At 74.8% G+C, this 56,687-nt stretch carries 49 protein-coding genes and 1 pseudogene (1 of these 50 running past the window's edge); 28 read left to right on the forward strand and 22 right to left on the reverse strand.

Going from position 1 to position 56,687, the window contains the following annotated elements; translation table 11 throughout:
* Window positions 1-152 precede the first annotated feature (152 nt).
* A pseudogene (locus ABZ873_RS00005) lies at window positions 153-989 on the reverse strand (helix-turn-helix transcriptional regulator); the annotation flags it as partial.
* Between the two features lie 168 nt (window positions 990-1,157).
* On the opposite strand from ABZ873_RS00005, the gene ABZ873_RS00010 reads away from it, so the two are divergent.
* The 4 genes from ABZ873_RS00010 (at window position 1,158) to ABZ873_RS00025 (ending at window position 5,121) form a co-directional block, all read left to right on the forward strand.
* A complete protein-coding gene (locus ABZ873_RS00010) occupies window positions 1,158-2,582 on the forward strand; it encodes a DHA2 family efflux MFS transporter permease subunit (RefSeq protein WP_360863211.1) in 1,425 nt (474 codons plus the stop codon).
* Window positions 2,583-2,693: 111 nt separating this feature from the next.
* Window positions 2,694-3,542 carry an alpha/beta hydrolase gene (locus ABZ873_RS00015; RefSeq protein WP_360863213.1) on the forward strand — a complete coding sequence of 283 codons (849 nt, stop codon included), beginning with the start codon at window positions 2,694-2,696 and terminating at the stop codon, window positions 3,540-3,542.
* 69 nt (window positions 3,543-3,611) lie between these two features.
* Window positions 3,612-4,133, forward strand: coding sequence for a hypothetical protein (locus ABZ873_RS00020; RefSeq protein ID WP_360863215.1), 522 nt, complete (start codon window positions 3,612-3,614; stop codon window positions 4,131-4,133).
* 13 nt (window positions 4,134-4,146) lie between these two features.
* Window positions 4,147-5,121, forward strand: coding sequence for an LLM class flavin-dependent oxidoreductase (locus ABZ873_RS00025; protein WP_360863216.1), 975 nt, complete (start codon window positions 4,147-4,149; stop codon window positions 5,119-5,121).
* A gap of 39 nt (window positions 5,122-5,160) precedes the next feature.
* Here ABZ873_RS00025 and ABZ873_RS00030 read toward each other — a convergent pair whose 3' ends face one another.
* Complete coding sequence (locus tag ABZ873_RS00030) at window positions 5,161-6,351, reverse strand: SLC13 family permease (RefSeq protein ID WP_360863218.1); 1,191 nt, start codon at window positions 6,349-6,351, stop codon at window positions 5,161-5,163.
* 63 nt (window positions 6,352-6,414) lie between these two features.
* The gene (locus ABZ873_RS00035) at window positions 6,415-7,008 is read right to left on the reverse strand and encodes an isochorismatase family protein (protein WP_360863220.1); all 594 of its coding nucleotides are present in this window, start codon (window positions 7,006-7,008) and stop codon (window positions 6,415-6,417) included.
* A gap of 139 nt (window positions 7,009-7,147) precedes the next feature.
* On the opposite strand from ABZ873_RS00035, the gene ABZ873_RS00040 reads away from it, so the two are divergent.
* The 3 genes from ABZ873_RS00040 (at window position 7,148) to ABZ873_RS00050 (ending at window position 11,258) form a co-directional block, all read left to right on the forward strand.
* Window positions 7,148-8,152, forward strand: coding sequence for a helix-turn-helix domain-containing protein (locus ABZ873_RS00040; RefSeq protein ID WP_360863222.1), 1,005 nt, complete (start codon window positions 7,148-7,150; stop codon window positions 8,150-8,152).
* 128 nt (window positions 8,153-8,280) lie between these two features.
* On the forward strand, window positions 8,281-9,888 hold the full coding sequence (locus ABZ873_RS00045) for an SDR family oxidoreductase (protein ID WP_360863224.1): 1,608 nt from the start codon (window positions 8,281-8,283) through the stop codon (window positions 9,886-9,888).
* Entirely contained in the window at window positions 9,885-11,258 is a 1,374-nt protein-coding gene (locus tag ABZ873_RS00050) for a deoxyribodipyrimidine photo-lyase (RefSeq protein ID WP_360863225.1), read from the forward strand. The genes ABZ873_RS00045 and ABZ873_RS00050 overlap by 4 nt, the downstream gene beginning before the upstream one ends.
* Here ABZ873_RS00050 and ABZ873_RS00055 read toward each other — a convergent pair.
* Complete coding sequence (locus ABZ873_RS00055) at window positions 11,249-12,262, reverse strand: MerR family transcriptional regulator (protein ID WP_360863227.1); 1,014 nt, start codon at window positions 12,260-12,262, stop codon at window positions 11,249-11,251. The two genes, ABZ873_RS00050 and ABZ873_RS00055, sit on opposite strands and share 10 nt — an antisense overlap.
* A gap of 123 nt (window positions 12,263-12,385) precedes the next feature.
* Between ABZ873_RS00055 and ABZ873_RS00060 the strand changes: the two genes are divergently transcribed.
* The 5 genes from ABZ873_RS00060 to ABZ873_RS00080 all read left to right on the forward strand — a co-directional run bounded on the left by ABZ873_RS00060 (window position 12,386) and on the right by ABZ873_RS00080 (window position 19,162).
* Window positions 12,386-12,958 (forward strand): sigma-70 family RNA polymerase sigma factor, encoded by a 573-nt coding sequence (locus ABZ873_RS00060; protein ID WP_360863229.1) that lies wholly within the window; start codon window positions 12,386-12,388, stop codon window positions 12,956-12,958.
* Between the two features lie 71 nt (window positions 12,959-13,029).
* Window positions 13,030-14,013, forward strand: a complete 984-nt coding sequence (locus ABZ873_RS00065; protein ID WP_360863231.1) for a helix-turn-helix domain-containing protein — start codon at window positions 13,030-13,032, stop codon at window positions 14,011-14,013.
* A gap of 311 nt (window positions 14,014-14,324) precedes the next feature.
* Entirely contained in the window at window positions 14,325-15,413 is a 1,089-nt protein-coding gene (locus ABZ873_RS00070; RefSeq protein WP_360863233.1) for an ATP-binding protein, read from the forward strand.
* Window positions 15,401-16,060 carry a response regulator transcription factor gene (locus ABZ873_RS00075; RefSeq protein WP_360863235.1) on the forward strand — a complete coding sequence of 220 codons (660 nt, stop codon included), beginning with the start codon at window positions 15,401-15,403 and terminating at the stop codon, window positions 16,058-16,060. The genes ABZ873_RS00070 and ABZ873_RS00075 overlap by 13 nt, the downstream gene beginning before the upstream one ends.
* 105 nt (window positions 16,061-16,165) lie before the next feature.
* The gene (locus tag ABZ873_RS00080; RefSeq protein WP_360863237.1) at window positions 16,166-19,162 is read left to right on the forward strand and encodes an AAA family ATPase; all 2,997 of its coding nucleotides are present in this window, start codon (window positions 16,166-16,168) and stop codon (window positions 19,160-19,162) included.
* Window positions 19,163-19,266: 104 nt separating this feature from the next.
* Here ABZ873_RS00080 and ABZ873_RS00085 read toward each other — a convergent pair whose 3' ends face one another.
* Complete coding sequence (locus ABZ873_RS00085; protein WP_360863239.1) at window positions 19,267-21,951, reverse strand: lanthionine synthetase LanC family protein; 2,685 nt, start codon at window positions 21,949-21,951, stop codon at window positions 19,267-19,269.
* 419 nt (window positions 21,952-22,370) lie between these two features.
* Between ABZ873_RS00085 and ABZ873_RS00090 the strand changes: the two genes are divergently transcribed.
* Window positions 22,371-23,357 (forward strand): serine/threonine-protein kinase, encoded by a 987-nt coding sequence (locus ABZ873_RS00090; protein ID WP_360863241.1) that lies wholly within the window; start codon window positions 22,371-22,373, stop codon window positions 23,355-23,357.
* A 21-nt stretch (window positions 23,358-23,378) separates the two neighbouring features.
* On the opposite strand, the gene ABZ873_RS00095 is transcribed toward ABZ873_RS00090, so the two are convergent.
* Complete coding sequence (locus ABZ873_RS00095; protein ID WP_360863242.1) at window positions 23,379-25,811, reverse strand: SpoIIE family protein phosphatase; 2,433 nt, start codon at window positions 25,809-25,811, stop codon at window positions 23,379-23,381.
* Between the two features lie 201 nt (window positions 25,812-26,012).
* Between ABZ873_RS00095 and ABZ873_RS00100 the strand changes: the two genes are divergently transcribed.
* Window positions 26,013-26,378: a S26 family signal peptidase gene (locus ABZ873_RS00100; RefSeq protein WP_360863244.1), complete on the forward strand. Its 366-nt coding sequence runs from the start codon at window positions 26,013-26,015 to the stop codon at window positions 26,376-26,378.
* Window positions 26,379-26,386: 8 nt separating this feature from the next.
* Here ABZ873_RS00100 and ABZ873_RS00105 read toward each other — a convergent pair whose 3' ends face one another.
* The 3 genes from ABZ873_RS00105 to galT all read right to left on the reverse strand — a co-directional run bounded on the left by ABZ873_RS00105 (window position 26,387) and on the right by galT (window position 29,845).
* Window positions 26,387-27,310, reverse strand: a complete 924-nt coding sequence (locus ABZ873_RS00105) for a methyltransferase domain-containing protein (RefSeq protein ID WP_360863245.1) — start codon at window positions 27,308-27,310, stop codon at window positions 26,387-26,389.
* 334 nt (window positions 27,311-27,644) lie between these two features.
* Window positions 27,645-28,820, reverse strand: a complete 1,176-nt coding sequence (gene galK / locus ABZ873_RS00110) for a galactokinase (protein ID WP_360863247.1) — start codon at window positions 28,818-28,820, stop codon at window positions 27,645-27,647.
* Complete coding sequence (gene galT / locus ABZ873_RS00115) at window positions 28,817-29,845, reverse strand: galactose-1-phosphate uridylyltransferase (protein WP_360863248.1); 1,029 nt, start codon at window positions 29,843-29,845, stop codon at window positions 28,817-28,819. Before galT ends, galK begins: the two co-directional genes overlap by 4 nt.
* A gap of 249 nt (window positions 29,846-30,094) precedes the next feature.
* Here galT and ABZ873_RS00120 point away from each other — a divergent pair, with 249 nt between their 5' ends.
* Window positions 30,095-30,499 (forward strand): ATP-binding protein, encoded by a 405-nt coding sequence (locus ABZ873_RS00120; protein WP_360863250.1) that lies wholly within the window; start codon window positions 30,095-30,097, stop codon window positions 30,497-30,499.
* Window positions 30,500-30,517: 18 nt separating this feature from the next.
* On the opposite strand, the gene ABZ873_RS00125 is transcribed toward ABZ873_RS00120, so the two are convergent.
* Window positions 30,518-31,378, reverse strand: a complete 861-nt coding sequence (locus ABZ873_RS00125) for an SDR family NAD(P)-dependent oxidoreductase (RefSeq protein WP_360863252.1) — start codon at window positions 31,376-31,378, stop codon at window positions 30,518-30,520.
* Window positions 31,379-31,464: 86 nt separating this feature from the next.
* Between ABZ873_RS00125 and ABZ873_RS00130 the strand changes: the two genes are divergently transcribed.
* Window positions 31,465-31,929, forward strand: a complete 465-nt coding sequence (locus tag ABZ873_RS00130) for a MarR family winged helix-turn-helix transcriptional regulator (protein WP_360863254.1) — start codon at window positions 31,465-31,467, stop codon at window positions 31,927-31,929.
* Window positions 31,930-31,941: 12 nt separating this feature from the next.
* Here the strand turns inward: ABZ873_RS00130 and ABZ873_RS00135 are convergent, their stop codons facing one another.
* From ABZ873_RS00135 to ABZ873_RS00175, 9 genes are all read right to left on the reverse strand, one after another.
* Window positions 31,942-33,351 (reverse strand): HAMP domain-containing sensor histidine kinase, encoded by a 1,410-nt coding sequence (locus ABZ873_RS00135; protein WP_360863256.1) that lies wholly within the window; start codon window positions 33,349-33,351, stop codon window positions 31,942-31,944.
* Entirely contained in the window at window positions 33,348-34,064 is a 717-nt protein-coding gene (locus ABZ873_RS00140) for a response regulator transcription factor (RefSeq protein WP_360863258.1), read from the reverse strand. The genes ABZ873_RS00135 and ABZ873_RS00140 overlap by 4 nt, the downstream gene beginning before the upstream one ends.
* Before the next feature lie 80 nt (window positions 34,065-34,144).
* A complete protein-coding gene (locus tag ABZ873_RS00145) occupies window positions 34,145-34,687 on the reverse strand; it encodes a hypothetical protein (protein WP_360863260.1) in 543 nt (180 codons plus the stop codon).
* Window positions 34,684-35,451, reverse strand: coding sequence for a thioredoxin family protein (locus ABZ873_RS00150; RefSeq protein WP_360863261.1), 768 nt, complete (start codon window positions 35,449-35,451; stop codon window positions 34,684-34,686). Before ABZ873_RS00150 ends, ABZ873_RS00145 begins: the two co-directional genes overlap by 4 nt.
* A gap of 223 nt (window positions 35,452-35,674) precedes the next feature.
* Window positions 35,675-36,238 (reverse strand): hypothetical protein, encoded by a 564-nt coding sequence (locus tag ABZ873_RS00155; RefSeq protein ID WP_360863263.1) that lies wholly within the window; start codon window positions 36,236-36,238, stop codon window positions 35,675-35,677.
* 213 nt (window positions 36,239-36,451) lie between these two features.
* Window positions 36,452-37,345, reverse strand: coding sequence for a CAP domain-containing protein (locus ABZ873_RS00160; RefSeq protein WP_360863264.1), 894 nt, complete (start codon window positions 37,343-37,345; stop codon window positions 36,452-36,454).
* A gap of 172 nt (window positions 37,346-37,517) precedes the next feature.
* Window positions 37,518-38,405: a DUF4436 family protein gene (locus tag ABZ873_RS00165; protein ID WP_360863266.1), complete on the reverse strand. Its 888-nt coding sequence runs from the start codon at window positions 38,403-38,405 to the stop codon at window positions 37,518-37,520.
* A 59-nt stretch (window positions 38,406-38,464) separates the two neighbouring features.
* Complete coding sequence (locus ABZ873_RS00170) at window positions 38,465-39,628, reverse strand: agmatine deiminase family protein (RefSeq protein ID WP_360863268.1); 1,164 nt, start codon at window positions 39,626-39,628, stop codon at window positions 38,465-38,467.
* A gap of 170 nt (window positions 39,629-39,798) precedes the next feature.
* Window positions 39,799-40,392, reverse strand: coding sequence for a TetR/AcrR family transcriptional regulator (locus ABZ873_RS00175; protein WP_360863615.1), 594 nt, complete (start codon window positions 40,390-40,392; stop codon window positions 39,799-39,801).
* A 202-nt stretch (window positions 40,393-40,594) separates the two neighbouring features.
* On the opposite strand from ABZ873_RS00175, the gene ABZ873_RS00180 reads away from it, so the two are divergent.
* The 11 genes from ABZ873_RS00180 (at window position 40,595) to ABZ873_RS00230 (ending at window position 53,263) form a co-directional block, all read left to right on the forward strand.
* On the forward strand, window positions 40,595-42,151 hold the full coding sequence (locus ABZ873_RS00180) for a serine/threonine-protein kinase (RefSeq protein ID WP_360863269.1): 1,557 nt from the start codon (window positions 40,595-40,597) through the stop codon (window positions 42,149-42,151).
* Between the two features lie 94 nt (window positions 42,152-42,245).
* A complete protein-coding gene (locus ABZ873_RS00185; RefSeq protein ID WP_360863271.1) occupies window positions 42,246-43,424 on the forward strand; it encodes an agmatine deiminase family protein in 1,179 nt (392 codons plus the stop codon).
* An 83-nt stretch (window positions 43,425-43,507) separates the two neighbouring features.
* Entirely contained in the window at window positions 43,508-44,089 is a 582-nt protein-coding gene (locus ABZ873_RS00190; RefSeq protein WP_360863273.1) for a helix-turn-helix domain-containing protein, read from the forward strand.
* Between the two features lie 237 nt (window positions 44,090-44,326).
* Window positions 44,327-45,031, forward strand: coding sequence for an urease subunit gamma (ureA, locus tag ABZ873_RS00195; protein WP_360863274.1), 705 nt, complete (start codon window positions 44,327-44,329; stop codon window positions 45,029-45,031).
* A complete protein-coding gene (locus ABZ873_RS00200) occupies window positions 45,028-46,755 on the forward strand; it encodes an urease subunit alpha (RefSeq protein ID WP_360863276.1) in 1,728 nt (575 codons plus the stop codon). The genes ureA and ABZ873_RS00200 overlap by 4 nt, the downstream gene beginning before the upstream one ends.
* 80 nt (window positions 46,756-46,835) lie before the next feature.
* A complete protein-coding gene (locus ABZ873_RS00205) occupies window positions 46,836-47,870 on the forward strand; it encodes an agmatine deiminase family protein (RefSeq protein ID WP_360863278.1) in 1,035 nt (344 codons plus the stop codon).
* A 91-nt stretch (window positions 47,871-47,961) separates the two neighbouring features.
* Window positions 47,962-49,635 carry an ABC transporter substrate-binding protein gene (locus ABZ873_RS00210; RefSeq protein WP_360863280.1) on the forward strand — a complete coding sequence of 558 codons (1,674 nt, stop codon included), beginning with the start codon at window positions 47,962-47,964 and terminating at the stop codon, window positions 49,633-49,635.
* Entirely contained in the window at window positions 49,632-50,591 is a 960-nt protein-coding gene (locus ABZ873_RS00215) for an ABC transporter permease (RefSeq protein WP_360863282.1), read from the forward strand. Before ABZ873_RS00210 ends, ABZ873_RS00215 begins: the two co-directional genes overlap by 4 nt.
* On the forward strand, window positions 50,588-51,442 hold the full coding sequence (locus ABZ873_RS00220; protein WP_360863284.1) for an ABC transporter permease: 855 nt from the start codon (window positions 50,588-50,590) through the stop codon (window positions 51,440-51,442). Before ABZ873_RS00215 ends, ABZ873_RS00220 begins: the two co-directional genes overlap by 4 nt.
* Window positions 51,439-52,428 carry an ABC transporter ATP-binding protein gene (locus ABZ873_RS00225; RefSeq protein ID WP_360863286.1) on the forward strand — a complete coding sequence of 330 codons (990 nt, stop codon included), beginning with the start codon at window positions 51,439-51,441 and terminating at the stop codon, window positions 52,426-52,428. The genes ABZ873_RS00220 and ABZ873_RS00225 overlap by 4 nt, the downstream gene beginning before the upstream one ends.
* Entirely contained in the window at window positions 52,418-53,263 is an 846-nt protein-coding gene (locus tag ABZ873_RS00230) for an ABC transporter ATP-binding protein (RefSeq protein WP_360863288.1), read from the forward strand. Before ABZ873_RS00225 ends, ABZ873_RS00230 begins: the two co-directional genes overlap by 11 nt.
* Before the next feature lie 22 nt (window positions 53,264-53,285).
* On the opposite strand, the gene ABZ873_RS00235 is transcribed toward ABZ873_RS00230, so the two are convergent.
* Window positions 53,286-53,897: a TetR/AcrR family transcriptional regulator gene (locus ABZ873_RS00235; RefSeq protein ID WP_360863290.1), complete on the reverse strand. Its 612-nt coding sequence runs from the start codon at window positions 53,895-53,897 to the stop codon at window positions 53,286-53,288.
* A gap of 189 nt (window positions 53,898-54,086) precedes the next feature.
* Here ABZ873_RS00235 and ABZ873_RS00240 point away from each other — a divergent pair, with 189 nt between their 5' ends.
* Entirely contained in the window at window positions 54,087-55,247 is a 1,161-nt protein-coding gene (locus ABZ873_RS00240; RefSeq protein ID WP_360863291.1) for an agmatine deiminase family protein, read from the forward strand.
* Between the two features lie 22 nt (window positions 55,248-55,269).
* Here the strand turns inward: ABZ873_RS00240 and ABZ873_RS00245 are convergent, their stop codons facing one another.
* Together ABZ873_RS00245 and ABZ873_RS00250 are read right to left on the reverse strand one after the other, a co-directional pair.
* Window positions 55,270-56,352, reverse strand: a complete 1,083-nt coding sequence (locus ABZ873_RS00245) for an FUSC family protein (protein WP_360863293.1) — start codon at window positions 56,350-56,352, stop codon at window positions 55,270-55,272.
* 42 nt (window positions 56,353-56,394) lie between these two features.
* Window positions 56,395-56,687 carry the 3' end of a helix-turn-helix transcriptional regulator gene (locus ABZ873_RS00250; protein ID WP_360863295.1) on the reverse strand. The gene runs 610 nt beyond the window's last position, so the window shows 293 of its 903 coding nt (coding positions 611-903); the start codon falls outside the window, past its right edge — the gene reads right to left on this strand; it ends in the stop codon at window positions 56,395-56,397.

Genomic DNA, 56,687 nt, shown 5'->3' on the forward strand with positions numbered 1-56,687 from the left:
GAGGAGGACGCGCAGGCGCCGCCGCATTTCGCGCTGCCGCCGCGGTCCGCGCTGCTCATCGGCGCCATCGGCTTCTGCGCGGTCTCATCCGCCGGCGCGGGCTCCTGCGTACCCCGGGCCGGGCCCGCCGGGCCCGCCGCGCCCGCCGTCAGGCTCGACAGCATGCGCAGCGCCGCGTCCGAGGGGGAGCCCTCCGGGGCGCTGTAGAGCAGCATCCGGTGATTGGTCCCGTCGGCCAGGCGCAGGCTCTCGAAGTCCAGCGTCAGCGCACCCACCACCGGGTGGTGCAGGGTCTTCGTCCCGACCGTGCAGTCCCGTACGGGATGCTTCGACCACAGCGAGGCGAAGTCCGGGCTCTGGAGCATCAGCGAACCGATCAGCTCCGCCAGCGCCCGGTCCTCCGGATTGCGCCCCGCCACCAGCCGCAGCGCCGACAGCGCCACCCGCGCCTCGCCCTTCCAGTCGGTGTACAGCTCCCGTGTGTGCGGATCGAGGAACAGCATCCGCGTGAGGTTGGGGCGTACGGCCGGATCCTCCGGGCTCGCGGCGTCCAGGTGCCCCGCCAGCAGGGCATGGCCGAGCGGATTCCACGCCAGTACGTTGTTCCGCCCGTCCAGCACGACCGCCGGCACCTGCGGCATCGCGCCGATCAGCCGGCGGGTGGTCTCCCGCGCGTACTCCGGACGCGGCGAGCTCGCCCGCTTGGCGCGCGGCGGGCGGGCCAGGTCGAGCAGGTGCGCGTGCTCGTCGGGGGTCAGGCGCAGCGCGCGGGCCAGGGCGTCGAGGACGCTGTCCGAGGCGTTGGTGCTCTGCCCCTGCTCCAGGTGCGTGTAGTAGGTGATGCTCACGCCGGCCAGCAGGGCCAGCTCCTCGCGCCGCAGTCCGGGCACACGCCGGCGCGTGCCGTGCGAGGGGAGCCCGACGTCCTCGGGCTGGAGCTGCGCGCGGCGGGTACGGAGGAACTCGCCCAGAGCGGTCGGTGTGTCCATGCGTTCCAGTGTGCCGGGGGAGGGCCGCGGGCGCTGCCCCGGAAGGTGGCCCTGGGAGTGCTAGCCTCCCGGTCGCCAGCAGAGCCAGGGGGCTGGGTAACCCCTTCCGACAGGTCCAGAGTCGAAGACGCAACATCCGGTTGCGTGATCGAAAGGACGTGTTCCGCCATGGCGGTTGTCGAAGGCGCGAGGGTCGAATCCGGTCCGGAGGAAGGGGGCGGCCCCGGTCCGATCCGGCTGGACGGGCGCCTCAAGCTGGTACTTGTGGTGCTGCTGGTGGCGCAGTTCATGCTGGCGGTGGACTTCTCGATCCTGAATGTGGCCCTGCCGGTGATCGGTGACGGTCTCGGGTTCTCCTTGTCGAACCTCCAGTGGATCGCGACCTCGTTCGCGTTGTGCGCGGCCGGTTTCACGCTGCTGTTCGGTCGGGTCGCGGACCTCTTCGGTCGGCGGCGGCTGTTCCTGGTGGGCCTGGCGGTACTGGGCCTGTCGTCCCTGGTCGGTGGCCTGGCCACCTCGCCGGAGATGCTGATCGTGGCGCGTGTGTTCCAGGGTCTGGCCACGGCTGCGGTCACCCCGGCCGGTCTGTCCCTGCTGACCACCTCCTTCCCCGAAGGCCCGCTGCGGCAGAAGGCGTTGGGGCTCAACGGTGCGCTGATGTCGGCCGGTTTCACCACCGGCGCGATCCTCGGCGGTGTGCTCACGGACCTGCTGTCCTGGCGCTGGGCGTTCTTCATCAACGTGCCGGTGGCGCTGGCGGTGCTGTTCATCGCCCCGGCGGTCATCAAGGAGTCCCGTCCGGCGGAGCGTCCGAAGCTGGATGTGCCGGGTGCGACGGCGGTGACGCTGGGTCTGCTGGCGCTGATCTACGGGCTGACGCAGGCGGGCGAGCACGGCTGGGGTGCGCCGTCGGCGCTGGGCTGGCTGGCGGCGGGTGTGGTGCTGCTCATCGCCTTCTACGTGATCGAGTCGAAGTCCGCCGCGCCGCTGGTGCCGGTGAGTGTGTTGAAGAAGAAGACCGTGGCGTGGGGCAATATCGCGGGTCTGATCGCCTTCCTGACGGAGACCAGCCTGGTCTTCCTCATGACCCTGTACCTGCAAGAGGTGCTGGACTTCTCGCCGCTGACGGCCGGTCTGTCCTTCGGTGTCCTGGGTATCGGCACGGTCATCGGCGGTTCGATCGCGCCTCGTGTGATCGGCGCGGTCGGCACCCGCTCCACGCTGATCATCGGTGGTGTGCTCCAGGCGGTGGCCACGCTCAGCCTGGTCGCCCTCGGTGAGACCTCGGCGTCGATGTGGCTGCTGCTGATCGCCACCTTCGCGGGCGGCGTCGGCAACATGCTGGTGATCGTCGGGTTCATGGTGACGGCGACGACCGGCCTGCCGGACCACGAGCAGGGCATGGCCACGGGTCTGGCGACGATGACCCAGCAGATCGGTATCACGATGGGTACGCCGATCATGTCCGCGGTCGTCGCGGCGAACACGGACATCCACGCGGGCATCACCACCGCCGTCATCGTCAACACCGCCGTGGTCGTCCTCGGCATCCTCACCACCGTCCTCTTCCTCCGCCGCGAGCGGACCAGCTGACGAAGTGCCGTCTCCACTAAGGCAACTCCGCCTTGTGACAGCCCCGCCCGGGCCGCGAACGTTGGCCCCGGGCCCGGCGCGAGCGCCGGCCGCCGATGGAAAGGAACCCCGATGGCAACCCCCGTCCGACCCTCCGACGGCGCCGGCCGTGTGACCGTCAGCTGGGAGCAGGCTTCCCTCCCGTCCGCGGCCGGTCCGCTCCCGGCCCGGGTCTACCGGCCGGCCGCCACCACCCCGCGCGGCTGGCTGGTGTGGGCCCACGGCGGCAGCTGGCGCGGCGGGTCCGCGCGGGACTGGCACGGATCCACCGCCGAGCTGGCCCGGACCTCCGGTTTCGGTGTCGTGAGCGTCGACTACCGGCTGGCCCCCGAGGTACGCCACCCCGCCATGGTCGAGGACATCCTGTCCGCCCTGGACTGGGCCCGCACGCAGGACCACCCCGCCGCCCGCCCGCCCGTGCTCGCCGTCGGCGGGGACAGCGCGGGCGGCACCCTCGCGGCCTGCGCCGCGCTCGTCTGCCGCGACCGGGGGGTGCCGCTGGCCGCGCAGGTCCTCGCGTACCCCCCGCTCGATCCCCGGTGCGCGGCGCCCTCCTACCACCGCTTCCCCGACCTGTTCCCCACGGCCGCCTACCTGACCGCCGCATGGCAGGACTACCGCGACGCGGGCCGGCCCGTCGCCGCCGACGGCACCCGGCTGTACAGCACCCCCTTCGAGGCGGCCGGCCTGCGGGGTCTCGCCCCGGCCGTGCTGGCCACCGGGGAACTGGACCCCGTAGCCGATGACGTGCACCGCTACGCGGAGCTGCTGCGCGCGGCCGGGGTGGAGGTCCTGCTCCGCGAGTTCCGGCAGACGGGCCACGGGGCCTTCCTGCAACCGGGGCAGGGGCCGGCCTCCATGGGCGGCTGGCTGGGCCCGGCCCTGCACCGGCTCACCGCACCGGCCGACGCACCCGCCTGAGCCGCCCCCGCCCCGCGACACCCCTCTCCCATCCCTCTCCCATCCCTCGGACCATCCCTTGGAGTCCGCATGACCACCACCGACGTCCCCAACCTCGACGCCCTGCTGCGCCACTTCGCGGACCTGCGCGACGGCCACCACGGCGGCGCCGTCACCCGCCCCGACAAGGAGGAGCACTTCCGCACCGCCGCCCGGCTGCTCGACCCGTACGCCCGCCGCGCCCTCACCGAACTGAACGACGAACTCCTCCTCGGACAGGGCGTGGTCGACGCGAGCGGGGTGCAACGGGCGGAGGACGGAAGCCTGTTCCACGCCTGGACCCTGTGGTGGGACGAGCAGTCCACCGCCGACATCCCGCCCGTGACCCTCTACGCCCACTACGGCGCCGGCTTCCACCACCCCCACCTGCGCGGCGCCACCGTCTCCGAATGGCCGCTCAACGTCTTCGACGAGACCCAGGCGGCCGCCGAACTGCCCACCCTGCGCGCCATCGCCGCCGCCGACCTGCACAACCTGGTCTTCGAGCGCGACTTCCGGATCGTGCCCGCGACCGTGGCCGGCGCCACCGGCGAGCCCGCCGACCGGCACTGAGAGGCGAACCGTCATGACGAAGCTGCGACTGTCCGTGCTGGACCAGACCCCGGTCGGCGAGGACCACACCCCCGACCAGGCCCTGCGCGCCTCCGTGGACCTGGCCCGCGCCGCCGAAAGCCTGGGCTACACCCGCTACTGGGCCGCCGAGCACCACGGCTCCCCGGGCTTCGCGAGCAGCGCGCCGGAGATCCTGGCCGGCGCCCTCCTCGCCCACACCTCGCGGATGCGGATCGGGACCGGCGGCGTCCTGCTGCCGCGCTACGCCCCCGCCAAGGTCGCGGAGGTCTTCGGCGTCCTGGCCTCCCTGTACCCCGGGCGCGTGGACCTCGGGATCGGCCGCGCCGGAGGCCCCGCCCGGGACTTCCCGCAGCGGCTGGCCGATCTGCGGCTGCTGCTCGGGGAGGGCGGGGTGGTGCCGCACGCGCCGGTCCCGCCGCAGATGTGGCTGCTGGGCGCGGGACGGGAGTCGGCGCGGCTGGCCGGACTGCTGGGCACCGAGTTCGCGTTCGGGCACTTCTTCTCGCCCGTCGGCGGCCCGGAGGCGTTCCAGGACTACCGCGACCGCTTCCGCACCGCCACCGGCCGCCCCGCCGGCGGCGCCCTCGCGGTCCGCGTGGTCACCGCCGACAGCGCGGCCCGCGCCGAGGAACTGGCCCAGAGCCTGCTGCTGTGGCGGGCCCGCAAGGACCTCGGGGAGGACGCCCCGCTGCCCTCGTACGGGACCACGCGCGGGCACCGCTGGACGGGCGCGGAGCTGGAGCGGGCCGAGGTCCACCGCACAGCGCTGGTGTCGGGCGCGCCCGAGCAGGTGCACGCCGTACTGGCGGGGCTCGCCGCCCGGCACGGGGTGGACGAGCTGATCGTGAACACCTTGACCGCCGATCCGGCCGACCGCAGGCGCTCGTACGAGTTGCTGGCCGACGCCTTCGGCCTCGCGGCGGGCGAGGAGTCCCGTACGGAGGCCGCCGCTCTGGCGGGCCGCTGACCCGCCGCCGCGGGCGGTGCCCGGCCCGGCCGCCGCGTCCTACGTCGTCGCGGCCAGGGCCAGCGTCGCCGCCAGGGTGGCCGTGACCGCCAGCACCAGGCCCGTGCCGGCGAAGCGGCCGAGGGCGATACGGGTGCCGTGCCAGCGGCACCGCTCGAACCACAGCAGCGTGGCCAGGGAGGCCCAGGGGGTGACGAGCGGCCCCACGTTCACCCCGACGAGCAGCGCCAGGAGCTGATCGTGGTGGGAGGCGGGGAGGGCCGCCTCGCCCGCCAGATAGGCCGGGAGGTTGTTCAGTACGTTGGAGAAGCCCGCGCCGACCGCGGCGGTCCGCAGCATCCCGGGGACGCCGCTGTCGGAGCCCATGGCCCGGGCCAGGATCTCGTGCAGGCCGTGCGCGTTGACGGTCTCCACGACGAGGAACATCCCCGGCACCAGGACCAGCAGCCGCCACGGGATCAGCGAGAGGCGCAGCGCGCCGCGGTCGCGCACCGCGAAGGCCGCCACGACCACCAGCGCGGCCGTGGTGGACGCCAGCCACAGCGGGATGTCCGCCAGCAGGATGGCCAGCAGGAAGCCGACCACCGCCACCGCGGAGATCCGCAGCAGCACCGGATCGGCGGGCCGGGAGGGCTCCGGCGGTACGTAGCGGGCCTCGCCGCGGCGGCCCCGACGCCAGTAGAAGCCCCACAGGCAGGCCATCGTGACCGCGATCGCGGCCAGCTGCGGCGCCCACATCACGGCGGCCATCCCGGCCGGGGCCAGGGCCACCCGGTCGGCGGCGAGCAGGTTCGTCAGGTTCGAGACGGGCAGCAGCAGGCTCGCCGTATTGGCCAGCCACACCGTGGTCATCGCCAGCGGTACGGCGGCGATGCCCACCCGGGTCGCCAGCGCCAGCATCACCGGGGTCAGCAGGACCGCCGTGGTGTCCAGGTTGAGGGTGATGGTGGTGAGCGAGGCGAAGGCCACGCAGAGGCAGAAGAGCAGGGCGTAGTTCCCGCGCCCGGCGCGCGCCACCCAGGTGGCGACCACGTCGAAGACCTCGGCCCGGCCCGTCAGCTCGGCGAGGACGATGACGGTGGCGAGGAAGACGACCAGCGGACCGATGCGCTCCAGGACGTCCCCGGCGGGAGCGGCGGGCAGCAGGCCCGTGGCCACGCAGAGCACACCGAGTACGAGGAGCCCGCCGGCCAGCCAGTCCAGTGGATGCGGACGCCTGAGGAGAGACACGGCCACCAGATTCGCACACCCCGCCCCGGCGCCGCCGACGGGCCCTCCCCGGGGCCGGAGCGATCAGCCCAGGTCCGCCGCCGTGGCCACCACCACGCCGTACAGGTCACCGATCGTCGCCAGCGCGGCGGCGTGGATCTGCTCGGCCGGCAGCTCCGCGCCCACGGAGCGCAGCGGCCGGGTCGCGCAGGCGTCCGCGACCACGGTGGGCCGGTTGCCGCGCAGGAACGCGCCCTCGGCGGTGAAGGTGACGCACATATGGGTCATGAACCCGGCGACGATCACGTCCCCGTGCCCGGCGGCGTCCAGGTGCTCCCCGAGGTCGGTGCCGACGAAGGCGTTGGGCGCGGCCGTCTTCACGACCACGGCCTCGCCCTCGGCGGGCGCCACCCGCGGGTGCACGCGCCCGATGTCCTGCCGGATGTCGTACGGGGTCCCCTCGCCGCCGTCGTGCAGGACGTGCACGATCCGCGCCCCCGCCGCCCGGGCCCGGGCCAGCAGATCGGCGGCGGCGTCGAGCGCGGGCTCCCAGCCCGTCAGCTCCAGCACGCCGCGGGTGTAGGTGTTCTGGTAGTCGACCAGGATCAGGGTCGCGGCGGCCAGGGAGGCCGGGGTCCGGTCGAGGCCGTTGAGCTCGCGCAGGGTGGTCGTGGGCATGGCGGAGAAACCCTCCTCGGGTGTCAGGTGTCAGGTGTCAGACGTCAGACGTCGGGTGTCGGTGGACCTGCGGGCGGCCTCCTCGCGGGGGAGGCCGTACCGAGAACGCTATGAGCCACCGGGTAATGTCGGCAATGTCATGCGACTTGCAGAAACAGACATGCCGGGCCGCCTCGTCGTCATCGTGCTCTTCGACGGGGTCGACCTGCTGGACGTCACCGGCCCTCCGGAGGTCTTCGCCCTCCTGCGCCGCGAGACCGGCGACACACGCGCCTACGAGGTCCTGCTCGCCGCCGAGACCATGGACCCGGTGACCACCTCCGCCGGGGTGCGCCTCCTGCCCGACACCACCTTCGCGGAGCTCGCCGGGCGCGGCGTCGACACCCTCCTCGTCCCGGGCTCCGTCGAGACGGACGCCGACGGGCGCGTGCGCGCCCTGGCCCACCCCGCCGTCGTCGGCCGGGTCAAGGAGCTGGCGGGCCGGGCCCGGCGCGTCGCCTCGGTCTGCGTCGGCGCGCACATCCTGGCCGAGGCCGGGCTGCTCGACGGCCGGCGCGCCACCACCCACTGGTCCACGGCGGGCCAGCTCGCCGCCGAGCATCCGGCCGTGGAGGTGGACGCCGACCCGATCTTCATCCGGGACCGGGAGGTGTGGACCGGCGCGGGCATCAGCGCCTGCCTGGACCTCTCCCTCGCCCTCGTCGCCGACGACTTCGGGGAGGGCGTCGCCCTGCGCGTGGCCCGGCAGCTCGTCATGTACCTGAAACGGCCGAGCGGGCAGAGCCAGTTCAGCGTGCCCCTCGCGCCCCTTTCCACCAGCCGCCGCACCGAGGACCTGCGCCACTACGTCACCCGCAACCTCACCGGACGGCTCTCGGTCGCGGACCTCGCCGCCTCCGCGCATGTCGGCGAGCGGCAGCTGACCCGGATCTTCAAGACGGAACTGGGCACGACCCCGGCCGCCTACATCGAGTCGGCCCGCGTCGAGCTGGCCCGCCACCAGCTGGAATCCACCGACGCCACCCTCGACCGCATCGCCACCGCCTGCGGCTTCCACACCACCGACACCCTGATCCGGGCCTTCCGCCGCACCCTGGACACGACCCCCACGGAGTACCGCAACCGCTTCCGCTCCCCGCTGTAGAGACCTCCGTACGCCTCCGGAGACCTCCGTACGCCCATCCGGCCCCGCCGTGCATCCGTTCCCGCCGCCGGCGCGGAAAGGATCAGGGGAGCACATCACCCCGGTCGACGGCGGAACGGAGCACTTCCATGACCGACACCCCTGGCCACGAAGCCGCGGCCCCCGGCCTGAACTGCCTCGTCACCGGTGCCACCGGCTATATCGGCGGCCGGCTCGTGCCCGAGCTGCTCAAGGCCGGGCACCGGGTGCGCTGCCTCGCGCGCGCCCCCGAGAAGCTGCGCGACCACCCCTGGGCCGGTGAGGCGGAGACCGTCCGCGGCGATGTCACCGACCCCGCATCGCTCGCGCCCGCCCTTCAGGGCATCGACGTGGCCTACTACCTCGTGCACGCGCTCGGCACCGGCCGCGATTTCGAGGCCACCGACCGCCGTGCCGCCCGTAACTTCGCCGAGCAGGCCCGCGCCGCCGGGGTCCGCCGCATCGTCTACCTCGGCGGGCTGATCCCCACCGGGGTCCCCGACCAGGAGCTCTCGCCCCATCTGCGCTCCCGCGCCGAGGTCGGACGGATCTTCCTGGAGTCGGGGGTGCCCACCGCCGTGCTGCGCGCCGCCGTGATCATCGGCTCGGGCTCGGCCTCCTTCGAGATGCTGCGCTACCTCACCGAGCGGCTGCCGGTGATGGTCACCCCGAGCTGGGTGCGCACCCGGATCCAGCCCATCGCCGTCCGGGACGTGCTGCGCTACCTCGTCGGCAGCGCCCGGATGCCCGAGGAGGTGAACCGCGCCTTCGACATCGGCGGCCCGGACGTCCTCACCTACCTCGACATGATGCAGCGCTACGCCGCCGTCGACGGACTGCCCCAGCGGCTGATCTTCCCCGTGCCCGTGCTCACCCCGCGGCTGTCCAGCCACTGGGTCGGCCTGGTCACCCCCGTGCCCCGGTCCATCGCCCGCCCCCTCGCGGAATCCCTCAAGCACGAGGTCGTGTGCGACGAGCACGACATCGCCACCTGGGTGCCCGACCCGCCCGGCACCCCCATCTCCTTCGACACGGCGCTCTCCCTCGCCCTCCAGAAGGTCCGCGACGCCCAGGTCGTCACCCGCTGGTCCTCCGCCTCCGTCCCCGGCACCCCGAGCGACCCGCTGCCCACCGACCCCGACTGGGCCGGCGGCAGCCTCTACACCGACGTCCGCGAACGCGTCGTCGAAGCCCCCGTCCCCGCGCTCTGGCGGGTCGTCGAGGGCATCGGCGGGGAGAACGGCTGGTACTCCTTCCCGCTGGCCTGGGCCGTCCGCGGCTGGTTCGACCGGCTCGTCGGCGGCGTCGGACTGCGCCGCGGGCGCCGCGACGCCACCCGCCTGAGGATCGGTGACTCGCTGGACTTCTGGCGGGTGGAGGAGATCGAACGCGGCCATCTGCTCCGGCTCCGCGCCGAGATGCGGCTCCCGGGCCTGGCCTGGCTGGAGATGTACGCCGAGACCGACGAGGAGGGCCGCACCCGCTACCGGCAGCGCGCCCTGTTCCACCCGCGGGGACTGGCCGGGCACGCCTACTGGTGGAGCGTCTCGCCCTTCCACGCCGTCGTCTTCGGCGGCATGGCCCGCAATATCGCGCGGACCGCCGAGACCAAGGCAGGCACGGCCGCCGACCCCGCGGAGCGGGCCGAGGAGCCCCGGGCCGCCGGACGGCCCGCCGCACGCCCGTCCGGCAACCCCACCCCAGGAGCGGCTTCATGAACACCTCGGTCGTGCTCTACACCTCGGACCTGCGGGTCCACGACCATCCACCGCTGCGCGCCGCCCTCGGACCCGGCCGCGAAACCGTGCCGCTCTTCGTCCGGGACCCGGCCGTCGACCGGGCCGGCTTCGCCGCCCCCAACCGGCTCGCCTTCCTCGCCGACTGCCTCGCGGACCTCGACTCCGGGCTGCGCGAGCGCGGCGGACGGCTCGTCGTCCGCTCCGGCGACCCCGTCGCCGAGGTGTGCGCCGTCGTCCGGGAGGCCGACGCCGACGAGGTGCATGTCGCCGCCGGATGCAGCGCCTTCGCCCACCACCGCGAGGAACGGCTCCGCCACGCGCTGGAGGCCGACGGGCGGCGGCTGTACGTGCACGACGGGGTCATCACCGCGCTGCCCGCCGGCGCCGTCACCCCCGCCGGCTCCGACCATTTCGCCGTCTTCACCCCCTATTTCAGACGCTGGTCGGCGGAGACCCTGCGCGAGCCGCTGGCCGCGCCGCGCGTGGTCCGCGTACCCACCGGAGTCCGCTCCGAGGAACTCCCCTCCCGCAAGGCCGCCTCCCCGGTGTCGGACGGGCTGGCCGACGGGGGCGAGCAGGAGGGCCGCAGGCGGCTCGTCCGCTGGCTGGACCGGTACGCCGACAGCTACGAGCAGGGCCACGACGACCTGGCCGCGGACACCACCTCCCGCCTCTCCCCGTACATCCACTTCGGCGCGCTCTCAGCAGTGGAGGCCGTGCACCGGGCGCGCGCCCACGGCGGGCCGGGCGCGGAGGCGTTCGTACGGCAGGTCTGCTGGCGGGACTTCAACCACCAGCTCCTCGCCGCGCGCCCCGCGGCCTCCACGGAGGACTACCGCACCCGGTCCGACCGGTGGCGCAGCGGGAAGCAGGCGGACGCCGACCTGAGGGCGTGGAAGGAGGGCCGCACCGGCTATCCGGTCGTGGACGCGGCCATGCGCCAACTCGCCCACGAGGGCTGGATGCCGGGCCGGGGCAGGCTGCTCGTCGCTTCCTTCCTCACCAAGACGCTCTACATCGACTGGCGTGAGGGGGCCCGGCACTTCCTGGACCTGCTCGTCGACGGGGACGTGGCCAACAACCAGCTCAACTGGCAGTGGATGGCGGGCACCGGCACCGACAGCCGCCCCAACCGCGTGCTCAACCCGGTGATCCAGGCCAAGCGCTACGACCCCGACGGTGCTTACGTACGCCGCTGGATCCCCGAACTCGCCGCGCTCGACGGCCCCGGCATCCACGAGCCGTGGAAGCTGCCGCACGCCGAACGGGCCCGTTACGACTACCCGGAGCCGCTGCTCGCGCTCCCCGACGGGCTGGCCCGCTTCCGCGAGGCGCGCGGTCAGGACTGAGCCGGGGCCGTTTTGCGCCCCCCGCTCCCGGGCGCGGCCGGGTACAGCGCCGCCAGGAGGGCCAGGGCCTCCCGAAGCCCGCCGGGGCGCAGCAGCCCCCGGTCCGGGGCCGGACCGGCCCAGCCCGGCCCCGCCAGCAGCACGGCGGGCCGGGACCGGGCCCCCTTGACCCCCCACACGGTCTCCGCGACGCGCCGGGCCAGCAGGTGGTGGGCGGTGGAGCGGGCCTGGGACCACAGCACCACCCCGGCGGGCCCGGTGCGGCGTACGGCCTGGTCGAGCGCCTCCGGCGGGACGGCGCCGCCGAGCATCATGGCGGGCAGCCCCAGCTCCGCGAGCCCGGCGGCCAGCGCCTCCAGCGCGAGCGTGTGCTGCTCGCCGGGTACGCAGGCCAGCAGCACCGGGGGAGTGCCGGGCGGGGCCCCGGTGGCCGGGGCGACGCGGCGCAGCGCGGTCGAGACATGCCAGGACAGCAGGTGCTCGGCCTCGACATAGCGGTCGCCGGAGGTCTCCCATTTGCGGCCGACGGCGTGCAGGGCCGGGGCCATCACCTCCTCCCAGGCGGTGACCAGCCCGTACCGGCCGATGGCCGATCCCAGCGCGGCCTCCAGGGCGAGGGCGTCGAGCCGGACGGCGGCCCGGCCCAGGCCGCGGCACTCCTGGCGTACGTCGCCCAGGGACCGCGGCGGCTGCGGCGGTCCGGGCCGGCGGGGCTGCCGGGCGCGCGGCGCGGGGGAGGCGGAGGCGGCGGAAGCGGAAGCAGCGGGGGCCGGGCCGGCGAGGGCGGCGCGGGCGGCCTCCGCCGGGGGGACCCCGGAGGCGGTCAGCCGGCACATCTCCCGCAGGACGGCGATGTCGCCGGCGGTCCACCGCCGGTGCCGGCCGTCCTGCCGGGCGGCGGGGCCCAGGCCGTAGCGGCGGTCCCACGAACGCAGGGTCGTGGGAGCGACGCCCAGGCGGCGGGCCACGTCTCCGGTGGTGAGGCCGTGCGGTGACTCGGTCATGACCCCATGATGCGACGCACAAACGACGCGAGTGGTGCGGAGACGCGCGCGAGCCGGAATCTGGAGGGGCCCCGGGGCCCGTCCCGCGGGCGTCCCGTCCGCCGGGCCCGAGGAGCAGCCGCCATGACCGCGACGAGCGTCACCGCCCAGCCGTTCACGGACCCCGAGGTCGCGGAGGGCTTCGTACGCGGCGAGGAGGAATGCCTGCGCATCGCGTACGAGCGCTGGGGCGGCCTGGTCCTCGCCATGGCCTCCCGCACCCTGGGGGACCAGCGGGAGGCCGAGGACGTGGGCCAGCAGGTCTTCCTGGCCGCCTGGCGCGGCCGGGCCGGCTACCGGCCCGAGCGCGGGCCCTTCCCCGGCTGGCTGACCGGCATCACCCGGCGCAAGATCGCGGATGCCCTGTCGGCGCGCACCCGCCGCCTCGAACTCCTCGCCGCGGCCGGCGCCGCCCTCCCCTCCGGCGACCCGGTGACGGGCCCCGACGCGGTCCTGGACCGGCTGGTCGTCACCCGCGAGCTGGCGAGGCTGCCGCGCCTCCAGCGGGAGGTCCTGGCCCTGGCCTACTACGGGGACCTCACCCAGGTCCAGATCGCGGAACGCACCGGCATGCCCCTGGGCACGGTCAAGAGCCACGCCCGCCGCGGCCTGCACCACATGCGCGCCCGCCTCGGCCCCACCTCGCGGCGCCCGTAGCGCGGGCCGGGCGCGGGCGGGGCGGTCGTAGCGCGGGCCGGGCGCCGCCGGGGCGGTCGTAGACTGCGCGCGTGCCCATCATCGCGCTGCCGACCGCCGGCGAGCTCCTGCACTTCGAACTGGCCGTCGCCTACGAGATATTCGGCAATCCGCCGCGCGAGGCCACGCAGGACTGGTACGAGGTCGTGCTCTGCGGGCCCGGCCCCGTCCGCGTCGGACCCTTCACCGTCGAGCCCGACCACGGGCTGGAGCGGCTGGCCGAGGCCGACACCGTGATCGTGCCCGCCTGCGCCGACATCGACGCACCGCCGCCCGCCGAGCTCATCGCCGCCGTCCGCGCCGCCCACGACGCGGGCGCCCGGATCGCCTCGCTCTGCACCGGCGCCTTCGTCCTCGGCGCCGCCGGCCTCCTCGACGGCCGCCGGGCCACCACCCACTGGGCCCACGCCGGTGAACTCGCCGCCCGCCACCCCCGCGCCCTCGTCGACGCCGACGTGCTCTACACCGACAACGGCAGCGTGCTCACCGCCGCCGGCAAGGCCGCCGCCGTCGATCTCTGCCTGCACCTGATCCACCTCGACCACGGGGCCGCCGTCGCCAACTCCGTCGCCCGCCGCCTCGTGATGTCCCCGCACCGGCACGGTGGCCAGGCCCAGTTCGTCGGCACCCCCGTCCAGGCCCGGGGTGAGCACCCGCTCACCGGACTGCTGGCCTGGGCGCAGCAGCGCCTGGACCGGCCGCTGACCGTCACCGACCTGGCCCGCCGCGTCCACACCAGCCCGCGCAACCTCGGCCGGCAGTTCCGTACCGTCGTCGGCCAGACCCCGCTGCAATGGCTGCTCACCCAGCGCGTGCGCCGCGCCCAGGAGCTGCTGGAGGCCACCGACGAGAGCGTCGAGGCGATCGCCCTCGCCACCGGCATGGGCACGGCCACCACCCTGCGGCGCCAGTTCAAGCGGATCGTCGGGATCCCGCCCGCCGACTACCGGCGCTCCTTCCGCACCACCAGCCCCACGCGCACCACCAGCCCCACCCGTCCCACCAACCTCACCTGACCCGTTTCAGAGCCCTGCCGGACCCTTTCCGGCCGGGCTGTGCACGCACCTCGGCCACGCCCGCCCGAGAGGCCGGGAACACCTCTTTTTGACATGCACCCGCTGCGGCAAAATGCCTGGTGTCCACAGGCCATCGCGGGCCGCGCGGCCCACCCCGTCACCACGGTACGACTCCGGGATCCACGCGACGCCCTCGTACGGGAAGGGTCGGGGCCTTGGCCTTGCAGTCCTTACAGATACGCCGCTTACGAGTACCCCGCGCGAGCACCGCGGTCGGGTCCGGGCTGCAACGCGCCCAGTCCTTCCTCATCGTGGCCACCCTGCTCTACCGCGCCAGCCACCTGGTCGTCGGCGTCCTCGCCGTCGTCCGCCGCCCCCCGGACCTCCCCCTGCCGTACCTCGGCCTCCTCACCGCCGTGGCCCTCAGCGCCCTCACCTACGGCGCGGCCCTGCGCGGCGGCTGGTTCGACGCACGGCACATCTGGGCCGACGTGCTCGTCACCGGATGTGTCATGCCGCTGGCCCTGATCGCCTGGGGCGGCGTGCACGACACCCCCGCCCTCGGCTGGGCCATGCTGCTCGGCGGCTCCGCGAGCGCCGCCGCGGCCATCGCCCTCGACCGCTGGCACGCCGTCGCCGTGGTCGCCCTCCTCGTACTGAGCCATTTCATCGGCTACCGGGCCGTCGGCGCCGGCTCCGCCGTGATCGCCGGCCACCTCAACTCCCTGGTCTCCTCCGCCGTGATGACCTGGCTCTTCCGCTGGTACCTGCTCCGCCAGGGCAGCCTCCTCGACGAGGCCAACGCCCGCGCCCTGGCCGCCGAGGCACACAAGGCGCGCTACGCCGAGCGGCTGGAACACCACCGCGCCCTGCACGACACCGTCCTCGCCACGCTCACCACCCTCGCCGCCGGCTCGGTCGACGCCAACGCCCCCGAGGTACGGGCCCGTTGCGGGCGCGAGGCCGCCTACCTGCGCCGGCTGATCCAGCAGACCGCCGAGGAGGTCCAGCACCGGGAGATCGGCACCGCCCTGGAGGAGGCCGTCGGCTCCGTCGAGAGCCTGCAACTGCGGGTCACCGCCCAGTACCACCGGCTGCCGCAGGTGCCGCCCGCCGTCGCCGCCGCGCTCGGCGACGCCGTGCGCGAGGCCCTGAACAACGTACGCCGCCACGCGGGCACCGGACACGCCTACCTCACCGCCACCGGCGACCCGGACGGCCGCGGGGGAGCGCTCGTCACCGTCGTCGACCGCGGCCCCGGCTTCGACCCGGCCCGCTGCGAGCCCGGCCTCGGGCTGCGCGGCTCGGTCCACGCCCGGATGGCGGAGGTGGGCGGCCGGGCCACCATCGACACCGCCCCCGGGGAAGGCGTACGGGTGGAGCTGAGATGGCCGGGGTGATCAGCGTGGCCGTCGTCGACGACGACCGGATGCTCCGCGACGGACTGCGCGCCTGGCTGGACGGGGTCCCCGAACTGCGGCTCGTCGCCACCGCCGCCACCGTCGCGGAACTCCTCGGCACCCCGGAGGCGCCGCGCGCGCCGGACCGGCCCCCCGCCGATGTGGTCCTCCTCGACCTCCTCCTGCGCGACGGCTCCGACCCCGTCGACAACATCCGGCGCGTACTGCGCACCGGCAGCCGGGTCCTGATGATCAGTACGGTGCCGGACCGCTCCCGGATCATCGAGGCCGTCCGGGCCGGCGCCGACGGCTACCTGACCAAGGACCACGACCTCCCCACCCTGGTCGCCGCCGTCAAGGACCTGGCCGCAGGCCGCGGCGCCCACTCCGCCGAACTCGCCTTCGCCTGCGCCTACGACGACAGCCCCGCCCGCCCCCGCCTCTCCCCCCGGGAGCGGGAGATCCTGCTCGACTACGCCTCGGGCATGACCCTCAAGTCCGCCGCGCGCCGCGCCGGGATCACCGTCCACACCGCCAAGGACTACCTGGACCGCGTCAAGGCCAAGTACCAGCAGGCCGGCCGCCCCACCTACACCAAGCTCGACCTGGCCCAGCGGGTACGGGAGGACAGCCTCGACGCGGGCTGACCCCCCACGCAAGCCCCCCAAACGGACGGCTTCATACCGCGCCCGCCCCCTGCGTACCGTCGTCCCGGTGGCGCCTCGGACGGCCCGCCGGGAAGGGGAGAGCCGGTGTCCGCAGCCAGGCCGGCACGGCCGGCCCACGACCGCACCGCCCCGGGCCACCGCGGCGGCCCGCGGCCCGGTCCGGGGGAACTCGTCGGCCGCGCCGCCGAGATGGAACGCCTCGCGGCGGCGCTGGCCGCCGCCCGGACCGGGCGCGGCGCGGCGCTCTTCGTCACCGGGGAGCCCGGGGTGGGCAAGACCCGGCTCGCCGCCGAGGCCCTGGCCGCGGCCGCCGCCGCGGACATGGTCACCCTGCGGGGACGCGCCAGCACCCTCGGCCCGCCCGTGCCCTACCGGCCGTTCGTCGAAGCCCTGCTCCTGCTGGCCCGCGCCGGTCTGCTGCCCGAACCGGAAGCGCTCGGCCGCTACGGGCCCGTGCTGACCGGGCTGCTCGGCGGCGCCCCCGAGGCCGGGGCGCCCGCCGCCCCGCACCTGATGGTCGGCGAGACGCTGCTGAGGCTGCTGGCCGCCGTCGGCCGCCGCCGCGGCTGCCTGCTCGTCCTGGACGACCTGCACGACGCCGACCCCGGCACCCTCGCGGTCCTGGAGTACCTGCTCGACAACCTCGGGCAGCAGCCCGCCGCCCTCCTGCTCGTCACGGGCCGCAGCCCCGGGACGGCGGCCGACCTCGCCACCCGCGCCCGGCAGCGCGGAGCCGCCCAGGTCCTCGACCTGCGCCCGCTGACCCGCCCCGAGGTGCATCTGCTCGTCGCGGCCGAACTGGGCGCCGCCCCGGCGGACATACGCCCCGAACTGGTCCGCCGCGCGGTCGACAGCAGCGCCGGAATCCCCTTCGTGGTGAAGGAACTGGCCAAGGAACTCGTCAAGGAGTTCGCCCCCGAGGCGGCCCTTCCCCCCGGTGCCACCCGCCACCCCGGCGGCCCCGGAACCCCCGCGGCCCCCGCCGCCGTCCCCGCCACCGTCGCCGAGGACGTGCGCCGCCGGGTCGACGCGCTCGGCCCGCTCGGCGCCGAACTGCTGGGCACCGCCGCCCTGTTCGGCCCCCGGTTCCCGCTGCCCGTCCTGGAGCGGGCGGCCGGAGCCGGCCCCGCGGAGGTCTCCGCCGTCCTGCGTACCGCGCTCACCACCTGCCTGATCACCCCGGACGGGCCGGACAGCCACTGGTACGCCTTCCGCTACCCCCTCGCCGCCGAGGCCCTGCTCGACGGCCTCGGGCCCGGCGGCCGCGCCCGCCACGCCGCCCGCGCCGCCCGCGCCGTGGCGGAGCTGCACCCGGGCCTGCCCGGCCCGTGGTGCGCCCACGCCGCCCGCCTGCACGAGTACGCCGGCGACACCGCCGAGGCCCTGCGGCTCTACCGCGAGGCCGCGCGCCGGGCGCCCGACCCGACCGACATCGCCCCCGCCGTCGACCTCCTGGCCCGCGCCCACCGCCTGCTCGGCCCCGGCGACGCGCCCGAACAGCGGGCCGCCGTCCTGGAGTCGCTGCTCGACGCCGTCGCCCGCTCGGCCCGCTTCGACCGGCTCCCCGCGCCCCTCGCCTCCCCGGAACCCCTGGGCTGCGGCGAGCACACCCTGCCGCCCGGCCGCCGGGCCCGCCTGTACGCGCGGCTCGGCGACATCGCCACCCTGATGGGCAGCCCCGTACCGGCGCAGGCGCACCTGGCCACCGCCCGCGCCCTGCTCGGCGACCGGCCCGACCCCGCCGACGCCGCCCGCGTCGACCTCGCCGCCGCGCGCGTGGCACTCGGCCGCCCCGCCCCCGACCGGCTGCGCACCGCCGCCCGGTACGCCCGCGCCGCCGTGGACTCCGCGCGCCGCGCCGAGCTGCCCGAGGTGGCCTGCGCCGCCCTGCTGCTGCTCGGCCGGCTGGAGGGGCACCGGGAGGCGGGGACGGCCACCGCCCACTTCGAGCGGGCCCGTACGGTGGCCCTCGCCCACCGGCTCCCCGCGGCGCGGGTCTCGGCCGAGGTCCGGCTGGCCATCGCCGCGACGGAGCAGGACGCCCGGCCCGCCCGCCTGGAACGGGCCCGCCGCGAAGCCCTCCGCACGGGCCTGCTCCCGCTCGCCCACGAGGCCGCCCTCGCGCTCGCCATGGAACGGATCCGGCGCTGCGAGTTCGACGAGGCCGCGGCCGTGGTCCGGGAGGCGGCCGCCGAGGCGTCCCGGCGCGGACTGGGCCGCTCCATGGCCCGCCTCCGGCTCGCCGAGGCCGTACGGTACGCCCACCAGGGCAGGCGCACCGACATGCTCGCGGCCCTGGAGCGCCTGGAACCCCTGCTCGACGCCGCCCCCGGCCTGCGCCCCATGGCGTACGGCCTGGCGCGCGCCTTCTGCTCCCTGCTGGAGGAACGCCACGACGCGGCCGAACAGGAACTGGCCCGGGCCCTCGCCTACGACACGGAGAACCCCGCCACCGCCGACCACGGCCGGGACGGCATCGCCCTGCTGCTCGGCGTCCTGGCCGGCCGGCTCGGCCGCGGCCACCGCCCCGCCCTCGCACGGGCCGCGGCCGCCGGGCCCCGCTGGAACCGGCAGTTCGCGGGCCTGGCCCACGCCGTACTGCTCGGCCGCGAGGGCCGCCACGAGGAGGCGGAGGCCGCCGCCCTCCGGGCCCTGGAGGCGGCCGGACCGTACCCCATGGCCCGCCGGCTCGGCCTGCGGCTGGTGGCGCGGGCCGCCCACGAGGACGGCTGGGGCACCCCGGTGGAGTGGCTGCGCGAGGCCGAGGAGTACTTCCACGGCGCGGGACTCCAGGCCGCGGCCGGCGCGGGCCGGGCCCTGCTGCGCGGCATGGGCGCCTCCGTGCGCCAGCGGCGGGTGGGCACCGAGCGGGTGCCGCCGGACCTGCGCCGCTCCGGCATCACCGTCCGCGAGTTCGAGGTGGCCCGGCTCGTCGCCGAGCGGATCAGCAACAAGGACATCGCGGGACGGCTGCACATCTCGCACCGGACGGTGGAGAAGCACGTGGCGAGCCTGCTGCACAAGACCGGCCACCCCAACCGCGGCGCCTTCGCCACCGCCGCCCGCGACCTGGTCCCGTAGCGCCCCCGCCTCCCGCGGAGCGGACCCGTACCACGCCCCCTCCGCGTGGTACGGGTGCCCTCCCTCCGGGCCCCGGCGGCTCCCCTGTGGTCGCCGGAGCCGCGTCACAGGCCGACCTCGTCGAGCAGGAAGTCGGCCGTTCCCCCCGAGTTCACGCGGTGCAGCACACGCAGCAGGCCCGCCGAACCGGTCAGGTAGTCCGTGGAGCAGCGCAGCAGCCCGTCCCCCGGCAGCGCCAGCAGGGCCCGGCCGCCGGGGCGCGGCAGCCCGGCCCCCGGCAGCCCGGACCGTTCCGCCGGCGCGAACAGGAAGAGCTCGCGTACGGAGCCCAGCTGCCGCAGCGCCGCCGCGCGGTAGGCGCCGTCCCCGGTGAAGGCCGCCGCGTCCAGCAGGGTGTCGGCCACCCCGCTCAGCCCGGAGGCGTAACCCGGCAGCGCCGCGTAGCGGGCCCCCAGCCCGCGCAGGACGGTACGGGCCGCGCCCAGGTCCCCGTACCGCAGCAGCACCTTGGCCACGCCCGCCGCGCCCGCCTCCACGGACGGGTCCGCGGACCCCTCGGGATCGAACATGAGCGGGCCCTCCCCGTCCGCCGGGGAGCCGCCGCGCGAGGTCTCCCAGGTGTGGGCGGTCTCCCAGGCCAGGGCCTCGCGGCCCAGCCGCAGATGCCGTTCCTCGCCGGTGATCTGGTGCATCCGCAGCAGGAACATCGCCACACCGGCCTGCCCGAAGCCCAGCCCGGACAGCGGCCCGTCGGTGGAGAAGTCGTTCAGCCAGTACGCGAGGGCGCCGTCCCGCCGCACCGTGCCGCACAGGGCCTGCGCGCAGGAGCGCGCCGCCGCCAGATGGGCCGGGTCACGGTGGCGCAGGAAGAACCGCAGGTGTGTCATGCCCACCCCGGCCAGCCCGTGGTGGAAGGTGTGGTCGCCCCGGCCGAGCACGCGCCGTCCCGCCAGGGTCAGCAGCTGCCGTGCCCGGGAGCCGAGGCCCAGCTCGTCGGCGGCCCAGGCGATACCGGCCAGGCCGTTCATCAGCCCGTCCGGATACCGCTCCGGGTCGATGTCCGCCAGCCGCGCCGCCAGCCAGTCGCGCCACGCGGGGTCGAGCGGCAGGCCCGAGGCGTGCAGGGCCCACAGGACACCGCTCGCCCCGGAACCGAGGCTCAGCGGGTTCGTGGCGTGCGCGAAGGGGTCCACCGGGAACAGCGTGTCCCGCCCGGTGTCGGCGGTGGCCTCCACGAACGCGGCCACCCCCGCCTCGGCCTCCCGCAGCCCGCGCCCCTCCCCGGCCACCGGGCGCGGCGCGACGGCCCGCACCCCGGCCAGCAGCTCCGCCGCCCCGTCCTCCACGGCCCGGAGCACGTCCTCCAGGCCGATCCGGTCCCCGGCCAGGTCGGAGAGCAGCCGGTGGACCCGCTCCGGCCAGCCCAGGCCCTCCGTGACGAGGCCGCGGTACCGGGCGAGCAGGTCCTCGCACAGGTACGCCATCCCGGTCACCGGGAGCAGCAGGTGCGCCATGGTCCTCGCCAGGGCCCGGCGGTCCTCCGCGAGGCCGTCCCCGCCGGCCGCCGGGCCGTCCCCGCCCGCCGCCGGGCCGCCGCCGTCGAGGAGCCGTCCGTACGCCGGGCCGACCACGCTCACCTCAAGGGTGTCCGGGTCGAGCAGCACGTTTCCGGCGGTGAGCTCCGCGAGGACCACCCCGCGGTCGTGCGCGGCCAGCACCGCGCGGGCGAGGCCGCCGAAGACGGTGAGGAAGATCCGCAGGTACTCCCGCGAGCCGGTCACGCCCGCGCCAGCCCGCAGCAGCGGATGACGCGCGAGCAGCGCCGGGCCGATCGCGGGACGGCCGATCAACTCCTGCGCGGTGTAATGGTGTTCGCCCTGCCGGAACCTCGCCACCGGGGCGGGGAACGAGCCGACGGCGGCCAGCAGGTTCAGGAACATCCACTCCCGGTCGAGGGCGTCCACCGCGTCGTGGCCCTGGCGCGGGTCGATCCCGGTGTGCGGCCGGGCCTCCCTGACCAGGGCGGGCCGGCCGCCGTCCGCGGTGTCCTCGGCGGTGTACACGCCGCCGCTGTGCGAAAAACGGACCGCGCCCGTCACCCGGAAGCGTCCCCCGAGCAGGCCGTCCCCCTCGTCCTCGGGCGCGGGCTTCCAGTCGTCGAAGGGCCACTCCGGCCAGTCGGGGTGGGCGGGGCCCGCGTACCGGTCGTCGGGGGCGGGCCCGTCGGGGCCGAGGATGCGCCGCAGCGGCCGCCCGAGCACGTCCACGCCGTCCGGGCCGCGGAGGCGGCCGTAGCGGAAGGAGAGGGCCCGGCTGTCGCGGTAGCGCTGGTCGGAGGGGACGGGGGCGCCCTCGGCGCCCGCGAGGAGCCGGTCCAGCTCGGCGAGGCAGGTCCGGAAGTCCTCCTCGTCGCGGGGGTGGACGGTCGCCAGCTCGCTGCCGGTGCGCGCGGACGCGGCACGGGAGTTGAGCAGGGCGTGCACGGTCGCGTCGAGGGCGATCTCGAAATCGGACCCGCGGCCGGTGAGGTGCCGGATCAGCGCGGGCGCGATCGCGGGCGCCTCCCGCGGGCTCACCGACACATGGATGATCCAGCCCTGCTCGGGCAGCTCGCGGCCGGTCCGGTGGACCCAGCGCACACCGGCGCGGACGAAGCGCTCCCGTACGGCCGCGTCGCACCCGGAGAGGAAGTGGTCGGAGGAAGGCCGGTACACGGTGTCGAGCGGGTCGAAGAAGAGCGTGTCGTTCCACGTGTAGGGGAAGCGGTGGACCCAGCGTTCGTCGCGCATGTCAGCCTTCGTGATCGTCCGGAGGGCGGGATCCGTGCGGAGGTGCGGGGGAGCACCCCCGCACGGAAGCGCCGGGTCGGTTCGTATCGACACCCCCTGGGAGGTCGTGTGCGCGGAGAAGCGCGGCTGACATCGGACTGGCGCCGGCCGATCGGCATACCCGACTCAACGCCATCGGCGCCCCGCGCACATGGGCGGGGCCCCCGCATTTTCCGCGCCCGCACCCCCACCGAAGGCGCGGCCCGCGCGCAGCCGAATGGTGGTGGTGGAAGCCCTTCCGCCGGGGCGTGGGGGGTGGTACCGGCCGCCGCCGCCGGATCTGCACCCGTATCGATCACTGGATAGAATTCCGGTATGGAACAGCGGCCCGTCGCGTCGAGGGCGCGTCCGAGCCGGTACGCCGGCGGAGGGGGCGCCGGATGGGCGCGGACCTGAGCCAGTACACCGGCCGGCCCTCGGGCCTGGTCGGACAGCAGATCGCCGGCTACCGCGTCGAGCGCATGATCGGCCGCGGCGGCATGGCCGTCGTCTACTGCGCCAAGGACCTGCGCCTGGACCGCACGGTCGCGCTCAAGCTGATCGCCCCGGAGCGGGCCCGCGACGACACCTTCCGGCGCCGCTTCACCCATGAATCCCGCGTGGCCGCCTCCATCGAGCACCCGCACATCGTGCCGATCTTCGAGGCGGGCGAGACGGACGGCGTCCTGTACATCGCCATGCGCTACGTCCCCGGGCTCGACCTGCGGGGCCTGCTGGACCGCGAGGGCCCCCTCCCGGTGGCCACCGCCCTGCGCATCGCCGCCCAGGTGGCCTCCGCCCTGGACGCGGCCCACGACCACGACCTGGTCCACCGCGATGTCAAGCCCGGCAATATTCTCGTCGCCGCCGGCCCCGACCGGGACCATCCCGAGCACATCTACCTCACGGACTTCGGACTGACGAAGAAGTCCCTGTCCCTGACCGGGTTCACCACGGCCGGGGAGTTCGTCGGCACCCTCGACTACATGGCGCCCGAGCAGATCTCCGGCCGCCCTGTCGACGGCCGCTGCGACCTCTACAGCATGGCCTGCGTCGTCTACGAGACCCTGGCCGGCGGGCCGCCCTTCGTACGCGAGGAGGACGCCGCCCTGCTGTGGGCGCACCAGTACGACCCGCCGCCCCCGCTCAGCGAGAAGCGGCCCGGGATCGGGGCCGCCGCCGACGCGGTGCTGGCGCAGGCGCTGGCCAAGGTCCCCGAGGACCGGTACGGCTCCTGCCTGGAGTTCGTGGCGGCCCTGCGCGTCGCCGTGGACGAGGGGCCCCGGCCGGAGCGCAGGCCCTCGCCGCTGCCCGAGGACGAGGCGCCGCCCGAGCCGCCGGAGTGGGCCCTGCCGGTCTTCCGCAGGAGCGCCGCCCGGCCACGGTGACGGGCCGCGCCCTTTCGGGCGCTACAGCTCCACGAGGGACTGCTCGGCCCAGATGGTCTTCCCCACCGCCCCGTGCCGGGTGCCCCAGCGCTGGGCCAGCTGCGCGACCAGCAGCAGCCCGCGCCCGCCCTCGTCGAAGGTCCGGGCCCGCCGCATGTGGGGCGCCGTACTGCTGGCGTCGGAGACCTCGCAGATCAGCGTGTCCTTCTCATGGATCAGCCGCAGCTGGATCGGCGGCCGCCCGTACCGGATGGCATTGGTGACCAGCTCGCTGACCAGCAGCTCCGTGACGAAGGCGGCATCCTCCAGCCCCCAGGCCGTCAGCTGGTCGGTGGTCTGCCGGCGCGCCTGCCCGACGACAGAGGGGTCCGCGGCCAGGTCCCAGACGACGACCTTGTCGGCGTGCAGGGCCCGGGTACGGGCGACCAGCAGGGCGACGTCGTCGTCGGGCGGGTGGGTCAGCAGCGCCGTCAGCACCCGGTCGCACACCGCCTCCAGCGAGGACGCGGGACGGGCGAGCGCCGCGAACATGCTGTCCAGGGCCTCGTCGATGTCCCGTTCGTGCGGTTGCAGCAGGCCGTCGGTGTAAAGGGCGAGGATGCTGCCCTCGGGGAGGTCCGCCTCGGCGGTCTCGAAGGGCAGTCCGCCGAGGCCCAGCGGGGGCCCCGCCGGTACGTCCAGCAGGTACACCGACCCCTCCGGGGAGACCACGGCCGGCGGCGGATGGCCCGCGCGGGCCAGGGTGCAGCGCCGGGTCACCGGGTCGTAGACCACGAACAGGCAGGTGGTGCCGATGCCCCCGGCCGCCTCCCCGGCGCCCGAGGGGCCGCCCTCGTCCGTGGACAGGTGGATGATCAAATCGTCCAGGTGGGTCAGCAGCTCGTCCGGCGGCAGGTCCACATCGGCCAGGGTGCGCACGGCGGTGCGCAGCCGGCCCATGGTGGCCGAGGCGCGGATCCCGTGCCCCACCACATCGCCCACAACCAGGGCCACCCGCGCCCCGGACAGCGGGATCACGTCGAACCAGTCACCGCCCACGCCCGCCTCGGTCCCGGCCGGGAGATAGCGGGAGGCGGTCTCCAGGGCGGCGTGGTCGGGCAGCTTCTGCGGGAGCAGGCTGCGCTGGAGGGTCATGGTGCTGGTGTGCTCGCGGGCCGAGCGGTGCGCGCTGTGGATACTGGCGGCCGCCCGGCTCGCCAGGTCCTCCGCCAGCGACAGGTCCTCCGGCTGGAAGGGCTCGCGGCGCAGGCGCCGGCTGAAAACGGCCACGCCGAGGGTGACCCCGTCCGCCCGCATCGGTACCACCATCAGGGAGTGGGCGCCGTACTCGCTGACCCAGGCCGCCCCCGGGTCCTCGGCCACCCAGCGGGCCACCGCCGGATCGGCCGTCCCGTAGACGGCGCCGCGGCCCGCGGCCAGGCAGGCCACCGGGGGCGACAGCGCCGGGTACACGGCCGTGCCGCCGACCGCCAGCCGGGGCGGCGGGCCCGTCTCCGCCGTCGAACGGACCGCGGTGCGGCGTACGGTCACCGCCTCCGCCGAACCGGTCGCGGGCGGGCGGCCGCCGTGCGGGGCGGGCTCCAGCAGGTCGACCAGGGCGAAATCGGCCAGCTGGGGGACGGCGACCTCGGCGAGCTCCTGCGCGGTGCGGGTGCTGTCCTCGGTGGTGCCGATGCGGGAGTGCGCGGCCTCGGGGACGATCATCTGCTGCTTCTGGACCTCGACCCCGGTGCGGTCGTGCGCGGCCAGGAACACCGCGCACACCCGGCCGTCGGCGTCCCGCAGCGGGGCGAGGGAGGTGGCCCAGCCGTGCTCGGCGCTCGCGCCGGTCGTCCGTACGAAGGCTTCCACGCGCTGCGGGTCCCCGGAGTCGAGCACCAGGCGCATCCGGCGCTCGGTCTCGTCGCTCACCGGGTCGGGCGCGATCTCCGGCAGCCGCAGGCCCCGCATCTCGGCCTCGGTGAGGGACAGCGTGCGCTCCATGCCGGTGTTCGCCCGGACGAGGCGCAGATCCGCGTCGAAGATCGCCAGAAAGCAGGGGGACTGGACGAAGGTCCACTCCTGGAGCGGGCCCGCCCAGGCGGCGTCCGCCCCGCCCGTCACGGCGGAGACCACGTACCACTTCGTCGTACCGCCGGTGGAGGTCCAGCGGTGCGCGAGCAGCCCCTGCTCCAGCCGCTGCCCGTCGCGGTGCCGGAGGGCCACCGTGCCGCTCCACCGGTCCTGCTCGGCGGCGATGCGCGAGGCCGCCGTGTCCACGGGGTCGGCGAGCAGCTGCCCGGCGGGCCGTCCCACCACCTCGGCGGATCCGTAGCCGAGCAGCCGGGCCGCGCCCTCGCTCCACTCGGTCACGAAGCCGTGCTCGTCGATGGCGGCCGAGGCCGTGTACGCCGACTCGTGGGAGGCGTCGGTGTGCTCCGGCCGCTCACCGGGAGAGGTGGGAAGTTGCTCCATCGCCGTTCATCTCGCCCTCGCTAGATACGTCGCGGCTGTCCCGCGGGAACCTGCACGGCCGGGGGCCCCACTGACAAGCATGATCCGGCGGACGAAGGAGCACCAACGCAATCCCCCCGCACACCCCCGCCCGGGGCCGGGGGCCGCCGCGGCCGAATATTCGGTACGGGCGGGTGGGGCCGTTCTGCGACGATGCCGGGCATGGGTGCGTTGGACGCGGTGGCGGTCAGGGTCGCGGGCGGGGCCACGGTGGAGTTCCGGCCCACGGGCGGCTCCATGGTCCCGCTGGTACGGAGCCGGCAGCGCGTGGTGGTCGCCCCGGTGGACCCGGCGAAGCTGGAGGCCGGGGACATCGTCCTCGCGCGGGTCGCCGGAACGGTGTACCTGCATCTCGTGTCCGCGGTGGACCCCGCGCGGGGCCGCGTGCAGATCAGCAACAACCGCGGCCGCGTCAACGGCTGGACGGGGCACGCCCGCGTCTTCGGCATCTGCACCTCGGTCGACGGGGTGCCCCGCTCGGGTGCGGCGGCCAAGGCCCGCCGGCCCGAGGCCGCGCCGGAAGCCTGAGCGCGGGCTCAGCGGCTCGGTACCGCGCGGGCCAGGAAGTGGTTCGGGGCGTCCTCGTACGTGTCCAGGTGCCAGCCTGTTGATTCCAGGGCCGGGCGGAGGTTCGGTTCGGCGAGGAGGTCGTGCGGGTCGAGGGGACGGCCGTGGCGGGCCGCGCGTTCGGCCCGGCCCGAGGGGTGGAACAGCAGCAGCGTCCCGTCCGGCGCCGTGATCCGGGCCCACTCGCGCAGGGCAGCCCGCGGATCCGGTACGTGGTCCACGAGGCCCGCCGCGAAGATCCCGTGCACGGAGGCGTCGGCCAGCGGCAGCCGGGTGCAGTCCCCGGCCAGCAGCTGCCCGTGGCGGGTACGGCCGTGCCGGGCGGCCGCCGCCAGCATGGCGGGCGTGAGGTCGACGCCGAGCACCTGCCCCTCCGGCCCCACCTGGCTACGGAGGGCCGGCATGGCCCGCCCCGTACCGCATCCGAGGTCCAGCGCCCGCCGCCCCGGGGCGAGCCGCATGCGGGCGACGGCCGCCTCGTACGCCGGGGTCTGGTAGGCGAACCGCTCCTCCCACGCGTCGGCCCGGCGCGTGAAGAAGGCCCGGGTGGCGGTGCGCTCGGCCCGCTCGGCCACCAGCCCCGCGAACCGGAGCAGAGCGCCCCGGGGATCGCTCCCGTCGTCGGCGGCGTCCCGGTCGCTCCGCCCTGCGCGGGGCAGCTCCCCGAGCGGTTCCGTCCCGGCTCCGAGGGCCAGTACCGGGACATCGGCCGCCAGGGCCTCCCGTACGAGGGCGGGCGCGGGTGCGCCGGACAGCAGGATCAGGCCGGTGATGCCGGGCGGCGCGGCCTCGTCGGCCCGCAGCGGTCGCGCGGTCAGGCCCGCCGTGGCGAGGAGCGCGCACACGGACTCCGCGGCTCCGGTGGACGCGTCCCGCACGACGACGACCGTCATCCCGTTCTCCTCATCCTCCGCCCGGTACGGAAGCCGTTCGGGCCCCCGCGCGCCGAACACCGCGATCGGCGCGCAGGGGCCACGGTCCGGTCGTCCCGCGCTGGTGAGAGCCGCTCGACCGTCGCAGGGCCGGGTGGCCACAGTGAATCACCTGAGAGTGGAAATGGCCATAAGGGCCAGCAGATACCAGTCAGAAATGGGATAGGCGCTTGCTTGTGCCGGTCAAAGGGTGCCTCGCGGCATGTGGCTTCCTCCGACGCATACGGCCTCCCCTCTGGAGGTTCACTCAGGCGCTGCTGGAGGGGTGACGCCGTCGGGGCAGGCCCGCGCCGCCTCAGGCGGTGCGGCGGGCGCCGGCCGAGGGGACCGCCTCCAGTACCGACGGCGGTTTGAAACCGGCCGAGGCGAACGCCCCGGCCACCGCCCGGGCCACGCCCTCCGCCGCGTCCTCGCGGACCAGGGCGATCACGGACCCGCCGAAGCCGCCCCCCGTCATCCGGGCGCCGAGCGCGCCCGCGCCGACCGCCGCCGCCACCGCGAGGTCGGTCTCCGCGCACGAGACCCGGTAGTCGTCCCGCAGCGAGGCGTGCCCGGCGGTCAGCAGCGCCCCCAGGGCCTCCGGCGCGCCCGCCGCGAGCCGGTCCACGGCCTGGCCGACCCGCTCGTTCTCGGTGACCACATGCCGGACCAGCGGCGCCAGCTCCGGCGGAAGCCCCGCCAGGGCCGCGGGCAGATCCGCCCCGCCGAGATCCCGCAGGGCCGCCACGCCGAGCAGCCCCGCCGCCCGCTCGCACCCCGCGCGCAGGGCGGCGTACGCCCCGTCGGCCAGGTCGTGGCTCACCCCCGTGTCCAGCACCAGCAGCCGCAGCCCGTGCCCGGTCAGGTCGAAGGGCACCTGACGGACCTCCAGGGTGCGGCTGTCGAGGTGCAGGGCGTTGCCCTCCGTACAGCACATCGAGGCCATCTGGTCCATGACCCCGCACGGCACCCCGGCGAAGGCGTTCTCCGCGTACTGGGCCACGCGCGCGGTCTCCGGCCGGTCCAGGCGGAGCCCGTACAGCTCGTCGTAGGCCACGGCGACGGCGCATTCGAGGGCGGCGGAGGAGGACAGGCCCGCGCCGACCGGCACCGTACTGTCCAGGTGCACATCGGCGCCCCCGACGGGCAGCCCGCGCTCCCGCAGCGCCCAGACCACCCCGGCGGGGTAGCGGGCCCAGCCGGTGACCCCGCCGGGTGCCAGCTCCGCCACCCGCAGCTCGGTGATCCGGCCCTCGCCGCCCCGGGTGCTGTGCAGCCGCAGCAGGCCGTCGTCGCGGCGGCCGGCCGCCAGTACGGTCGTCCGCGGCAGGGCCATGGGCAGGCAGAAGCCGTCGTTGTAGTCGGTGTGCTCGCCGATCAGGTTCACCCGGCCCGGCGCGGCCCAGACCCCCTCGGGGGCCCGGCCGTGCACCCGCTCGAACTCCCGCCGTACGGCGTCCGCCGCGCCCTCCGTGTCCACCAGGTCGTTCACCGGGCCTCCCGCAGGCGCTGCGCGGCCGTCTCCGGGGCCACGTCGTTCATGAAGGCGTCCATGCCGGATTCCGTCCCCGCCAGGTACTTGAGCTTGTCGGCGGTCCGCCGCACCGTGAACAGCTCCAGGTGCAGCGCCAGTTCCTCGCCGCCCACGCGCGGCGCCTGATGCCAGGCGGCGACATAGGGCGTCGGATCCGGCAGCCCGAAGAGGGCGTCGAAGCGGCGCAGCAGGTCCTGGTACAGCCCGGGGAACTCGGCGCGCTCCGCCTCGGTGAGCGCGGTCAGGTCGGGCACCCTGCGGTGCGGGTAGAGGTGCACCTCGTACGGCCAGCGCGCGGCGTAGGGCACGAAGGCCGTCCAGTGCTCCCCGGCCAGCACCACGCGCCCGGTGGCCGCGCGGGCCTCGGCCAGCAGGTCCTCGAAGAGGTTGCGGCCGGTCGCGGCCCGGTGCGCGGCCGCGGCGGCCAGGTGCCGGGCGGTGCGGGGGGTGGTCACGGTGAAGGCGTAGATCTGGCCGTGCGGGTGCGACAGGGTGACGCCGATCTCCGCGCCCCGGTTCTCGAAGCAATACACCTGGACCACGCCGGGCCGGGCCGACAGCTCGGCGGTGCGGTCCGTCCACGCGTCCAGCACCAGCCGGGCCCGATCCGGACCGAGGTCGGCGAATCCGGCGTCGTGCTCCGGGGTGAAGCACACCACCTCGCAGCGGCCCGCGTCCCCGGAGAGGGAGGGGAACCGGTTCTCGAAGACGGCCACCTCGTAGTCGGCGGCCGGGATCTCGCCCTGCCGCCCGTCGACGGAGGGGCAGAGCGGGCAGGCGTCCGCGGGCGGGCGGTGCGTACGCGACTGCCGGTGCGCGGCGATGACCACCCAGTCCCCGGTGGCCGGATCCCGGCGCAGCTCGGGGGCGGGGGCGGCGGGGGAGGGCGGCCGGCGGTCCGGGGCGGTGCGGTCCTGGCCGGGGGAGCTGTCGTAGTAGAAGAGCTCGCGGCCGTCCGCGAGCCCGATGACCGTCCTGTACACCTGCGCGTCCTCGCCCCTGTCGTCCCTGCACTCCACGCCCGGGGCCGAGCCCCCTGGCCCCTCCCGGCCGCGCCCCCGATGATACGACCGCCCTCCCGGCCCGGCCCGGAGCGCCCGGGCCGGCGGGTGGGGGAGCCGATGACCTCTGCTTTTCGGACAGAAAGGCGATTTGTGGTGGTTCGTACACCCTGGGGAGCGGGTACAACGGTCAGGGTGAAGGGCCTGAACCCGGTTGCGGGAGGGAAGACGATGGCTCTGACGCTGGAGCGGTCCCTCGACCTCGGTCACGATACGCAGGCGGCCGCCGGCGCGCGTGATGCCACGATGCGATTCCTGGAGGAGTCCGCGCTGGCGGGCTCCCCCGTCCCCCGCACCACCGGGGACATCGCGCTGCTGGTGGTGAGCGAACTCGTCACCAACGCCGTCCGCCACACCTCGGGGCCGTGCAGCCTGCGGCTGTCGCGGTCCGCGACCTCGGTGGACATCGACGTCACCGACACCAGCCCGGACCCGCCGGTGATCCGCCCGCCGCATGTGGACGGGTCGGGCGGCTGGGGCTGGATCCTGGTCAACCACCTGGTGGAGGACGTCACCGTCCGCCCGGCGGCGGGCGGTGGCAAGACGGTCCACGCCCGCATCGCCGAAACCGACTGACCTCCGGCCGGGCGGCGGTCAGCGGACCCAGGTGTCCGTCATCGCGAGGACCGCCGAGCCGTCCTGGTCCGCCAGCTTGGCCGCCGTGAACCCGCGGGCCCACGGGGAGGTCTGGATCCGGAAGGCCGGCTCCTCCGCCGTCAGTGCCTCCAGTACGGATGCGGCCGCCTCCGCCGGGGTCTGGGCGGCGTCCGGCGTGAACTGCGCGACCGTACGGTCGATATAGGCGCGCAGGGCGTCCGCGTACGGTCCGGCCGCCGCCACGCGCGCGTCGGTGTCGAGCCCGATGTTGTTGACGAACTCGGTGGCCACCGCCCCCGGCTCCACCACGGACACGCTCACGCCGAGGCTGCGGGCGACGGGCGCCAGGCTCTCCATGTACCCCTCGACCGCGAACTTGGCCGCGCAGTACGCCTCGTTGAACGGCTGCCCGACCACGCCGCCCACGCTGGTGACGGTGATCAGGCGCCCGCCGGTGGCCCGCAGGTGGGGGAGCGCGGCCTTGGAGACGTTCAGCACGCCGAAGAAGTTGACCTCCATGACCTCGCGCACGTCGGCCACGGTTTCGAGTTCGAGGGTGCCGAGGTGGCCCGCGCCCGCGTTGTTCACCACCGCGTCCAGGCGCCCGTAGTCGGCGATCACGCCGTCCACGGCGGCGGCCACGGACTCCTCGTCGACGACGTCGAGCCGGCGGATGTCGAGCTCGACGCCCGCCTCGGCGGCCGCCGCGCGCAGGGCGTCGGCCCGGTCGGGGTTCCGCAGGGTGGCGACCGTACGCCATCCGGCCCTGGCGGCGGCGACGGCTGCGGCCAGGCCGATGCCGGAGGAGGTACCAGTGATCAGGACGGTGCGGGCGGGGTGGGGGGAGGTGGTGGACATGATGCGCCTCTCACGGTGGGGTTTATGTGCGTGCACACACACTTTAAAGTTATGTGTGCGTGCACGCAAGCTCTAGACTGAGCGACATGCCGAAAAAGCTCACCGAAGCCGAGATGCCGGCGGCCGACTACGCCTTCTACGGGCTCGTCTGGGCCGGGACCACCCTGACCGAGCGCGTGGACAAGGCCCTGGTCAAGGCGCACGACCTCCCGGTGTCCTGGTTCGAGGTGATGCTGTGGCTCGCGACCAGCCCGGACCCGGTGCCGGCCTCCGTCCTCGGCAACAGCACCCTGCTCAGCCGCAGCCAGGTCTCCCGCGTGGTCGACGCCCTCCAGGCCCGCGGCCTGGTGACACGTACACCCTCCGCCCGCGACGCCCGCTCCGTCGAGGTCTCCCTCACCGAGGCCGGGCGTACGGTGTTCACCGCGGCCGACGCCACCCGCCGCGAGGTGCTGGCCCCCGGCTTCACCGGCCTCCTGGACGCCGAGGACCTGGAAGCGCTCGGCCGGGTGTGGCGCAAGCTCAAGGCGGCGGCGGCCGACCACGCGTAGAACGCCGCGCCCCTACTTCCGACGCGGCCACCCCGGACGGCGCCGCGAGCCGCGTGTCCTGCCGCCCGACAGGGCCGACGGGGCCAGCGCGAAGGACACCGTGATCCGCGCCCCGCCCAGCGGGCTGCGCCCGATGCGCATCGTCCCGCCCGTCGCCGTCGCGGCCCGCTGCGCGATGTCCAGGCCCAGCCCCGTCGAGCCGGTGCTGCTGCCGCGCGAGAGGGCCCGGTCCGGATCCGGGATGCCCGGCCCGCCGTCCTCCACGACCAGCTCCACCGCCTGCGCCGTCCGGACCACCCGCACGCCCAGCGGCGTACCGGCCCCGGTGTGCCGGAAGACATTGCCGATCAGCGCGTCCACCACCGCCGCGATGTCGTCGTCCGAGAGGCCCACCGCCGTCGGCTCCTGGGTGAGGTCCAGGGCGCAGGACCGTTCCTGCTGCTCCGCCAGGACCGACCAGAAGGCCGTACGCCGCCGCACCACCTCGGCGGCCTCGCAGCGCGGCCCGGAACCGGACTCCGCCCGCTTCGGGGACCGCTGCCCGGCCGTCGGCTCCGCGCCCAGCAGGCCCTGGCCCATCGGGCCCACCGCCAGCGGGGTGCGGGCCGCCGCGATGATGGCCTGGAGCTCCGTCTCCAGCTCCCCGACCGCCGCCTCCACCCGCGCCGACTCCGGCGTACCGGCCATCCGCTCCGACGCCAGGTGCAGCGCGGTCAGCGGGGTGCGCAGCCGGTGCGAGAGGTCCGCGACGAGTTCCCGCTCGACGGCGAGCAGTTCGGTCATCCGGCTGGCCATCGCGTTGAAGGCCACGCCCGCGTCCCGTAGTTCCGGCGGGCCCATCGGATCCACGCGCGTGTCCAGATCGCCCCGTCCCAGCGCGTGCGAAGCCTGCGCGAGCCGCTTCGAGGACCGGACCACCTTCGCGCCGAGCCGGTCCGCGACCAGCACGGACCCGCCGATCAGCCCCACGGCGAGGAAGAGCATGACCGCCCACGACTCCTTCACGCCGCGGGTCAGCTCCTCCTCCGGCACGAAGTTCTCGATGACGGCGACCTCGTCGCCCGGCAGCACCACCGGCTGGAGGCAGATCCAGCCGCCCGGGATCTCCTGCGAGATGGACTCCCGGCCCCGCTGCGCCCGTTCGAGCAGTTTCGCCGGGGCCTTGGAGCTGCCGAGCGGGCCGGAGCCCGGCAGGTGCACGACCAGGTGCTCGGAGGAGTCCAGGCTCGCGGCGGACTCCCGCAGCGCGGCCGGATCCGTGGTCAGGGTGAGCACGGGGGCCAGGGCGGCGGCCCGCTGCTCGGCGGCGTTGACGCCCTGCTCCTTGACCAGCGACATCACCAGCGCGGCCAGCGGTATGAGGAAGGACAGGGCGACCATGGAGGTGACGGCGAGCGCCACCCCGGCCAGGGAACGCCTCACCGCGGCGCCACCAGCTTGATGCCCACGCCGCGCACGGTCAGCAGATAGCGCGGGGCGGCCGCGCGCTCACCGAGCTTGCGGCGCAGGGAGGACAGGTGCACATCGACCGTCTGGTCGTCCACGTACGGCTCGCGCCAGACCTCGGTCAGCAGCCGGCGCTTGGAGACCACATGGCCGCTGTGCAGGGCGAGGAACGCCAGCAGGTCGAACTCCCGCCGGGTCAGCCGCAGCTCCCGCCCGGCCAGGTACGCGGTCCGCGCCCCCGGGTCCACCGTCAGCTCGCCGACCGTGACCGGCCGCAGCGGATCCGCGGCCGTGGCCACCGGTACGCCCGCCCCGGCGGCCGGCCCATGGCTGGTGCGCCGCAGGACCGCCGAGAGGCGGGCGACGAGCTGCCCGCCGGAGAACGGCTTGACCATGTAGTCGTCGGCGCCCGCGTTGAGCAGCTTGATGATCTCCGTCTCGTCGTCGCGGGCGGTGGCGACGAGCACGGGGACGGAGGATATGCCCCGGATCATCCGCAGGGCGTCCCCTCCGTCCAGATCGGGCAGCCCCAGGTCGAGGACCACCGCGTCGACGGGTGTCTGGGTCACCTCGCGCAGCGCACCGAAGCCGTCGGCGGCGCTGCGTACGGCATAGCCGTGCTCCGCCAGGACCTCGATCAGTGACTGGCGGATGCTCGGGTCGTCTTCCACGACCAGGACGCTCGGCATGCGGACACCTTAGGGGCTCGGCCGGAAAGGACCCACGGACGGCCCGGTGCCCGGGGCCGCGGGGATGCGGGACCACGGGGCTACGGGGTGTCGAAGGCCGGGCCGTCGGGGGTCACGCGCAGGCGTACGGGGCGGTCGGCCACCGGGATGGTGCAGCCCTCCTCGGCGCTGCAGCTCGCGTAGCCCACGTGCACGGTGGCCTCGCCGTTCCCGTCGGCGCGGACCGGCAGGGTCGTGGTGACCGGGCCGTCCGGGTACACGGGGAGCGGCGCGTCGACCCCGGGCACGCGGAGGGACCGTACCTCCGCGCCCGCCGCCAGCGTGCCCTCCGCCCGCAGCGCGCCGTCCACGGCCACCGAGGTGGGCCTCCCCACACCGTCGACGCCGTCGGCGGGCAGATCGGTGCTGTACAGGTGGAACCCCTTCTCCTCCGGGGTGAACACCGCCGCGAGGGTGCCCTTCGCGCCCTTCCACCCGGTGACCGACAGCACGACGGTGACCCCGTTCGCGCTGAACCGCGTGGTGGGCGTGTCCCTGCCGTCGCCGCCGCCGTCCCCGGAGCACCCCGTGAGGATCAGCAGACAGGCGAGGACGGCCGCGGCCGGCGGGAACCGGCGCTTCACGCCGCCCACTTGCGCAGGAAGGAGTTGAGGCCGTCCGCGGTCAGGGCCGGGTTGCCCGTGGCATGGGTGTCCACGCGCACCGTGCCGGAGGGGGAGACCACGACCAGGACGGGCATCTTGTAGGTGCCGCCGGAGGGGCTGTACGTGCGCAGCAGCGCCGAGTTCGCGGAACTGTCGCCCCCGATGTCTATCTTGACCAGGTGGTACGAGGCCCCGAGCAGCGCCGAGGTCTGCGGCTGGGCGAACACCTTGTCGGCGGCCTTGCAGTTGCCGCACCAGTTGGCGCCGAAGTCGAGCAGCACCATCCGCCCGTCGGCCTTGGCCGCGCGCAGCGCCGCGTCGACCAGCTTCCGCCCGTCGGCCGCGCTGTCGTAGCCGGGGCCGGGCACCCGGGCCGGAGCCGGGGCCGGGGCGGCCGAGGTCCGGGCCGGCTTGGCCGGCGTAGCACCGGAGCCGGTGGAGCCGCCCGGGGTGCGCGCGGGGGCCGGGGCGCTCGCGGAGGCGCTGACGGAGGCCGAAGGGGAGGCCGACGCGGTGGCGGACGCCTCGGGGGACGGGCTCGCCGGCGCCGAGGCGGAGGCGAGCGCTTCCCCGGACGCGGCGGCCGCCGGGGCGGCGGATCCGGCGGGCTGGGTGGCGTGCCCGCAGGCGGTGGCCAGACCGGCCGCGACCACCACCGCGGCCACCAGCGGCAGCCGCCTGCCGAGCGGGGCGCCGGTACGGGCCGGGGCGGGCCGGGGGCCGGTGCGGACGGGTCGGAGCATGCGAGAACTCATGGCGGATACACCCCAGGGCACGGTTCGGACGGCGGGACGGGCGGAACGCCTCCCGGCTCGGTGAAACCGGCGGCGCGGGCCGCTCGGCTGACGCGAGCATAGGACCGCGCGGAGCCCGCGGAACCGCTGGAGCCGGATCTTGAGGTTCCCCTAAGGAAGCGCTCACCTTCCGCTGTGCCGCGGGCTCACCTCATGGGCTCGAACGACGCGCTCAGAACGAGGATTCGCGGACGCTGGCCTTCGCGTTCGGGTCGATCGTCGCCGTCACCACAGACCGGTGGTCGTCGCTGCTGAACGTGACCGAGAGAGTGGTGTCGGAGGTCTGCGAGGTGCTGGCCTTGAAGCCGCGGCTGGGGATGGCGGAGATCAGGCACACGCCCCGGCTGCCGTAGCGCACCGTCACCTTCCCGCCCTGCGAGGGCACGGTGTGCAGCCCGGCCCCGCCCTCCTCGCAGTCGACGGAGGTACGCGGCGCACTGCTGCGGGAGCTCACCGGCGAAGCCTTGGGGGAGGCGGGGGCGGAGGCGCTGGGGGAGGGCTTCTGCGACACCGTGGGCGAGGGGCTGGGGGACGCGGTGGGGGAGGCCGGGTCCGGCGTGGGGCTCTGGCCCGCCAGCCAGGCCGGGGGCGTGTCGATGACCATGGGGGCGGACCGGGCGACGGGAGGCGAGTGCCGGGTGGAGCCGACCACGAACTGGACCGTGGCGAGCACGGCGGTCACGCTGGCGGCCGTGCACGACAGCCAGAGGAGCAGGTAGCGCGGAGTTCGGGGCACGGCCCCATACTGGCGGACGCCCGGCGCGCCGCGACACCGGCTCCCCCCTCACGGGCCGCCCGCCCCGGGCGCGCCGAAGTCCTCCTCCCCGGGTCCGGGGAAGAGGACGGGGGAGGAGGACCGGGCGGCGCCGTCCGGGGGGTCTCCTGACGGCGCCGCGTCGCGGCCGGTACGGCGTCCTGGCGGTACGTCGTACCGGCGGGGCGGCGTCGGCTACCTGGGGGCGCCGAAGTTCTGGGTCCACCACGGGCCGCCGTCGCCCTTGTGGACGCCTATGCCGATCTCCTTGAAGGCGCAGTTCAGGATGTTGGCCCGGTGGCCCGAGCTGTTCATCCACGAGTTCATGACGGAGTCGGCGTCGGACTGGCCGCGGGCTATGTTCTCGCCCAGGCGCGACCAGGCGTAGCCGGCGGCTTCCACGCGGGTGGTCATGGTGGAGCCGTCGGGGCCCGTGTGGGACATGACCCCGCTCCGGGCCATGGTGTCGCTGTACTTGCGCGCGGCGGTGCTGAGCTTCGCGTTGGCGGTCAGCGGGCCGCAGCCGGCCGCGGCGCGCTCCTTGTTGACCAGGGCGAGGACGGCCGACTCGGCGTCCGTGTTGACGGTGCCGCCGCCACCGGAGCCGCCGGAACCGCCCGAGGTGCCCGAGCCGCCGGAACCACCGGAGCCGCCCGAACTGCCCGAACCGCCCGAGCCGCCGCCCGTGGTCGAGGAGGGCTTGCGGGTGGGCTTGTTGCCCTCCGCCGGGGCCGACTTGGGCTCGGCGCCGCCCTCCGCGGCCTCCGTGGGCGCGGCCGAGGCCGAGGCTTCGGGGGTCCCGGACGGGCTCGCGCTCGCGCTGGCACTGGCACTGGCACTGGCACTCGCCGAGGCGTCGGCGGTGGGCGAGGCGGACGCGGGGGTGGGGGAGGTGCTGCCCGCGCCGGTCGCGGTGCCCGCGGCCGTGTCCGTACGCCGGTCGGTGCGGGCGTCGCCGTCGGAGTCGGCCACCGCGACCCCGACCGCCACCACCGCGGCCGCCGTCGTGACGGACAGCACGATGCGGGTGCGCATCGTCTTCTTCCGACGCGCCTCGGCACGGGACGGGGTTTCGGGGTTTCGGCTCATGCCGGTAACACCTCACAGGAGAAGGGGAGGAGGGGAATCCGCCCTGAGCCTAGGCCGGTGACCAGCCGAAAGAGCTCTCCGGAGGGGTTCTTCAAGTTCTCTTAAGGAAGCCCGCAGGATCAACACAGGGACGATCCGGGCAATCAGCGCAAGCCGGTCCTGCGGGCAGCCGTCAACTGGTGGGCGCGGAGACCTCGTTGTCGGCCGGCGGCTCCGCCCGGATACCCATGACCACCACGGTGATGAGGCTGAACGCGACGATCATCTCCGCCCACAGGAAGGCGAGATAGTCGAGCAGGCAGCCGATGGGGGGCGTGCCGGGGGCGGTGTTGCGGAAGGCGGCCAGGGCGAAGAGCGTGGCGGCCATCCAGCCGAGGGCGGGCCAGGTCAGCCCCTTGCGGCGGGTGACCAGGTACCAGCCGCCGATCAGCACGGAGACCGCCAGCGCCCACATGGCGATCATCATGAAGACCGCGAAGAACAGCACGCTGTTGGACCGGGCCAGCCCGATGTCGAGCAGGGCCACACCCTCGGCCGAGGAGGCGTCCACGGCGGCCGAGAAGGAGACGTCGTTGTTGCTGAACAGGACGCGCACCGGCACCTTCGCACCGCCGCTGACCGCGCCGAACTCCACGGAGGTCTCGTAGGAGTCGAAGGGGTAGTCCGCGATGGAACCGCCGGTCAGGGCCACCGGCACGTCCACGGAGGAGATGCGCTGCTGGGCCTTGAAGGTCAGATCGCCCCGGGTGGCCGTCGAGGTCTGCAGGGTCAGGTCCTCGGCGGGGGAGACCCCGTCCGCGTCGGCCAGCGCGCCCCGGGGCGCGACCTGTACGCGCACCAGCATCTCCCGGCCCGCCGCGTCCACCCGCTGGAGGGTCGCCACCACGTCCACCCGGTCCGGGCCGGTACTGCCCGCGCTGTGGACGGTGTCCAGCGCCTGCCGCTCCCCGAACTGGAACCACGCGCCCACGACCACCGCCGCCAGCACGGCGGCCAGCACCAGGGCGGGCAGGAGGCGGACGCGCCGCGTGGGGGAGGGGCGGCGCCGGGGCTGGGACACGGGGACTCCGATGGTGCGCGGGCGGGGCGGCGGGGCGGGTGGTACGAGGGGGCGGGGCGTCAGGCGGCGGGCTTGCCCGGCTGGTCGTGGGTCGAGCAGTGGATGCCGCCGCCGCCCGAGGCGATGGTGTCGATGGAGACCGGTACGACGTCCCGCTTCGGGAAGTGCTCCCGCAGGATGCCGCGGGCGCGGTCGTCGGCCTGCCGGTCGCCGAACTGGGGCATGAAGACGGCGTCGTTGGCGATGTAGAAGTTGGCGTAGGTGGAGACGAAGTCGTCCCCGTGCCCCTTGATCCGGTTCAGGTCCGGCTGCGGCAGGTCGACGATCTCGAAGCGCCGCCCGCGCGCGTCCGTCGCCTTCGACAGCACCGACTTCGCCTGGTCGGCGGAGCGGGACCAGGAGTCCGCCGGGGTGCTGGGGTGGGCGCGGTCCAGCAGCACCACACCGGGCTCGGTGAAGCGTACGAGGCTGTCGACGTGGGCGTCGGTGATGTCCTCGCCCCGGACCCCGGCCAGCCAGATGACCTTCTCCACGCCCAGGGTCTGCTTGAGCTCGGCCTCGATCGTGTCCCGCGACTTCCCGCGGTTGCGGTTGTCGTTGACGATGGAGCTCTCGGTGATCAGCAGGGTGCCCTCGCCGTCGGGCTCGAAGGAGCCGCCCTCCGCGACCAGGGGCGCCTGCACGCGCGGGATCCCGTACTTCGGGAGCAGGAGCCGGCCCACCTGGCCGTCGTCCTTGTGCTCCTGCTTCCCGCCCCAGCCGTTGAAGTTGAAGTCGACGCCGGTGACCTTGCCGCCCTCCTCGACGAACACGGGCACGGTGTCGCGGGCCCACAGGTCGTCCACGGCCAGCGGGATGACCTCCACCTGCGAGCCGCAGGCCCGCTGCGCGGCGGCCACCTGGTCGGGGCGGGCCATCATGACCACCGCCTCGTAGTCCCCGATGGCGCGGGCGATCCGGGCGATGTCCTCGCGTACGTAGGGCAGGTCCTCCTCCCACACCGCCGAGAGGGCGGGCCAGGACATGAAGGTGCGGGTGTGGCTCTCCCACTCGGCGCCCAGCCGGCGCTTCGGGCCGGGCGTGGTCTGCGGCGCGGAGCCGGCCGGGGCGGCGGGCCCCTTCGCGGGCTCGGCGGGACCGCAGGCGGCGGCGCCGAAGACGAGGGCGCCGAGTCCGGCGAGGGTGCGGAGGGCGGTCCGGCGGGTGGGGGGCTGGCTCGACACGGGAAGCTCCGATCGTGGACCGGCTGAACGGGGACGTCCGGCCGGGGCGGGCACGGGCGCGGGGGCCGCGTGCTCCTCAAGGACAAGGGTGCGCTTTTCACCCCGGTAAAGCCCGGTACGCGACGACGGCGGTACGGGCCCGTGTCGCCACTCTGGCATTGACTGAAATTTCAGTCAAACGCGTGGGTGTGGCTGGAAGAGCCCTGTCCCAGCAGGTCGATCTCCGCGCGCACCCCCTCACGCATCAGCTCCCGGGCGTGCCACAGGGGCAGCAGCCCGCTGAGCCAGCGGACGCTCAGCCCCTCCAGCAGGGCGGTCAGCCGCTCGGCGGCGGCGCCGACGGCGGGGCCCGGCGCGGCCGGGCTCGCGGCGGCGAGCAGTTCGGCCACCTCGGCCACCCAGGCGGTACCGGCCTGCGCCAGCTCCTCCCGCAGCTCGGGGTCGAAGACCGAGTGGGCGCGCAGCTCGCCCCAGGCGGTGCTGTTCTCGCGGACCTCGGGCAGATCCTGGAACTCCAGGAGCATGGTCCGTTCCAGCAGCTCACGGGGGTCGGCCGGGTCGGCGGGCGGAAACCCCTCCGCCAGGGCGGTGTAGCGGTCGGCGCGGTCCCCGATGAAGGCCAGGGCATGCCGCAGGATGCCCGGCCGGTCCTTGAAGTGGTAGTAGACCAGCGCGGTGGAGACGCCCGCCTCCGCGGCCAGCTCCGCCACCCTCAGCCCCCGGACGCCGCGCCGTGCGATGACCCGTGCGGCGCCTTCGAGGATGGCCCGTCTGCGTTCCGTCCCGCCGGCCTCTGTGGTCCCGCCCGCCCCGCCGGTGCCGCCCGTCTCGGCGGTCACGGTCACGTCTGTCACTGTCTGATCCCTCCTTGTGCTGTCGCGTCTCGCATTCTCCCACGTTGACTGAAAGTTTGGTTAGGGCGACGATGCCTGGAGGTCACCGCTGCCTCGTCGAAAGAGCAACCGCATGTCCGCTCCCCTTCCCACCCTCCGGTCCGCCCCCGCCGGACTCTCCGCCGAGGACCCCCACGAGATCGGCGGCTACCGCCTCCACGCCCGCCTCGGCGCGGGCGGCATGGGGGTGGTCTACCTGGCGTACACCCCCGGCGGGCGCCCCATCGCGCTGAAAGTCGTCCGCGCCGAGTTCGCCGCGGATCCCGAGTTCCGCGAGCGCTTCGCCCGCGAGGTGGCGAGCGCCCGCCGCATCCACGGCCTGTTCACGGCGCAGGTGGTCGACTTCGGGGTCGACGCCCGTACCCCGTGGCTGGCCACCGCCTATGTCCCGGGCCCCTCGCTCCACGAGGTGGTACGCCGCCACGGCCCGCTCCCCACCCGCACGGTGCTGCTGCTGGTCGCGGGCATCGCCGAAGCCCTCCAGGCCATCCACGGCGCGGGCGTGGTCCACCGGGACCTCAAGCCCGCCAATGTCCTGGTGGCGCAGGACGGCCCCCGGGTGATCGACTTCGGCATCGCGCACGCGGCCGGCTCCGCCGCCCTGACCGGTACCGGCCTGCGCATCGGCACCGCCGCCTTCATGGCCCCCGAGCAGGCCCTGGGGCACGGGGTGACCGCCGCCACCGACGTCTTCGCCCTGGGCGCGCTCGCCGCGTACGTGGCGAGCGGCGTGCCCCCGTTCGGAGCCGGACCGGAGTCCACCGCCCTCTACCGCGTGGTGCACGAGCACCCCGACCTCGCGCGGGTCCCCGCGGACCTGCGGGACCTGGTCGGCTGGTGCCTGTCCAAGGATCCGGGCGGCCGTCCCACCACCGCCGAACTGATCGCGTACGTCCAGGGCCATCCCGCAGTCGGCCCGCGCCCGGACTTCACCGAGGGCTGGCTGCCCGCGCCGGTGGCCCAGGGCGTGGCGGGGGCGGCGACGGTGACGGGCCCGGTGCCCGACCCCCTCGCCGTACCGGCGCCGACGCCCGCGCCCGCTCCTGTCCCGACGCCTGCTCCCGCTCCTGTCCCGACGCCTGCTCCCGCTCCCGCCCCGACGCCCGCGTCCGTACCCCACCCGGCGCCCCCGCCGCACCCCGCCCCGGTGCGCCGCAGACGGCTCCCGGCCGTCGCCCTGGCGGTGGCCGCGACCCTGCTGGCCTGCGGCGGAGCCGCGTACTACCTCCTGGACGAGCCCGGCGGCCCCGGCGCCGCCGAGTCCTACGTCCCCGGATACAGCCGGGTCGAGCTGACCGCGCCCGACTCCGGCTACGAGTTCGACCTGAGCGCAGGCAAGGTCGTACCGGCCGAGACCGCCTCCTGGTACCTCGCACGGGAGGGCGCGTCCTTCGTCCCGTCCGAGGAGTCCGACTCCTTCGTGGCCGACACCGCCGAGCCCACGGTGGCCGACTGCGTGCGCGGCCTGGACACCCGGCCCGTCTCCGTCCTGCCCCTCGGCGCCCCGCCGGACCGCCGCGCCTTCTGCGTCCGCAGCCCGGACCGCGCCGAGCTGGCCGTCGTACGGCTCGTGGAGGCCGCGGGGGACGGCCGCGTCACGATCCTGGTCGACCAGTACCGCCGCGGCTGACCGGCACGCATCGCTGTCTCAGCGCTTGACTGAATTTTCAGTTAACGCAAGGATGCCGGTCATCCCCTCGCCCCCCCTCCCAGGGAGTTCCCTCATGACCACGCCCGGCCCGTACACCACCTCCCGCCGCCGGCTGCTCCAGTTCGGCGCCGCCGCGCTCCCGCTCGCCGCCCTCGGCACCGCCCTCCCCTCCGCCGTCGCGCGGGCCGCCACCGCCCCCACCGGCGCGGCGGCCACGCTCACCATGCCCGCCGAGACCGACCCCCACGTCCGCACCTACATGGCCTGGCCCGCCCTGTCCTCCGTCTGGAGCGACAGCCTCGACAAGGTCCGCGGCAACATCGCGGACGTGGCGCACGAGATCTCCCGCTTCGAGCCCGTCGTGGTGCTGGCCCGCCCCGCACAGGCCGCCGACGCCCGCTACCTGTGCGGACGCGGCGCCCGGTACTCCATCGACGTGATCGAGATCCCCGTGGACGACCTCTGGATCCGCGACTTCGGCCCCACCTTCCTCGTGGGCCCCGGCGCCGTCGCCGGCGTCGACACGAACTTCAACGGCTGGGGCAAGACCGGCACCCGCTACGCCCAGCCCTTCGCCCACGACGCGGCCGCCGCCGGCATCCTCCTGGACGAGTACGGCGTACCCCGGATCGGCGCCGGATTCGTCGGTGAGGGCGGCTCCCTGGAGACCGACGGCGAAGGCACCCTGCTCGCCACCGTCAGCTCGCTCGTCAACCCCAACCGCAACCCCGGCAGGTCCCAGCAGCAGGTCGAGGACGCCCTCAGGACGGCTCTCGGCATCACGAAGGTCATCTGGGTGCCGGGCCTGGCCGGCGCGGACATCACCGACTGCCACATCGACTGCCTCGCCCGCTTCACGGCACCCGGCCGGGTCATCCTCGACAAGCCCGGACCGGGCGCGGACCCCAAGTGGATCGCCGTCTACGAGGAGACCGGACGCGTGCTGCGGAGCGCCACCGACGCCCAGGGCCGCCCGCTCGCCGTCACCGAGCTGCCCGGCCCCGACCGCCGCCTCATCCGGGGCCGGGGGGAGGAGTTCCTGTCCAGCTACACCAGCTACTACACGCCGAACGGCGCGGTCATCGCCCCCCAGTTCGGCGACGGCCGGGCGGACTACCTCGCCCGCACCATCCTCCAGGCCGCCTACCCCGCCCGGTCCGTGGTCCAGCTCCCCATCGACGGCATCGCCGGCGGGGGCGGCGGCATCCACTGCGCCACCCAGTCGCACCCGGTCGCCCCGCCCGCGCGCTGATGTCCGGCCGGCCCGCGCCGCAGCGCACGCCTGCCGACAGGCCGCTTGGCTCCCTGCCGGAACCCCCGGGTAAGGTGCGGCCCATGGCGTCTCGCAGCACTCAGATCCTCGAAGCGGCCGCCCGGGTCATCGCCCGGCGCGGGGTCCGCGGGCTGCGCGTGGAAGAGCTCGCGGCCGAGGCCGGCGTCTCCACCGCCCTGATCTACTACCACTTCAAGGACCGCACCGGGGTACTGCGCCAGACCCTGGAGTTCATCAACGACCGCGCCGAGCGCTACACTACCGACCGCGACCCGGACGACCCGCCGCTCACTCCCCGCGAGGAGCTGGAGGAGACCCTGCTGCTGGAACTCCAGGACACCGTGGAGGTACGGGAGAACAGCTCGGCCTGGGGCGAACTGCGGGCCAGCGCCGTCTTCGACGAGGTGCTGCGCGAGGACCTGGCCCGGGCCACCCTGGTATGGGTCCAGGAGGTCGCCGCACTGCTGGGGCAGGTCCAGCCGATGGCCCCCGCGTCCTCCCTCGCCGCCGCCGCGGAGCGTCTGACCGCGCTGCTGGAGGGGCTGAGCATGCGCTGGCTCAGTGGCGGGATCCGGATCGGGCACGCGCGCGAGCTGATGCGCGGCGCGATCGAGGTCGAGCTGTCCGCTCTGCGGCAGGTCTGAGGACCCGGCCCCCGCGCTCCGAGAGGGCGGGGGTAAATTCGCGCCACCTCTCTTGACTGAAATTTCAGTCAGTGCCAGAGTGAGGCTCTGGCAGGGCGAACCCGCGGTAAGCGAAGCCCGCCCCTTCTCGCCCCCGCCGCGCCGCCCGAGCGCCCGCGCCACGCACCGTACGGCACCACCGCTCGCGGCCCCCGGCCCTCCGGCCCCATCCCCTCCCGTCTTCGGAGGAAGGACACCATGCCCCTGACCCCCACCGAGCGTGACCGGCTCCTGCTGTTCACCGCCGCCGAACTGGCCAGGGCGCGGCGCGCCCGCGGTCTCAAGCTCAACGTCCCGGAGGCCACGGCACTGATCGCGGACACCGTCTGCGAGGCGGCCCGCGACGGGCTCCGCCTCGCGGAGGCCCTGGAGCGCGGCCGTGGCGTCCTCGGCCCGGGGGATGTGCTCCCCGGCGTCGTGGACGTCGTGACCGAGGTGATGGTGGAGGCGGTCTTCGAGGACGGCAGCCGGCTCGCGGCCGTCAGTGAGCCCTTCGGGGCGTACGAGGCGGCCACCGCCGCGCCGGGAGCCGTACTGCCCGGCCCGGACCGGGCCGAGGCCCCCGTACCCGCCGTCACCCTCGCGGTCCGCAACACGGCCGCCGTGCCGGTGAGTGTGACCTCGCACTTCCACTTCTTCGAGGCGAACCCGCGCCTGGACTTCGACCGGGCCGCCGCCTACGGGATGCGGCTCTGCGTACCGGCCGGCTCCTCCGTACGCTTCGACCCCGGCGCGACCGTCCCGGCGGACCTCGTCCCGATGGGCGGCACGCGGATCGCCATCGGCTTCGCGGGCCTGGTCGACGGACCGCTCGACGCCCCCGGCGCCCGGGAGGAAGCCCTCCGCCGGGCGGCCGCCCTCGGCTACCTCGGCGTCCGCACCCCGGAAGAGGTCGCGCCATGAGCCGCCCGACCCGCCACGCCGACCACTGTGCGCCAGGCAGCCGGCACATCGACCCGCAGGAGTACGCGGCTGTCTTCGGCCCGCGTGCCGGGGACCGGGTGCGGCTGGGGGATTCGGGGCTGACGGTGCGGGTGGAGTCGGACGCGCAGAAGCCGGGGGACGAGTTCCTGGCCGGCTTCGGCAAGACGGCCCGGGACGGTCTGCACCTCAAGGCCGCCGCCGTCCGCGAGACCTGCGATGTCGTCGTCACGAACGTGCTCGTGATCGACGCCGTGCTGGGGATCCGGAAGGTGTCGATCGGTATCCGTGAGGGCCGGATCCACGCGATCGGGCGGGCCGGCAACCCCGACACCCTGGAGGGCGTCGACGTAGTCGTCGGCACCGGGACGACCATGATCCCGGGGGAGGGGCTGATCGCCACCGCCGGAGCCGTGGACACCCACGTCCACCTGCTGTCGCCGCGCATCATGGAGGCTTCGCTCGCGAGTGGAGTGACCACGATCATCGGGCAGGAGATCGGGCCGAGCTGGGGCGTCGGCGTGAACTCGCCCTGGGCCCTGCGCCACGGGTTCAGCGCCTTCGACGCGTGGCCGGTGAACATCGGCTTCCTGGCCCGGGGTTCCTCCTCGGACGCGGCGCCGCTGGTGGAGGCACTGGCCGAGGGCGGCGCCTCCGGGTTCAAGGTGCACGAGGACATGGGTGCGCACACCCGCGCCCTGGATACGGCCCTGCGGGTGGCCGAGGAGTACGACGTCCAGGTCGCCCTGCACAGCGACGGCCTGAACGAATGCCTCTCCGTCGAGGACACCCTCCGGGTGCTGGAGGGCCGGACCATCCACGCCTTCCACATCGAGGGCTGCGGCGGCGGGCATGTGCCGAACGTGCTCAAGATGGCCGGGGTGCCCAATGTCATCGGCTCCTCGACCAACCCGACGCTTCCCTTCGGCCGGGATGCGGTGGCGGAGCACTACGGGATGATCGTCTCCGTCCATGCCCTCAAGCCGGATCTGCCCGGTGACGCGGCGATGGCCCGCGACCGGATCCGGGCCGGGACCATGGGCGCGGAGGACGTCCTGCACGACCTGGGCGCCATCGGGATCACCTCATCCGACGCGCAGGGCATGGGCCGGGCCGGGGAGACCATCCGCCGCACCTTCGCCATGGCCGCGAAGATGAAGGGCGAACTCGGGCCCTTGGACGGTGACGGCGCGGGCGACGACAACGCGCGCGTGCTGCGCTACATGGCCAAGCTGACCATCAACCCGGCGATCGCGCACGGTCTGGCCCATGAGATCGGCTCCATCGAGGTGGGCAAGCTCGCCGACATCGTGCTCTGGCGGCCACAGTTCTTCGGCGCCAAGCCCCAGCTGGTCCTGAAATCCGGCTTCCCCGCCTACGGCGTCACCGGCGACCCCAACGCCGCCACCGACACCTGCGAACCCCTCGTCCTCGGGCCCCTGTTCGGCGCCCACGGTGCGGCGCCCGCCGAGCTCTCGGTGGCCTTCGTCGCCGCAGCGGCCCTCGGCGGCGACGCACTGCCGACCCGCCGGCGCCGCGTGGCCGTACGCGGCACCCGCGGCATCGGCCCCGGGGACCTGCTGCTCAACTCCCGCGTCGGCGCCGTCGACGTCGACGCCCGCAGTGGTCTTGTCACCCTCGACGGGGAACCCCTGCGCTCCGAGGCCGCCGACTCGGTCTCCCTCAACCGCCTGTACTTCCTCTGAGCCGTCTTCGCACGCCTTCACTCTTGACTGAAATTTCAGTCGGGTGTCAGACTCCGCCAACCAAAGAAATGAGACAGCTGATGGCTGATTTCCGTATGCCCGCCGAGTGGTCCGCGCACGAGGGCTGTCTGATGGCCTGGCCCACCCGCGAGGACCTGTGGGGCAGCGTGCTGGCCGAGGTGAAGGAGGAGTACGCCGCCGTCGCGCGGGCCGTCGCCGCCTTCGAGCCCGTCACGATGGTCGCCCCGCCCGGCCACGGAGCCGACGCCCGCGCCCACTGCGGGGAGGCGGGCGCGGGCGTCACCGTCATCGAACTGCCCCTGGACGACTCCTGGTTCCGGGACTCCGCCCCGCTGTTCGTCCTCGACGAGGCCGGCAACCGGGCCGGGGTGGACTTCCGCTTCAACGCCTGGGGCCGCAAGCACCACCCGTACGACGCCGACGACCGGATCAGCGGTCTCCTCCTGGACCACCTGGGCATCGACCGCATCGCCTCCGGCATGATCCTCGAAGGCGGTGCCCTGACGGTCGACGGCGAGGGCACGCTGATCACCACCGAGCAGTGCCTGCTCCACCCCAACCGCAACCCCGGCATGAGCCGCGAGGAGATCGAGGCCGAGCTCAAGGCCCGGCTCGGGGTCACCAAGGTCATCTGGCTGCCCTACGGGGGCCTGCTCGACACCGAGACCGACGGCCACGTCGACGGGGTCTGCGCCTTCGCCGCACCCGGCACCGTCGTCGTCTCCCTCCCCGACGACCCGAGCCACCCCGACTACGCCCGCATGCGCGCCAACCGCGCGGTGCTGGAGGCCAGCACCGACGCGCGCGGCCGCCGCCTGGAGATCATCGACGTACCGCAGACGGCCTTCACGGACCTCGCCGACGGCCGCATCGAGGTGTCCTACCTCAACTACTACATCGCCAACGGCGGTGTGGTCGTACCCGTCGCCGGGCTGCCCCAGGACGAGGACGCCCTCGCGGTCATCGCCACCGCCCACCCCGGCCGCAAGGTCGTCGGCGTCCGTGCCCTCGCCCTCGCCTTCGGCGGCGGCGGTATCCACTGCATCACCCAGCAGCTCCCCCTGCCCCGCCCGGCCGGGGCCGCCGCCCGCTGACCCGGATCCACCCGCCGTTCCCGGCGGACCGCCGCCCCGGCGGTCCGCCCGCTCCTTCCCCCGCATCCCTCACGGAACAGAGAGCGCGACGATGACCCCCTCACCCTCCCGTACGAGCAGACGGACCGGCCGGCCCCACCGCCCCCGCGGCCGCGCCGCGGCCGTCGCCACCGCCGTCCTGAGCTGCCTCGCCCTGCTCGCGGCCTGCTCCGGCCCGCCGAAGAACGACGCGGGCGCCGTCACCGACGTACGGCTCTCGACCTCCACGCCGCCCGCCCGCGGCGACATCGACTCCTTCACCTGGGCCGTCTACGCCGAACCGCCGACGCTCGACTACACGGTGGCCTTCGACTACCCGCAGAACACCATCCTCTCCAACGTGTGCGAAAGCCTGATGCGCTGGACCCCGGCGCTCACCACCGAGCCCGGTCTCGCCCGCCAGGCGACCAACCCGGACCCCACCACCTGGGTCTACGACCTGCGGCCCGGCGTACGCTTCCACGACGGCCGGGAGATGACCGCCGACGACGTGGTGTTCAGCCTCGGCCGCCAGACGGACCCCGAGAACGCCGCCGCCTGGGCCCAGGTCTTCCAGAACGTCGCCTCCGTCACCAAGACCGGCCCGCTCCAGGTCACCGTCACCCTCAAGAAGCCCGACTCGCAGTTCCCCCAGTACATGGCCACCGCCGCCGGGGTCGTCGCCTCCAAGGCGGGCATCGAGGCCGCCGGCAAGGACTACGGCACCACCGGCGGCCTCGCCTGCACCGGCCCCTTCCGGCTCGGCACCTGGAACAAGGGCCAGTCGATCGAACTGGAACGCTTCGACGGCTACTGGGGCACCAAGGCGAAGGCCGAGAAGGCCGTCTTCCGCATCCTCACCGACCCCTCCGCCCGCACCAACGCCATGCTCAGCGGCGAGGTCGACGGCGGCTACCTCATCCCCACCGAGAGCTACGCCCGGCTGCGCGCCGACGGCCCCGGCACCCTCTACTTCGGCGAGGGCCTGAGCACCGTCAACGTCAACGTCACCAATATGCAAGGCCCCCTCGGTGACGTCCGCGTGCGCCGCGCCCTGTCCCTCGCACTGGACCGCACCGGCTTCGTCAAGGCCGGACTCGGCGGGGCCGGCACCCCCACCAACTCCCTCACCACACGCGCCGCCTGGGCCGCCGCACCCGAACGCACCCTGAAAACCGCCTTCGACGGCCTGCCGCCCACCGGCCAGGACATCGAGCGCGCCAAGGCCCTCGTCGCGGAGGCCGGCGCCACCGGCAAGACCCTCACCGTGGCCACCAGCTCCATCGGCCAGGACGTCTCCCTCCTCGCCACCGCCGTCCAGGCGGCCGGCACCCGGATCGGGCTGGACATCCGGCTCAGGACGATCGCCCCCAACGCCTTCACCGCCCTGTTCACCGACCCGGCGGCGCGCGAGGGCATCGACATGTTCCCGCTCACCTACTACGACTCGATCACCGACCCGCTCGACCTGCTGGCGAACTTCAAGACCGGCGCCTACCTGAACTTCGCCGGATACAGCGACCCCGCCTACGACCGCCTCGTCGACCGGGCCACCGCCGCCTACGACACCGGGGCGCGCACGGACATCGAGGCCGAACTCCAGCGCCACGCCGCCGAGCAGCTGCTGTGGATCCCCGTCGCCGAATGGCCCACCGCGCTCTTCATGAACAAGAGGATCACCGGAGCCCCCACCACCATCGCCTACATGTACTACCCGTGGGCCGCCGACGTGGGGGCGGCGCTGTGAGCTTCGCCCGCTTCGCCGCGCGCCGGCTGGCGGAGATGGCCGTGACCCTGCTGGCCGCCTCGTTCGTCGTCTTCGGCGCCCTCTACCTGGCCCCCGGCAACCCGGCGAGCTTCCTGCTCGCCGGCCGGTCCGCCTCCCCGGAGGCGCTGGCCGCCGTCAGCGCCCAGTACCACCTGGACGATCCCTTCCTCGTACGCTACCTGCGCTGGCTCGGCGACGCCGTCCAGGGCGACTTCGGGCGCTCCCTCACCTACCGCACCGACGTGTCCCGGCTGCTCGCGGACCGGCTGCCCACCACCCTGCTGCTCATCGCCATGTCCCTCGTCGTGGTCGTCGCCGTCGGCCTCTTCCTCGGCCGGCTCGCCGCCGTCCGCGGCGGGGCCACCGACACGGCCGTGCTCGTCACCACCACCTTCGCCGTCGGCACCCCGTCCTTCGTCGCGGCCGTCCTGCTCCAGGGGCTGTTCGCCGTCCGGCTCGGCTGGTTCCCCAGCAGCGGGGCCGGCGACGGCTTCGTCGACAAGCTGTGGCACCTCACCCTGCCCGCCGTCGCCCTCGCCCTCTACCTGATCGGGATGCTGGCCCGCGTCACCCGGTCCGCGATGCTCGACGCCCTCGGCAGCGAGCACGTCACCGTCGCCCGCAGCCGCGGCGTCCCCGAACGCCAGGTCATCCGCCGCCACGTGTTCCGCAACTCCCTGGGCACCGTGCTCACCACCGGCGGCCTGATCGTCTCCACGCTGCTGGTGTGCACCATCCTCGTGGAGACCGCGTTCAGCGTCGGCGGCATCGGCCAGCTCCTCGAACTGTCCACCACCACCAAGGACTTCCCGACCGTCCAGGCCATCTCCCTGATCGTCGTCGCCCTCTTCATGGCCGTGAACCTCGTCGTGGACCTGCTGCTGCCCCTCGTCGACCCACGGGTCACCCTCGGAACCCGGAGCGCCGCCGCATGACCGCCGTCCTGACCCGCCGGCCCGGCCTCGCCCGGATCCGCGCCGCCGGCTCCCCGCTCCACCTCGTCTGCCTGGCCCTCGTCGGGCTGGTCGTCCTGGCCGCGCTGCTCGCACCCTGGCTCGTCCCCCACGACCCGAACGCCGTCGACCTCGGCAACGCCCTCGCCGCGCCCTCCGCCGCCCACCCGCTCGGCGCCGACTCCGCCGGACGCGACACCCTCTCCCGGCTGCTCCTCGGCGCCCGCACCTCCCTGCTCGGCCCGCTCGGCGTCGTCTTCTTCTCCACCGTCGCCGGAGTGGCCGTCGGCACCGCCGCCGCCTGGCGCGGAGGACGGCTGGACACCCTGCTGTCCCGCAGCACCGAGCTGGTCTTCGCCTTCCCCGGCATGCTGCTCGCCATCCTGATCATCTCGGTGTACGGGGAAGGGCTGGTCGCCCCGGTGATCGCGCTCGCCGTCGCCTACCTGCCGTACGTCAGCCGGCTCACCCGCTCCCTCGTGCTCGCCGAGCGCGCCCGCCCCTACGTCAGCGCCTACCAGGTCCAGGGCCACTCCGCGCTCCAGATCTGGCTGCGCCACGTCCTGCCCAATATCGCCCCCGTCGTCCTCGCCCAGTCCACCATCAACTTCGGCTACGCCCTGATGGACCTCGCCGGGCTGTCCTTCCTCGGCCTCGGCGTCCCCGCGCTGACCCCCGACTGGGGCCGCATGGTCTTCGACGGCCAGACCGCGATCCAGCACGGGTACCCGCTGTCCGCGATCCTGCCCTGCGCCGTCATCGTGCTGACCGTCGTCGCCTTCAACGTCGTGGGCGAACGCTGGGCCGACCGCGTCGCCAGGAGAGACCGATGAACGCCGCGCACCCCCTCGACATCCACGGGCTGCGGATCACCCTGCCCGGCACCGCCCGCCCCGTCCTCGACGGCGTCGACCTCACCGTCGCCGCCGGGGAGACCGTCGCCCTCGTCGGCGAATCCGGCTCCGGCAAGAGCCTCACCTCCCGCAGCGCGCTGCGCCTGCTGCCGCCCGGCGCGGCCGTCGAAGGCGCCGTCCGCGTCGGCGGCCGGGACGTCCTCACCCTGGACTCCGCCGGACTGCGGGCCGTGCGCGGCACCGCCGCCGCCATGGTCTTCCAGGACCCGCGGGCCGCCGTCAACCCGCTGCGCCGCATCGGTGACTTCCTCACCGAGGGCGTCACCCTCACCGGCGCCATGACCCGCCGCGAGGCCGACGCCCGCGCCGCGGAACTCCTCGCGGCCGTCGGCCTGGACACCGCCCTCCTGCGCCGGTACCCCGGCCAGGTCTCCGGCGGCATGCTCCAGCGGGTCGTCATCGCCGCGGCCCTCATGGGGGACCCGGCGCTCCTGCTGGCCGACGAGCCCACCACCGCGCTCGACGTCACCAACCAGGCCGAGGTGATCGCCCTCCTCGCGGGACTGCGCGCCCGCTTCGGCACCGGCCTGCTCTTCGTCACCCACGACCTCGACCTCGCCGCCGCCATCAGCGACCGGGTCTACGTCATGTACGCGGGCCGGATCGCCGAAACAGGCCCCGCCGAGGCGCTGTTCGCCCGCCCCCGGCACCCGTACACGGCCGCGCTGCTCGCCTCCACCCCGCGGATGGACAGCCCCGCGGGCCGGCTCGCCGCCATCGAGGGACAGCCGCCGGACCTGCGGGAACCGCTGCGCGGCTGCGCCTTCGCCCCGCGCTGCCCGTTCGCCACCGAGATCTGCGACCAGCGGGCGCCGGAGGCGTCCGCCGCCGCCGGCCGGCCGGAGCACCGGGCCGCCTGCCACCACAGCGACCGGCTCGAAGGGAGCACCATCGATGTCCGCTGAGCACGCCGCGACCGCCGCACCCGGCGGCACCGGGCCCGCCGCCGCCCCGCTGCTGGAGGTGAAGGGGCTGCGCCGCTCCTTCGGGGCCGTCCGCGCGGTGGACGAGGTGTCCTTCACCCTCCCCGAGGGCGGATCCCTGGGCATCGTGGGCGAATCCGGCTCCGGGAAGACCACCACCGCCCGCATCGTCGTGGGCCTGGACCGGGCCGACGCCGGGGAGGTCCTGGTCCGGGGCCGCGACCGGACCGCCCGCACCCGCGGCCGCGCCGCCCGGCTGGCACGGGCCCGGGAGGTGCAGATGGTCTTCCAGGACCCCTACCTCTCCCTCGATCCGCGCACCGGCGTCGACGCCGCGCTGCGCGAGACCCTGGCCCTGCACTTCCCCGGCCGCGACCACACCCGGCGGATCCGCGAACTGCTCGACCAGGTCGGCCTCGGCACCCGCGCCGCCGACGCCCTGCCCCGGCAGCTCTCCGGCGGCCAGCGCCAGCGCGTGGCCATCGCGCGGGCCCTCGCCGTGGAGCCGGCCGTGCTCGTCCTCGACGAGGCCGTCGCCGCCCTGGACGTGTCCGTGCAGGCGCAGATCCTCAACCTGCTGGCGGACATCCGGGAGCAGACGGGGATCGGCTACCTGTTCATCACCCATGACCTGGGCGTGGTCCGGTGCGTCACGGACGAGATCGTGGTGATGCGGTACGGGGCCGTGGTCGAGCGGGGGCCGACACGGCAGGTCCTGGCCGCGCCCGCGCATCCGTACACCCGGCTGCTGCTGGACTCCGTACCGCGTCCGGGATGGGACCCGGAGGCGATCGCGGCGGCCCGCCGGGCCCTGTGAGGCGGGGTCCGGCGGGGGAGTCTCAGGCCCCGGCGGCGAGGGTGCGGATCAGGGTGCGCAGCACCGGGCCCGGGTCCACCCCGGCCCCCAGGGACTCCACGGCCGCGAGCCCGTCCACGGCAGCGGCCACCGCCTCGCCGAGCAGGCGCGGGTCCACCCGCCCGCCCCGCTCGTCGGCCAGGACCTGGAAGAGGGCGATGAAGCAGTCGCGCCAGCGCCGGTACTCCTTCTCCAGGGCCTCCCGGACCCGGGGGTCGTGCAGCGCGTGCCAGTGCAAGGCCGAGTGGAGGTGGGAGAGTTCGGCGCCCTCGGGCCGGGAGAGCAGGGCCACGACCCGGTCGGCCCGCTCCGCGAAGGGCCCCGGTGCGGCGACCGCCTCCTCCAGCGGGAGGATCCACTCGGGGCGGATGTCGGTGACCACGGCCAGCACCAGATCGGTGCGGTCCTGGAAGTGGTAGTGGCACATCCCGTGCGAAACCCCGCTCAGGGAGGCCACGTTGCGGGTGGTGAACCGTTCGCCCATGCCGCCCGCCAGCAGGGTCCGGGCGGCGGCGATCAGCCGGGCCCGGGTCTGTTCGCCCTTCGCCGAGCGGCCCCGCCCGGCGGGCTCCGGGACGTCCTTCGCAGCTGCCATGGCGTCACTCTAACGAGCCCCCGCACCACCGGACCCGGCGATCCCCGATCCGCGCGGAGGGATCCTGTCCAAACTATTGACCGAGCGCTTGGTCAGTTTTAGGTTTCCGGTCGATCCCCCTCCGCCAGGGGGCAGTTGGACCACCCGGGACGACCCAGGAGCACCCGGGACCACCCAAGGAGACCCCTCATGAACGACCACGCAGCCAACCCGCCCGGCGCGGGCATGAACAGGCGCCGGTTCCTCACCGCGGCCGGCCTCACCGCCGCCACCGCCGCCACCGCCGCCCTCGCCGCGTCCGAGGGACGGGCGGGCGCGGCGCCCCGGCCCGCCGCGGCCGCCGGGACCTTCCGCGCACCGATCGAGGACGTCCGGCACACCCGCACCTGGATGGCCTGGCCGGACAGCAGCTCCATCTGGGGCAGCGCGCTCTCCGGGGTGCAGGCGGACATCGCGCTCATCGCCCGCACCATCGCCAAGTACGAGCCCGTCCACCTCTGCGCCAACTCCGCGAGCGCGGCCCGCGCCCGCTCCCTGTGCGGCTCCACCGTCACCGTCCTCACCACCATCCCCGTGGACGACTGCTGGATGCGCGACACCGGCCCCGTCTTCCGCACCGACGGGACCGGCGGTCTCGACGCCGTCGGCCTGAGCTTCAACGGCTGGGGCAGGAAGCAGACCCACTCCCGCGACGCCCTCGTCGCGGGCCGGATCGCCGCGCACGTCGGCGTGCCCTTCACCGTGGCCGGACTGGTCGGGGAGGGCGGCGCCGTCGAACAGGACGGGGCGGGCACCCTCATGGCCACCCGCAGCAGCCTGGTGAACTCCAACCGCAACCCCGGCAAGTCGCAGGCGCAGATCGAGGCCGCGCTGCGCACCGCCTACGGCGCCTCGAAGGTCATCTGGTTCGACGGGGTCTACGGCCAGGACATCACCGACGACCACGTCGACGCCACCTCCCGCTTCCTCGCCCCCGGCAGGGCCCTCGTCCAGATGCCGCTGGCCTCGGACAACGACGTCTACGCCAAGGACGCCCGGCAGCAGTTCCAGATCCTGTCCGGCTCCACGACCGCGTCCGGCGCCCCGATCGCGGCCGAGAAGCTCCAGGGCCCCGACTACTACAAGATCCGCTCCAGCAATCCGGACTTCCTCGCCTCCTTCGCCAACTACTACGTCTGCAACGGCGCCGTCATCTCGGCCCACTTCGGCGACACCCGGGCGGACACCGCTGCCAAGGCCACCCTGGCGCGGCTCTTCCCGGGCCGGGTGATCGAGCAGCTGAACATCGACCGCCTCGGCACGGGCGGCGGCGGCATCCACTGCGTCACCCAGCAGCAGCCCGTGCCGTAACGGCGGCCGTCCGCGGGGCTGTTCAGCCGCCCCGGCCCGCGAGGTGATCGGCCAGCGCCTCGTGGGTCAGGTGCAGCCCGGCCCGCAGCACCGCGTCGTGCCGGGTCGGGTGGGCCGCGCGGTGGGCGCGGTCCAGGGCCCGGGCCCGGTCGAGCTCCGCCGCCGAACCGGCCCCGCGCAGGGCCGAGTCCAGGGCCCGCGCGGTGGCCCGCACCAGCGGGGCCAGGTCCCGCAGCGCGGCATCGGTCCCCGCCGGGCCCGGACCGGTGCCGCGGCCGCGGTCCCGCAGCTCCTCGGTGAAGTACTGGAGGGTGAGGGCGCTGCGGGCGGCGAGCGTCAGCCGCTCACCGAGCCCGCCGGGCGGCCGGGCCGCCCGGCGGCGCAGCGGGCCGAACGGCGCGAACGGCCGGAACAGCGCCCGCACCTGACCCTCGGCCCGCTCGAACGCCGCCCGGCACACCTGCGGCCCCGACCACAGCAGGCCGTCGCCGGGCGCCGCGGGCGGTCCGCCGCCCCCGGCCATCCCGGTGGCGATCCCGTCGAGCAGGCCGACGACCCCGCTCCGGTAGGAGTCGAGCCCCTCCGCCGCCGAGCGGTAGGGGTCCGGCGGCCAGAGCAGCGGCCCCAGCAGCACCACCACCGCGATCCCGACCGCGCTCTCCAGCAGCCGGGCCAGCGGATAGCCGGGCAGCGCCGTGGCGTAGACGACGAGGGCGGTGATGAGGACCTGCTGGTTGGGCGGACCGCCCCGGCCCAGCAGGTACATGCCCGCGCAGCCGCAGACCAGCACCGCCAGGAACGACAGCGAGGACGGCGGCAGCCAGCGCAGCACGAGCGTGCTCAGCACCACCCCCGCGGCCACCCCGGCGAGCCGTTCCCGGGCCAGGCGCGGGGCGGCGTACACGTCCTCGCGCAGGATCAGTACGGCCGGCAGCGCGGCCGGGACCGGAAGGGTGCTCGTGCCCCACCACAGGCACAGGTACCAGGACACCGCGGCGCACACGGCCAGCCGGGCGGCGGACCGGAACCGCGCGCCGGGGGAGAGGCCCCGCGCGGCGGCGGCGACCGCACCGGGCAAGGCGGACAGAGCGGACAGGGCGGGCATGGCGGACATCGTAGATCCGCCGGACCGCCGCGGGCCGCCGCCTCAGACCCCCGCGGGCACCGCGCCGCGCGCCGTCGCCAGTTCCTCCAGCCGCTCCAGCCGCTCCCGGGTGGTGGCGTCCAGCGGTACGTACGACACCAGCCGGGCCCCCGTGCCCGGTCCGAGCCACAGCGTGGTGTGCTCCACGTGCAGCAGCCCCACATGGGCGTTGCGGATGTACTTCGACTTCGAGCTCTGCCCGATCACCTCGTGCCGGGCCCACACCGCCCGGAACTCCGCGGACGCCGCCTCCAGCCGGGCCAGCAGCGTCGTCCACGCGGGCTCCGTCAGATGCC

It is taken from the genome of Streptomyces sp. NPDC047014, assembly GCF_040644195.1.
GTDB lineage: Bacteria > Actinomycetota > Actinomycetes > Streptomycetales > Streptomycetaceae > Streptomyces.

Bases quoted from the DNA above. Each gene is read 5' to 3' on its own strand.
- ABZ873_RS00085 (WP_360863239.1), bottom strand. From the start codon at position 21,951: ATGCGCGACGAACGCTGGGTCCACCGCTTCCCCTACACGTGGAACGAC.
- ABZ873_RS00140 (WP_360863258.1), bottom strand. From the start codon at position 34,064: ATGCCGAGCGTCCTGGTCGTGGAAGACGACCCGAGCATCCGCCAGTCA.
- ABZ873_RS00060 (WP_360863229.1), top strand. From the start codon at position 12,386: ATGACCGCGACGAGCGTCACCGCCCAGCCGTTCACGGACCCCGAGGTC.
- ABZ873_RS00200 (WP_360863276.1), top strand. From the start codon at position 45,028: ATGAGCCGCCCGACCCGCCACGCCGACCACTGTGCGCCAGGCAGCCGG.
- ABZ873_RS00090 (WP_360863241.1), top strand. From the start codon at position 22,371: ATGGGCGCGGACCTGAGCCAGTACACCGGCCGGCCCTCGGGCCTGGTC.
- ABZ873_RS00025 (WP_360863216.1), top strand. From the start codon at position 4,147: ATGACGAAGCTGCGACTGTCCGTGCTGGACCAGACCCCGGTCGGCGAG.
- ABZ873_RS00040 (WP_360863222.1), top strand. From the start codon at position 7,148: ATGCGACTTGCAGAAACAGACATGCCGGGCCGCCTCGTCGTCATCGTG.
- ABZ873_RS00220 (WP_360863284.1), top strand. From the start codon at position 50,588: ATGACCGCCGTCCTGACCCGCCGGCCCGGCCTCGCCCGGATCCGCGCC.
- ABZ873_RS00035 (WP_360863220.1), bottom strand. From the start codon at position 7,008: ATGCCCACGACCACCCTGCGCGAGCTCAACGGCCTCGACCGGACCCCG.
- ABZ873_RS00240 (WP_360863291.1), top strand. From the start codon at position 54,087: ATGAACGACCACGCAGCCAACCCGCCCGGCGCGGGCATGAACAGGCGC.
- ABZ873_RS00150 (WP_360863261.1), bottom strand. From the start codon at position 35,451: ATGCTCCGACCCGTCCGCACCGGCCCCCGGCCCGCCCCGGCCCGTACC.
- ABZ873_RS00245 (WP_360863293.1), bottom strand. From the start codon at position 56,352: ATGCCCGCCCTGTCCGCTCTGTCCGCCTTGCCCGGTGCGGTCGCCGCC.
- ABZ873_RS00050 (WP_360863225.1), top strand. From the start codon at position 9,885: ATGAACACCTCGGTCGTGCTCTACACCTCGGACCTGCGGGTCCACGAC.
- ABZ873_RS00125 (WP_360863252.1), bottom strand. From the start codon at position 31,378: ATGTCCACCACCTCCCCCCACCCCGCCCGCACCGTCCTGATCACTGGT.
- ABZ873_RS00020 (WP_360863215.1), top strand. From the start codon at position 3,612: ATGACCACCACCGACGTCCCCAACCTCGACGCCCTGCTGCGCCACTTC.
- ABZ873_RS00210 (WP_360863280.1), top strand. From the start codon at position 47,962: ATGACCCCCTCACCCTCCCGTACGAGCAGACGGACCGGCCGGCCCCAC.
- ABZ873_RS00010 (WP_360863211.1), top strand. From the start codon at position 1,158: ATGGCGGTTGTCGAAGGCGCGAGGGTCGAATCCGGTCCGGAGGAAGGG.
- ABZ873_RS00045 (WP_360863224.1), top strand. From the start codon at position 8,281: ATGACCGACACCCCTGGCCACGAAGCCGCGGCCCCCGGCCTGAACTGC.
- ABZ873_RS00100 (WP_360863244.1), top strand. From the start codon at position 26,013: ATGGGTGCGTTGGACGCGGTGGCGGTCAGGGTCGCGGGCGGGGCCACG.
- ABZ873_RS00015 (WP_360863213.1), top strand. From the start codon at position 2,694: ATGGCAACCCCCGTCCGACCCTCCGACGGCGCCGGCCGTGTGACCGTC.
- ABZ873_RS00235 (WP_360863290.1), bottom strand. From the start codon at position 53,897: ATGGCAGCTGCGAAGGACGTCCCGGAGCCCGCCGGGCGGGGCCGCTCG.
- ABZ873_RS00180 (WP_360863269.1), top strand. From the start codon at position 40,595: ATGTCCGCTCCCCTTCCCACCCTCCGGTCCGCCCCCGCCGGACTCTCC.
- ureA (WP_360863274.1), top strand. From the start codon at position 44,327: ATGCCCCTGACCCCCACCGAGCGTGACCGGCTCCTGCTGTTCACCGCC.
- ABZ873_RS00095 (WP_360863242.1), bottom strand. From the start codon at position 25,811: ATGGAGCAACTTCCCACCTCTCCCGGTGAGCGGCCGGAGCACACCGAC.
- ABZ873_RS00190 (WP_360863273.1), top strand. From the start codon at position 43,508: ATGGCGTCTCGCAGCACTCAGATCCTCGAAGCGGCCGCCCGGGTCATC.
- ABZ873_RS00055 (WP_360863227.1), bottom strand. From the start codon at position 12,262: ATGACCGAGTCACCGCACGGCCTCACCACCGGAGACGTGGCCCGCCGC.
- ABZ873_RS00225 (WP_360863286.1), top strand. From the start codon at position 51,439: ATGAACGCCGCGCACCCCCTCGACATCCACGGGCTGCGGATCACCCTG.
- ABZ873_RS00160 (WP_360863264.1), bottom strand. From the start codon at position 37,345: ATGAGCCGAAACCCCGAAACCCCGTCCCGTGCCGAGGCGCGTCGGAAG.
- ABZ873_RS00120 (WP_360863250.1), top strand. From the start codon at position 30,095: ATGGCTCTGACGCTGGAGCGGTCCCTCGACCTCGGTCACGATACGCAG.
- ABZ873_RS00105 (WP_360863245.1), bottom strand. From the start codon at position 27,310: ATGACGGTCGTCGTCGTGCGGGACGCGTCCACCGGAGCCGCGGAGTCC.
- ABZ873_RS00185 (WP_360863271.1), top strand. From the start codon at position 42,246: ATGACCACGCCCGGCCCGTACACCACCTCCCGCCGCCGGCTGCTCCAG.
- ABZ873_RS00205 (WP_360863278.1), top strand. From the start codon at position 46,836: ATGGCTGATTTCCGTATGCCCGCCGAGTGGTCCGCGCACGAGGGCTGT.
- ABZ873_RS00075 (WP_360863235.1), top strand. From the start codon at position 15,401: ATGGCCGGGGTGATCAGCGTGGCCGTCGTCGACGACGACCGGATGCTC.
- ABZ873_RS00130 (WP_360863254.1), top strand. From the start codon at position 31,465: ATGCCGAAAAAGCTCACCGAAGCCGAGATGCCGGCGGCCGACTACGCC.
- ABZ873_RS00230 (WP_360863288.1), top strand. From the start codon at position 52,418: ATGTCCGCTGAGCACGCCGCGACCGCCGCACCCGGCGGCACCGGGCCC.